The organism is Salinimicrobium catena, from assembly GCF_900102915.1.
In the GTDB taxonomy this organism is placed as follows: domain Bacteria; phylum Bacteroidota; class Bacteroidia; order Flavobacteriales; family Flavobacteriaceae; genus Salinimicrobium; species Salinimicrobium catena.
The window spans coordinates 1-57,671 of sequence record NZ_FNGG01000003.1 but is presented as its reverse complement, the minus strand read 5'-3'; the positions used below and the strand labels follow the sequence as shown (position 1 = coordinate 57,671).

The 57,671-nt window shown below is 45.0% G+C and carries 52 protein-coding genes, 1 tRNA gene, 1 pseudogene and 1 riboswitch (1 of these 55 running past the window's edge); of the genes and pseudogenes, 38 read left to right on the top strand and 16 right to left on the bottom strand.

Annotation, left to right across the window (positions count from 1 at the left end):
• The 4 genes in view from BLS64_RS08060 to BLS64_RS08045 are tightly spaced (at most 34 nt apart) and all read left to right on the top strand, a layout consistent with a single transcriptional unit that may run on beyond the window.
• Window positions 1-1,653, top strand: partial view of a SusC/RagA family TonB-linked outer membrane protein gene (locus tag BLS64_RS08060; RefSeq protein WP_093113021.1) — the 3' portion only. 1,278 nt of this gene lie to the left of the window's left edge; the window shows 1,653 of its 2,931 coding nt (coding positions 1,279-2,931); its start codon lies beyond the left edge, outside the window; its stop codon occupies window positions 1,651-1,653.
• Between the two features lie 32 nt (window positions 1,654-1,685).
• A complete protein-coding gene (locus BLS64_RS08055) occupies window positions 1,686-3,188 on the top strand; it encodes a RagB/SusD family nutrient uptake outer membrane protein (RefSeq protein WP_093113020.1) in 1,503 nt (500 codons plus the stop codon).
• A 34-nt stretch (window positions 3,189-3,222) separates the two neighbouring features.
• Window positions 3,223-4,479, top strand: coding sequence for a glycoside hydrolase family 71/99-like protein (locus tag BLS64_RS08050; RefSeq protein ID WP_143019286.1), 1,257 nt, complete (start codon window positions 3,223-3,225; stop codon window positions 4,477-4,479).
• 10 nt (window positions 4,480-4,489) lie between these two features.
• The gene (locus tag BLS64_RS08045; protein ID WP_317039632.1) at window positions 4,490-6,508 is read left to right on the top strand and encodes a glycoside hydrolase family 97 protein; all 2,019 of its coding nucleotides are present in this window, start codon (window positions 4,490-4,492) and stop codon (window positions 6,506-6,508) included.
• A gap of 291 nt (window positions 6,509-6,799) precedes the next feature.
• Here the strand turns inward: BLS64_RS08045 and BLS64_RS08040 are convergent, their stop codons facing one another.
• The 3 genes from BLS64_RS08040 to BLS64_RS08030 all read right to left on the bottom strand — a co-directional run bounded on the left by BLS64_RS08040 (window position 6,800) and on the right by BLS64_RS08030 (window position 9,085).
• The gene (locus tag BLS64_RS08040) at window positions 6,800-7,090 is read right to left on the bottom strand and encodes a hypothetical protein (RefSeq protein WP_143019285.1); all 291 of its coding nucleotides are present in this window, start codon (window positions 7,088-7,090) and stop codon (window positions 6,800-6,802) included.
• Window positions 7,091-7,217: 127 nt separating this feature from the next.
• On the bottom strand, window positions 7,218-7,739 hold the full coding sequence (locus BLS64_RS08035; RefSeq protein WP_093113017.1) for a TlpA family protein disulfide reductase: 522 nt from the start codon (window positions 7,737-7,739) through the stop codon (window positions 7,218-7,220).
• A gap of 95 nt (window positions 7,740-7,834) precedes the next feature.
• Window positions 7,835-9,085 (bottom strand): alginate export family protein, encoded by a 1,251-nt coding sequence (locus BLS64_RS08030; protein WP_093113016.1) that lies wholly within the window; start codon window positions 9,083-9,085, stop codon window positions 7,835-7,837.
• Window positions 9,086-9,237: 152 nt separating this feature from the next.
• Window positions 9,238-9,351, top strand: a riboswitch (TPP riboswitch).
• Between the two features lie 61 nt (window positions 9,352-9,412).
• On the opposite strand from BLS64_RS08030, the gene pnuC reads away from it, so the two are divergent.
• Together pnuC and BLS64_RS08020 are read left to right on the top strand one after the other, a co-directional pair.
• Window positions 9,413-10,000, top strand: a complete 588-nt coding sequence (gene pnuC, locus BLS64_RS08025; RefSeq protein WP_093113015.1) for a nicotinamide riboside transporter PnuC — start codon at window positions 9,413-9,415, stop codon at window positions 9,998-10,000.
• On the top strand, window positions 9,987-10,985 hold the full coding sequence (locus BLS64_RS08020; protein WP_093113269.1) for an acyl-CoA dehydrogenase family protein: 999 nt from the start codon (window positions 9,987-9,989) through the stop codon (window positions 10,983-10,985). Before pnuC ends, BLS64_RS08020 begins: the two co-directional genes overlap by 14 nt.
• A 261-nt stretch (window positions 10,986-11,246) precedes the next feature.
• Here BLS64_RS08020 and BLS64_RS08015 read toward each other — a convergent pair.
• Window positions 11,247-11,321, bottom strand: a tRNA-Pro gene (locus tag BLS64_RS08015).
• A 346-nt stretch (window positions 11,322-11,667) separates the two neighbouring features.
• Here BLS64_RS08015 and BLS64_RS08010 point away from each other — a divergent pair.
• The 13 genes and pseudogenes from BLS64_RS08010 (at window position 11,668) to BLS64_RS07950 (ending at window position 24,409) form a co-directional block, all read left to right on the top strand.
• A complete protein-coding gene (locus BLS64_RS08010; protein ID WP_245693396.1) occupies window positions 11,668-12,852 on the top strand; it encodes a PQQ-dependent sugar dehydrogenase in 1,185 nt (394 codons plus the stop codon).
• The gene (locus BLS64_RS08005; protein WP_093113013.1) at window positions 12,849-13,289 is read left to right on the top strand and encodes a c-type cytochrome; all 441 of its coding nucleotides are present in this window, start codon (window positions 12,849-12,851) and stop codon (window positions 13,287-13,289) included. Before BLS64_RS08010 ends, BLS64_RS08005 begins: the two co-directional genes overlap by 4 nt.
• A 13-nt stretch (window positions 13,290-13,302) precedes the next feature.
• Window positions 13,303-13,950 (top strand): annotated as a pseudogene (udk, locus tag BLS64_RS08000) (uridine kinase); the annotation flags it as partial.
• Window positions 13,951-13,967: 17 nt separating this feature from the next.
• Window positions 13,968-14,282, top strand: a complete 315-nt coding sequence (locus tag BLS64_RS07995; protein ID WP_093113011.1) for an FtsB family cell division protein — start codon at window positions 13,968-13,970, stop codon at window positions 14,280-14,282.
• A 29-nt stretch (window positions 14,283-14,311) separates the two neighbouring features.
• Window positions 14,312-15,700, top strand: coding sequence for a methylmalonyl-CoA mutase subunit beta (locus BLS64_RS07990; RefSeq protein ID WP_093113010.1), 1,389 nt, complete (start codon window positions 14,312-14,314; stop codon window positions 15,698-15,700).
• Between the two features lie 47 nt (window positions 15,701-15,747).
• Window positions 15,748-17,844 carry a methylmalonyl-CoA mutase gene (gene scpA, locus BLS64_RS07985; protein ID WP_093113009.1) on the top strand — a complete coding sequence of 699 codons (2,097 nt, stop codon included), beginning with the start codon at window positions 15,748-15,750 and terminating at the stop codon, window positions 17,842-17,844.
• A 278-nt stretch (window positions 17,845-18,122) separates the two neighbouring features.
• On the top strand, window positions 18,123-19,004 hold the full coding sequence (locus BLS64_RS07980) for an SDR family oxidoreductase (RefSeq protein ID WP_093113268.1): 882 nt from the start codon (window positions 18,123-18,125) through the stop codon (window positions 19,002-19,004).
• Between the two features lie 197 nt (window positions 19,005-19,201).
• Window positions 19,202-19,966, top strand: coding sequence for a ParA family protein (locus tag BLS64_RS07975; protein WP_093113008.1), 765 nt, complete (start codon window positions 19,202-19,204; stop codon window positions 19,964-19,966).
• A gap of 6 nt (window positions 19,967-19,972) precedes the next feature.
• Window positions 19,973-20,872 carry a ParB/RepB/Spo0J family partition protein gene (locus tag BLS64_RS07970; RefSeq protein ID WP_093113007.1) on the top strand — a complete coding sequence of 300 codons (900 nt, stop codon included), beginning with the start codon at window positions 19,973-19,975 and terminating at the stop codon, window positions 20,870-20,872.
• Complete coding sequence (locus BLS64_RS07965; RefSeq protein ID WP_093113006.1) at window positions 20,862-21,452, top strand: DUF5683 domain-containing protein; 591 nt, start codon at window positions 20,862-20,864, stop codon at window positions 21,450-21,452. Before BLS64_RS07970 ends, BLS64_RS07965 begins: the two co-directional genes overlap by 11 nt.
• Window position 21,453: 1 nt before the next feature.
• On the top strand, window positions 21,454-22,149 hold the full coding sequence (gene dapB / locus BLS64_RS07960; protein WP_093113005.1) for a 4-hydroxy-tetrahydrodipicolinate reductase: 696 nt from the start codon (window positions 21,454-21,456) through the stop codon (window positions 22,147-22,149).
• Window positions 22,150-22,198: 49 nt separating this feature from the next.
• Window positions 22,199-23,764, top strand: a complete 1,566-nt coding sequence (gene lepB / locus BLS64_RS07955; protein WP_093113004.1) for a signal peptidase I — start codon at window positions 22,199-22,201, stop codon at window positions 23,762-23,764.
• A 9-nt stretch (window positions 23,765-23,773) separates the two neighbouring features.
• Window positions 23,774-24,409: a WbqC family protein gene (locus tag BLS64_RS07950; RefSeq protein ID WP_093113003.1), complete on the top strand. Its 636-nt coding sequence runs from the start codon at window positions 23,774-23,776 to the stop codon at window positions 24,407-24,409.
• On the opposite strand, the gene BLS64_RS07945 is transcribed toward BLS64_RS07950, so the two are convergent.
• The 7 genes from BLS64_RS07945 to BLS64_RS07915 form a co-directional block, all read right to left on the bottom strand.
• Window positions 24,406-25,437 carry an endonuclease/exonuclease/phosphatase family protein gene (locus BLS64_RS07945; protein ID WP_093113002.1) on the bottom strand — a complete coding sequence of 344 codons (1,032 nt, stop codon included), beginning with the start codon at window positions 25,435-25,437 and terminating at the stop codon, window positions 24,406-24,408. The two genes, BLS64_RS07950 and BLS64_RS07945, sit on opposite strands and share 4 nt — an antisense overlap.
• Window positions 25,437-26,351 carry a rhomboid family intramembrane serine protease gene (locus BLS64_RS07940; RefSeq protein ID WP_093113001.1) on the bottom strand — a complete coding sequence of 305 codons (915 nt, stop codon included), beginning with the start codon at window positions 26,349-26,351 and terminating at the stop codon, window positions 25,437-25,439. Before BLS64_RS07940 ends, BLS64_RS07945 begins: the two co-directional genes overlap by 1 nt.
• Window positions 26,351-27,094: a rhomboid family intramembrane serine protease gene (locus tag BLS64_RS07935; RefSeq protein WP_093113000.1), complete on the bottom strand. Its 744-nt coding sequence runs from the start codon at window positions 27,092-27,094 to the stop codon at window positions 26,351-26,353. The genes BLS64_RS07940 and BLS64_RS07935 overlap by 1 nt, the downstream gene beginning before the upstream one ends.
• Entirely contained in the window at window positions 27,095-28,948 is a 1,854-nt protein-coding gene (gene mutL / locus BLS64_RS07930) for a DNA mismatch repair endonuclease MutL (RefSeq protein ID WP_093112999.1), read from the bottom strand.
• Entirely contained in the window at window positions 28,949-29,242 is a 294-nt protein-coding gene (locus tag BLS64_RS07925) for a hypothetical protein (protein ID WP_093112998.1), read from the bottom strand. It lies immediately after the preceding gene.
• Between the two features lie 110 nt (window positions 29,243-29,352).
• On the bottom strand, window positions 29,353-29,850 hold the full coding sequence (ribH, locus tag BLS64_RS07920; protein WP_093112997.1) for a 6,7-dimethyl-8-ribityllumazine synthase: 498 nt from the start codon (window positions 29,848-29,850) through the stop codon (window positions 29,353-29,355).
• Window positions 29,851-29,853: 3 nt separating this feature from the next.
• Window positions 29,854-30,615, bottom strand: a complete 762-nt coding sequence (locus tag BLS64_RS07915; protein ID WP_093112996.1) for a tetratricopeptide repeat protein — start codon at window positions 30,613-30,615, stop codon at window positions 29,854-29,856.
• Between the two features lie 148 nt (window positions 30,616-30,763).
• Between BLS64_RS07915 and recF the strand changes: the two genes are divergently transcribed.
• The 5 genes from recF to BLS64_RS07890 all read left to right on the top strand — a co-directional run bounded on the left by recF (window position 30,764) and on the right by BLS64_RS07890 (window position 34,438).
• Window positions 30,764-31,843, top strand: coding sequence for a DNA replication/repair protein RecF (recF, locus tag BLS64_RS07910; RefSeq protein ID WP_093112995.1), 1,080 nt, complete (start codon window positions 30,764-30,766; stop codon window positions 31,841-31,843).
• Complete coding sequence (locus BLS64_RS07905; RefSeq protein ID WP_093112994.1) at window positions 31,840-32,274, top strand: lipocalin family protein; 435 nt, start codon at window positions 31,840-31,842, stop codon at window positions 32,272-32,274. Before recF ends, BLS64_RS07905 begins: the two co-directional genes overlap by 4 nt.
• Window positions 32,258-32,554: a DUF721 domain-containing protein gene (locus BLS64_RS07900; protein WP_093112993.1), complete on the top strand. Its 297-nt coding sequence runs from the start codon at window positions 32,258-32,260 to the stop codon at window positions 32,552-32,554. The genes BLS64_RS07905 and BLS64_RS07900 overlap by 17 nt, the downstream gene beginning before the upstream one ends.
• A gap of 119 nt (window positions 32,555-32,673) precedes the next feature.
• Window positions 32,674-33,318 (top strand): protein-L-isoaspartate(D-aspartate) O-methyltransferase, encoded by a 645-nt coding sequence (locus BLS64_RS07895; RefSeq protein WP_093112992.1) that lies wholly within the window; start codon window positions 32,674-32,676, stop codon window positions 33,316-33,318.
• A complete protein-coding gene (locus tag BLS64_RS07890) occupies window positions 33,308-34,438 on the top strand; it encodes a hypothetical protein (RefSeq protein WP_143019284.1) in 1,131 nt (376 codons plus the stop codon). The genes BLS64_RS07895 and BLS64_RS07890 overlap by 11 nt, the downstream gene beginning before the upstream one ends.
• Window positions 34,439-34,492: 54 nt before the next feature.
• On the opposite strand, the gene BLS64_RS07885 is transcribed toward BLS64_RS07890, so the two are convergent.
• Window positions 34,493-34,912, bottom strand: a complete 420-nt coding sequence (locus BLS64_RS07885) for a nucleoside-diphosphate kinase (RefSeq protein WP_093113267.1) — start codon at window positions 34,910-34,912, stop codon at window positions 34,493-34,495.
• A gap of 141 nt (window positions 34,913-35,053) precedes the next feature.
• Between BLS64_RS07885 and BLS64_RS07880 the strand changes: the two genes are divergently transcribed.
• Genes BLS64_RS07880 through BLS64_RS07870 form a run of 3 tightly spaced genes read left to right on the top strand, consistent with a single transcriptional unit; the run spans window position 35,054 to window position 37,753 of the window.
• Window positions 35,054-36,070, top strand: coding sequence for a DHH family phosphoesterase (locus tag BLS64_RS07880; protein ID WP_093112990.1), 1,017 nt, complete (start codon window positions 35,054-35,056; stop codon window positions 36,068-36,070).
• Complete coding sequence (gene gldI, locus BLS64_RS07875; RefSeq protein WP_176763449.1) at window positions 36,067-36,624, top strand: gliding motility-associated peptidyl-prolyl isomerase GldI; 558 nt, start codon at window positions 36,067-36,069, stop codon at window positions 36,622-36,624. The genes BLS64_RS07880 and gldI overlap by 4 nt, the downstream gene beginning before the upstream one ends.
• 7 nt (window positions 36,625-36,631) lie before the next feature.
• Complete coding sequence (locus tag BLS64_RS07870) at window positions 36,632-37,753, top strand: peptidylprolyl isomerase (RefSeq protein WP_093112989.1); 1,122 nt, start codon at window positions 36,632-36,634, stop codon at window positions 37,751-37,753.
• A 76-nt stretch (window positions 37,754-37,829) separates the two neighbouring features.
• Here BLS64_RS07870 and BLS64_RS07865 read toward each other — a convergent pair whose 3' ends face one another.
• A complete protein-coding gene (locus BLS64_RS07865) occupies window positions 37,830-39,293 on the bottom strand; it encodes an aminoacyl-histidine dipeptidase (protein ID WP_093113265.1) in 1,464 nt (487 codons plus the stop codon).
• 220 nt (window positions 39,294-39,513) lie between these two features.
• Between BLS64_RS07865 and BLS64_RS07860 the strand changes: the two genes are divergently transcribed.
• The 3 genes from BLS64_RS07860 to BLS64_RS07850 all read left to right on the top strand — a co-directional run bounded on the left by BLS64_RS07860 (window position 39,514) and on the right by BLS64_RS07850 (window position 44,948).
• Window positions 39,514-40,587, top strand: coding sequence for a DUF3810 domain-containing protein (locus tag BLS64_RS07860; protein WP_176763448.1), 1,074 nt, complete (start codon window positions 39,514-39,516; stop codon window positions 40,585-40,587).
• Between the two features lie 71 nt (window positions 40,588-40,658).
• Window positions 40,659-43,625, top strand: a complete 2,967-nt coding sequence (locus BLS64_RS07855) for an amidohydrolase family protein (RefSeq protein ID WP_093112988.1) — start codon at window positions 40,659-40,661, stop codon at window positions 43,623-43,625.
• A gap of 9 nt (window positions 43,626-43,634) precedes the next feature.
• Entirely contained in the window at window positions 43,635-44,948 is a 1,314-nt protein-coding gene (locus tag BLS64_RS07850) for an amidohydrolase family protein (RefSeq protein ID WP_093112987.1), read from the top strand.
• A 151-nt stretch (window positions 44,949-45,099) separates the two neighbouring features.
• On the opposite strand, the gene BLS64_RS07845 is transcribed toward BLS64_RS07850, so the two are convergent.
• Entirely contained in the window at window positions 45,100-45,543 is a 444-nt protein-coding gene (locus BLS64_RS07845; protein WP_143019283.1) for a hypothetical protein, read from the bottom strand.
• Between the two features lie 100 nt (window positions 45,544-45,643).
• On the opposite strand from BLS64_RS07845, the gene BLS64_RS07840 reads away from it, so the two are divergent.
• From BLS64_RS07840 to BLS64_RS07815, 6 genes are all read left to right on the top strand, one after another.
• Entirely contained in the window at window positions 45,644-46,441 is a 798-nt protein-coding gene (locus BLS64_RS07840; protein ID WP_093112985.1) for a TrmH family RNA methyltransferase, read from the top strand.
• Between the two features lie 176 nt (window positions 46,442-46,617).
• Complete coding sequence (locus tag BLS64_RS07835; protein WP_093112984.1) at window positions 46,618-47,850, top strand: M48 family metallopeptidase; 1,233 nt, start codon at window positions 46,618-46,620, stop codon at window positions 47,848-47,850.
• A 43-nt stretch (window positions 47,851-47,893) separates the two neighbouring features.
• Window positions 47,894-50,095: a RelA/SpoT family protein gene (locus BLS64_RS07830; protein WP_093113263.1), complete on the top strand. Its 2,202-nt coding sequence runs from the start codon at window positions 47,894-47,896 to the stop codon at window positions 50,093-50,095.
• Between the two features lie 24 nt (window positions 50,096-50,119).
• Window positions 50,120-50,575: a Fur family transcriptional regulator gene (locus tag BLS64_RS07825; protein ID WP_093112983.1), complete on the top strand. Its 456-nt coding sequence runs from the start codon at window positions 50,120-50,122 to the stop codon at window positions 50,573-50,575.
• Between the two features lie 12 nt (window positions 50,576-50,587).
• On the top strand, window positions 50,588-51,859 hold the full coding sequence (locus BLS64_RS07820; RefSeq protein WP_093112982.1) for an adenylosuccinate synthase: 1,272 nt from the start codon (window positions 50,588-50,590) through the stop codon (window positions 51,857-51,859).
• Between the two features lie 102 nt (window positions 51,860-51,961).
• Window positions 51,962-52,441 (top strand): VOC family protein, encoded by a 480-nt coding sequence (locus BLS64_RS07815; protein WP_093112981.1) that lies wholly within the window; start codon window positions 51,962-51,964, stop codon window positions 52,439-52,441.
• Between the two features lie 89 nt (window positions 52,442-52,530).
• Here BLS64_RS07815 and BLS64_RS07810 read toward each other — a convergent pair whose 3' ends face one another.
• The gene (locus BLS64_RS07810) at window positions 52,531-53,937 is read right to left on the bottom strand and encodes a glycosyltransferase (protein ID WP_407690096.1); all 1,407 of its coding nucleotides are present in this window, start codon (window positions 53,935-53,937) and stop codon (window positions 52,531-52,533) included.
• A 391-nt stretch (window positions 53,938-54,328) separates the two neighbouring features.
• On the opposite strand from BLS64_RS07810, the gene xerA reads away from it, so the two are divergent.
• Both xerA and BLS64_RS07800 read left to right on the top strand, forming a co-directional pair.
• Entirely contained in the window at window positions 54,329-55,507 is a 1,179-nt protein-coding gene (gene xerA / locus BLS64_RS07805; RefSeq protein WP_093112980.1) for a site-specific tyrosine recombinase/integron integrase, read from the top strand.
• Window positions 55,508-56,007: 500 nt separating this feature from the next.
• Window positions 56,008-56,439, top strand: coding sequence for a hypothetical protein (locus BLS64_RS07800; protein ID WP_093112979.1), 432 nt, complete (start codon window positions 56,008-56,010; stop codon window positions 56,437-56,439).
• A gap of 59 nt (window positions 56,440-56,498) precedes the next feature.
• Here the strand turns inward: BLS64_RS07800 and BLS64_RS07795 are convergent, their stop codons facing one another.
• Complete coding sequence (locus tag BLS64_RS07795; RefSeq protein ID WP_093112978.1) at window positions 56,499-57,464, bottom strand: IS110 family RNA-guided transposase; 966 nt, start codon at window positions 57,462-57,464, stop codon at window positions 56,499-56,501.
• Window positions 57,465-57,671 lie beyond the last annotated feature (207 nt).

Sequence of the window (57,671 nt, the reverse complement as noted above, 5' to 3'; positions counted from 1 at the left end):
GGATATTTGAAAACAGAATATAACTTTCTGAATGATTTTAAAGCTGTCGTTAATCTTTCACTGGAGCACAACGCCCACACCGGAAATATCTACAAACCCTCTTATGCAATTATGGAGGGAAGGACTGAAAATGGTTATGCTAATAAATCCTATGACCAGTATACCACTTCTCAACTGGAAACCTATATCAACTACGACAAAACCTTCAATAGCCACAAAGTAAACGCCATGGCTGGGTATTCATTTTTAGAAAACGAGTATGAAGGTTTTGGAGCACAACGAAGTGGTTTTGAAACCGATCTTTTTCTATATAACAATTTGGGAGCAGGACAAGATTATCGCTTGGGTGATGTGTATTCCTTTAAAGGTAAATCCCGACTCATTTCGTTCTTTGCCAGGGGAAATTACTCATACGATAGTAGGTATATGTTTACCGCTACGATCCGAAAAGATGGTTCGAGCCGATTTGGAAAGAATAATAAGTGGGGAACATTTCCATCAGCTTCTGCAGCTTGGCAGATCTCTAATGAAGACTTCATGAGCGACAGTGCAGACTGGCTTACTAATTTGAAATTGCGGGCTGGATACGGTATAACTGGAAATCAAGAAGGAATTGGAGAATACAAATCCTTGTCTATTTTAGGCGTTGGAAGAGATAGCTATTACGACCCTGATACTGATGCATGGAAGGTTGCTTACTCTCCTGTTCAAAACCCAAACCCGGACCTAAAGTGGGAATCAACCGAACAACTAAATATTGGAGTTGATTTTAGCTTTTTCAATCGTATCTACGGTTCTATAGATTGGTACAGCAAGTATACAAATGACCTGTTATATACATATGAAGTTCCTCAGCCACCATATCTGGTGGGAACCATGCTTGCAAACGTTGGAGAGCTCTCCAATAAGGGAATTGAACTTTCTCTTAATGCTAATATAATGGAAGGATCGAACTTCACCTGGGATGCCAATCTTAATTTGTCCAGCAACGAACAGAAGATTGAAAAACTATCAAATCAGGTGTATGAAACGGATATTATTTACAGTGGATCTCTTCATGGGTTATCAGGTATGTCAAACCAATTTTCACAGGTGATCAGAGAAGGATATCCAGTAGGAACATTCTGGGGCCGTGAATTTCTAGGACTTGATGAGAACGGGGAATTCATACTTGGTGAAGAGGACACTGCAATTGGCGATGTTCAGCCTTCCCTTAACGTAGGTCTCGGCATGAACTTCACTTACAATGACTTCGATTTCAGCTTTACCGGTTATGGTAGCTTTGGTCAAGAAGTGCTTAATGCTACAAATATGATGCTTTACGACCAGAACAGATTACCAGCATATAATGTACCGGATGAGTTTTTTGCAACCGGTATTACTTCCACTCCCACCTATTCCAGTTACTGGGTAGAAGATGCGTCGTTTTTCAGGCTACAGACAGTAACCTTCGGCTATAATTTACCAGTGAATGACATGTTCTCAAATTTAAGGATCTACGTATTGGGAGAAAACCTGGCAGTATTTACAGATTACTCTGGAGTAGATCCTGAAGTTGCTACCAGTGGATTAGCAAGCCCGGGAATCGACAGGTTCAACATATACCCAAAACCCACCACGATTTCCCTTGGATTGAACATCTCATTGAAATAACGTGAACGTTACAAAATTAAAAAGACAAAAACATGAAATTTAAAATAGCGAGTTTTCTGTTCAGTGGTATTTTTCTTTTTACCTCTTGCACAGCATTAGATGAAGAGCTGTACGATAAAGTGCAGGACACAGATTTCGGCCAAACCCCGTCTGAAGTCGAAGCCTTGGTGGGAGGAGCCTACTCCTCCTTAAGAGGCTTTAAAGATGACATTTCCACTTCTTATCCTACAAGTGAATATGTGTTTTTCTTGAATGAAGTAGTCTCAGATGAAGCGACAATTCCCACAAGAGGAACAGATTGGTATGATGGAGGCCAATACCAGGAAGCACAACGGCATACCTGGGATGCGGATAACGGAATGATCCTTTCCGCCTGGAGATATTCTTACACTGGTATAGCAAAGATCAATTCCATTATCTATCAAATTGACCAATCGGGTTTATCTGAGGAAGCACAAACACCCATTAAAGCAGAACTTAGAGCCGTAAGAGCATACTATTATTATTTGCTCCTTGATATGTTTGGAAATGTGCCAATTGTAACTGATTTTGAAGACCAGGAACTTCCTGCCAATTCTTCAAGACAAGAAGTATTTGATTTTGTAGAAACAGAATTGTTGGAGTCTATTCCTCATTTATCTTCGGAAATTGCTTATTCCAAATTCACTCAAAACGTTGCTTATGCTCTCCTGGCAAGACTATATTTGAATTCAGAGGCTTTTGTAGGTGTACCAAGGTGGCAGGATTGTATTGACGCATGTAGAAATATTACGGGCTACACTTTAGAACCTGATTACTTTGCAAATTTTGCCACCGAAAATCAGAACTCCAATGAGATCATTTTAGCCATTCCATATGATTCCGATGCTGGAACTCTTGGTAATTATCTTAATTCTATGTCTGCTCACTATCTGCACAGGTTCACGATTTCTCCTATTGGAGATTACCCTTGGAGTGCTAACGGGATCAGTGGACAACCTGGTGCCTATTCGGCATTTGAAGATCACGATGTAAGAAAGAAATCTTTCTTAGAAGGGGAACAAATTCATCTAGGGACGGGCTCAGTGCTTATTATGGATAACGGAGAACCATTGGTGTATACTGAAGAAATAGGAAATTTCACAAATGCCCAACAAAACGAAGGCGTTAGGCTGAATAAGTATGAGCAAAAGGCCGGGGAAACCTGGGAAAGGGATCACGACTGGGTAGTGATAAGGTATGCCGAAGTTCTTATGATGCAGGCGGAGAGTTATGTACGCATGGGATCACCTGATTTGGCAAGACCATTTATAGATCAAATTACAGCTCGTGCTGGTACCGAAACTCCTGCTACTATTGATCTTGATTACCTAAACAACGAACTATTAAGGGAGTTCATTTTTGAAGGTAAGAGGAGAACAGACAACATCAGGTTTGGAACCTTTTTCCAGCCATGGTGGGAAAAAGGTGCAACACCGGAATACCGGGCGATTTTCCCTATACCTCAAGTTGAATTGGACAAGAACACTAATTTGGTGCAAAACCCTGGATATTAATTCCGGGGCTTTGCCTCCTCAAAAAATTAAAAAGATGATAAGAAGAATGATTAATCCATTTATAACCGGCTGTCTTGGAGCTTTAGGAATTTTCTTTGTGGCCAGTTGTGACAGTGATTCTCCTTCAGGTAGTTCCACCACGATTGAAGAATTTGATCCCGTGCCGGTGGCCAAGACAAGTGATACCAAAGTGTACATGCACTACATGACCTGGTTCGAATCGAAAGAAAGTAGTAACAACAATCAATGGGGTTACCACTGGACCATGCAAAATCAGAATCCAGACAATGTTGATGCTGAAGGAAACAGAGAAATCGCCTCGCATTACTATCCCCTGATCGGTCCATACCACTCAGGAGACGAAGATGTTATTGAATATCACCTTTTGTTGATGAAATATTCTGGTATAGATGGTATTCTAATCGACTGGTATGGTACTTATGATGTAAATGATTACGCCATGGTACGAGAAAATACTGAACAGGTAGTGGAAATGATGGATGATGTGGGCCTTGAGTATGCTATTGTTTATGAAGATCGTTTTCTAAACAATGTGGTCAATGCGGAAATGGCTCCCACCCCTGAAAGTGCAGCCAAAAGGGATATGAGATATTTAGAATCCAATTTCTTTTCAGACCCAAATTACATCGAGATAAATAATAATCCGCTTTTAATGGTATTCGGTCCTATTACTTTGGAAACTCCTGAGAGATGGACTGAGGTTTTCAGAACTCTAAACACACCTCCAACATTCTTGACCTTATGGGACAGCTCTTCAGAAGCCGGTGAAAATGCACAGGGAGAATATGCATGGGTTTACGAAAATAATTCATACCTGGAAAACTTTTACACCAATACCCTTCCCTCTTTGGAAATAGGAATGGGCGGCGCGTATCCCGGTTTTAAAGATTTCTATCAGGAGGGCGGATCCTCCAGTAGCATCGGTTGGACTATCGAGCACAACAATGGAGCAACACTGGACCAAACCCTTCAGCTTGCATCAAAAAATAACCTGGACTATTTGCAATTGATCTCCTGGAACGATTTCGGCGAAGGAACTATGTTTGAACCTACAGAAGAATTTGGGTTCTCCTATATTGAAAAGGTAAGAGATTTTACTGGTGCAGAGTTAAGTTTCAATGTTTTTGAAAACATCTTTAGACTATTTTCTTTCAGAAAAGAGTACAGTGGAAATGCTGATGTGCAAAGGAAACTTGATCAGGCCTTCGAGTATTTTGCATCCGTACAACCGGAAAAAGCAGTAGAAATTTTAAACAGTATTGAGGAATAGCATCAGCTTTATGAAAATGAAAAACAAATCGATTAAGTCAATCCTAATTTATACTCTAATTTCTCTGGCATTTGCCTCATGTGTGGAGAAGGAAATTTCGGTTTCATCGCCGGATTCAAAAAACAAAGTGATTTTTTCTCTCACTGATGAGGGAGTTCCATACTATAGCATATTATCAGAAGATGAAATAATAGTATCACCTTCTAAAATGGGATTTGAGTTTGAGGAAACAGCCTCTATGTCTGAAGGATTCGAGGTCATCTCCACCGAAACAAATTCTGTTGATGAGACATGGGAACAGCCCTGGGGGGAATTTAAGCAGGTACAAAATAACCACAATGAGCTTGTTGTGCATCTTAAAGAAAAAGAGGCGCCACATAGATCTATGGACATCATTTTTCGGGTATTTAACGATGGAGTAGGATACCGCTATTCTTTTCCTGAACAGCCTTCTTTGAAAGAGTTGAAAATCTCTAATGAATTAACGGAATTTAATTTTGTTGATGAACCCGAGGTGTGGTGGGCTCCTGTTCATTCAGAGAACAGCTACTATGAAAGTTTCTACCGGAAATCTCCATTAAATCAAACAGACACGATCAATACGCCAGCCACATTTGAACTGAAATCTGGAAAATATTTGGCCATACATGAAGCAAATCTTACAGACTTTGCATCCATGACTTTGTACAATTCAGAAGACAATCAGTATAAAAGTGAATTGGTGCCATGGGCAGATGGAGTTAAGGTCTATACCGAAGCTCCTTTTGAAACGCCATGGCGAACAATTATAGTTGCAGAAGAGCCAGGTGGACTAATGACCTCCACTCTAATGCTGAACCTAAATGAACCATCAGAGATCGAAGACCTTTCGTGGATAGAACCTTCCAAGTACATGGGTATCTGGTGGGGAATGCACCTCGGAAAGTATTCCTGGGGACAGGGAGAGAAACATGGTGCAACAACAGAGAATACCAAAGACTATATTGATTTTGCTGCCGCTCATGGGTTTGATGGAGTGTTGGTTGAAGGATGGAATGTCGGTTGGGATGGAGATTGGACGGCAGACGGAACTGCCTTCAGCTTTACAGAGCCTTATCCAGATTTTGATCTTGAAGAGATCTCAGAATATGCTGCGACCAAAAATGTTCGTTTGATCGGTCACCACGAAACAGCCGGGGCAGCAAAACATTACGAGAAACAAATGGATGATGCCTTCGCATTATATCAAAAGTTAGGAGTAAATGCAGTAAAAACGGGCTATGTCAATAAATACCTGGACAAAAAGGAGTGGCATGATGGTCAGTATGGCGTTAGGCATTACCGTAAAGTCATAGAGACTGCGGCTAAGTATAATATCATGATCAATAACCATGAACCTGTAAAGGGAACCGGTCTACAACGGACCTATCCTAACCTCATGACCCAGGAAGGTGGAAGAGGTCAGGAGTACAATGCCTGGTCGGCAGACGGTGGAAATACTCCAGAACATACAACTGTTGTACCTTTTACCAGAATGCTATCCGGACCTTTTGATTTTACTCCCGGAATTTTTGACTTCGATTATGAAACGCCTAATGGAGCTCGAGTTCAAACTACTTTGGCAAAACAGCTAGCACTCTATGTTGTCCTTTTCAGCCCATTTCAAATGGCCTCAGATCTCCCGGAGAACTATGTTGGAAAACCTGAATTCGATTTTGTAAAACAAGTGCCTTCAATTTGGGCAGATACTAAAGTCTTAAATGCAGAGATAGGTGAATATGCCACTGTGGTTCGGAAAGACTGGGAAACCGAAGATTGGTATTTAGGAGCTATAACTGACGAAAAGGCCAGGAACCTTCAAGCTTCTTTAAGTTTCCTGGAACCAGGGAAGAAATATCAGGCAATAATCTATTCAGATGGCAAAAATGCTAATTACAAAACAAATCCAACTCCTGTAAACATTACGACTAAAACCGTTGAAAGCACCTCTGTTTTAGATCTCAGCCTGCAACCAGGTGGTGGAACAGCCATAAGGTTTAGTCCTTTATAAATAAGAAGTTTGATAGTCGCCTCTTTGTTTTACAAAGATGAACACCCCATGAGAGTAATTTTTGTGGGGTGTTTTTATTTAATGGTCACAACGGCAACGGCAATCAACGGCAACCATTCCAAATCAGAATAAATTAATTCTTTCAAACTATCATTTTATTATCTATCTTTAGAACTCAAAGGAGTGCAAATTTTGTGTTTTGCATACCTTTTTAAAGTTTCGTGAATGATTCGGTGAATTGATTTTCGTGATTAACTGTGAGACACCGGGAATAGAGGGCTTTGAGAAATATCACTGCTTTCTGTCATCCCGACAAGCATAAAAGCGATGCGAGAGCATCGCTTTTCTTGTTTTCAGAAGCGGCCAAAACTTGTTTTGGTGAGCGACCCTGAAAACAAGAAAAGCTGCAGGCGAAGCCGGCAGAGCTTTTATATTTCCAACAATGGATGACATAGGATTCTCTAAATCATAGAAATTCCAAGTTTTCAAATCCCAAATTCCAATTGGCACGATCAAAGTTGAAACAAGAAAAGCTGCAGGCGAAGCCGGCAGAGCTTTTATATTTCCAGCAATGGATGACATAGGATTCTCTAAATCCTCCACCCTTTGGATATACTACAACTCACAAGCACCAAATTCCAAAGTCAAGAAAAGCTGCAGGCGAAGCCGGCAGAGCTTTTATATTTCCAGCAATGGAAGACGAGAAGCTCTACTTAATCCCTGAGAAATACTCCTTGAACTCTCCCGAATCAAACTCCCCCATCCCGTCATGCTGCAGGACAAGTTTTCCTTCAGAGTTTATGATGAAAGTAGTGGGAATTAACTTGGTATGGTACATGGCAGGCATTGGGCCGGTTAGGCGGTAGATCTCGAATTCATAATCATATTTTTCCCTGAATTCAATGGCTTTCTCAAAATCCTGGTCCATGGAGAGCATGAGAAACTCTACATCCTCTCGGTCTTTAACCTCTTTATACAAATTGTGAATGGTTGGCATCTCTTCGATACACGGCGCACACCAGGTTGCCCACACATTGAAAAAGATCACCTTGCCTTTGAACTCTTCCATGCTCACCTGCTCCCCTTTTGAGTTTTTCATTTCCATCTGAAAAGTGGCATCAGGAAATTCTTTTTCGGACTCGCCACAGCCAGCTAGCATAGAGCTAATGGCAAAAATTAACCCAAGGTTTAGGAATTGTGATTTTGAAATGGGTCTAAATATTTTGGTCATGCCTCGAGAGGTTTAGGAAAAAATGTCCGTAAAAATATCATTTTTGTGCATAGCAAAGCCAAAGTTTTATCTCTCCTTTCCGAAACCAGGAACTTCTAATCTTCTTTAGAAAAGCTAAACAGCTGAGGATTAAAATTCACCATCAGCCAGGCCCAGTTTTGGGTATTGTCCTTATCCCCTCCCTTCAGTATTTCCAGGCTCCCGGTTGCAAACATTTGGGAATAGCCGGCATTGACGCTGATGTTTTTGCCCAGTTTGTAACCGGCCACAAGATCTATTTCTGTTCCCAAATAATCACTGTCTGCTTCGGTTATTTCCGCAGCCGATGAAAAGAAATGCGGAATCGCGCTAAAACTGAATTTCTCTTTTGAATAGGTCAGTTTTCCGTAGAGATCCACCAGTCCCACCGAATTCTGATGATTGCCAACGTAGAAGTGATCCATATACCCGTTAAAGGCGTGGTTGGTTCCGAACAATGGAGTGAAAGAATGCAGCTCACCCGAAGTATCATCCATATCTGTTCCTGAGAGATACTCGCCCCCTGCCCCTATTTTCCATGCTTCGGAAAGTGCATAATTCAGGTTAAGGCCGGCATACCAGGCAGAAAGGTCGCGGCCCATTTTTTGTCCTGTTTGTCCGTAAGCCGAAATATTTCCTGAAAAATCCCCTTTTAAAAAGTCATGATAGGCGCCAAAGGTTTGAATATAATCGGTCTTCCCTCCGGTGTTAGCCGCTTCATATTCATATCCGGTGTTCATAAAGAGAAAGCTGAAGCCCACGTTGTCTCTATCCAGGTGGTACCAGGCGAACTGCAGGTTTTGATAGGTGTTGATGGCATAAGGCACTTCAAAAAGCGTTTCTGAAGGCGCATTATAAGCCACTCCCAAATCCAGCCGGTGACAGGCGGCAGGCAACCAGCTGAACAATGCGGCATCATGGCTTTGGCCCTGCTGCGCCCAGTTCACTTCTCCCAAAATACGCTCATTATCATAAGACAGCACCTGCCTGCCCAGCCTTAGTTTAGCTGAAGAACTAAAGTTATACTGCCCGTAAGCCTCAAAAAGACTGATCCCGTTATTGTCTGCCGTTCTCATCGTAGGCACCTCTCCCCACACGCTAATGTTCTGTACAGACAGTTTCACCTCCAGCTCTTCCTGTTCAAAAAGCAGGTTTAACCGCGATCGCTGCGAAACAAAAGTAGCGGGATCCTGTTCTCCTGATAATAAAGTTTTATAACCATTTCTGAACTCAAGGCGTGGCTTTAGCTGTAGATCGGCTTCAAAGGATTGTGAAAATATTGGAGAAACGGCAAAGCAAAAAAGGATAAGCAGTAGTTTTTTGTTCATGGTGATATTTTTATTAGCTGCAGTAAAAGAAGGAAAAGTTGAGAGGATAAAATATGATCGGACTCATGTGTCCGAATTAAAAATGGATTTTCTCAAAACCTTTAAATATTACACGGGATTTCTTTCTAACCTTTAAGAAGAAGCATACATTTGTCGGCAAATTGGGGTGCTTGTCGTTGTGACAGGCTGAGATGATACCCGGGAGCCCTTCACGCTCTGCACCTGATCTGGATAATGCCAGCGTAGGGAATTTCAAAAGTTGCAATCTGCAACCTTAACCTGGTTCATCTTCTCCATTTTTATATAAATTTTAATGGAGTAACTTTTATGAATTTAATCTGGTTGCAATTTATAGGAACCACTTTTGGAGTAGCTCAGGTACTCCTTGCCAGGAAGAACAACGTTCACAATTATTTATTCGGAATTATTTCGGTACTGGTAAGTATTTGGGTATTGTATGAATCGAAACTTTATGCCGATATTCTGCTGCACCTGTATTATCTGGTGATGAGCATTTATGGGTGGTTTTATTGGAAATTCGGCAGAAAGAAACAAGCCGCTCCCATTTCCTGGTCAAGTATTATGGAGCATGTTAAAGCTCTTGCTATCGTTGCGGGTTGTTTTGCACTGATGTCCTGGTGGCTTGCCTTTCACACCAATTCAGATGTACCTTTTTGGGATGCTGCGGTCAGTGCTTTTGCCTGGTCTGGAATGTGGCTCATGGCCAAAAGAAAAATGGAGAACTGGATCTACCTCAACGTGAGCAATGCTATAGCTATCCCTTTACTGCTCTATAAAGAACTTTACATTTATGCAGGCTTAACAGTTTTTCTTTTCGCTGTGGGCACTTCGGGTTACTTAAAATGGAGAAAGATCATTCAAAATGAAAAAAGAGAGATCTATGCAGAAGCTTAGAGAGCAATGCTTGGGAAAAGAAGCTTTTTCCCCGGAAGTTTTAGAATGGATCCAAAGAGAAAACCTGTGGAATCTGTGGGTTCCTAAGACCTACGGCGGTCTCGAAATGCCTTTTTCTGAAGGCTTATTAAGACTGAAGGAACTGGCTGAAATCGACGGCAGTCTTGGCTGGACGGTCACCTTGTGCAGCGGGGCAAACTATTTTATTGGCAACCTTAGGCCTGAAGCAGCTGAAAACATTTTTTTAAATGTGCAAAAGCCAGTCTGCTTCGGGGGAAGTGGCGGAGCTTTTGGCACCGCAGAGAAATCAGGGGATCACTACATGATTTCCGGAAAGTGGCGATATGCAACAGGAGCTCCCTACCTCACCCACTTCACCCTCAATGCCAGAATAACAGACAACCAGAAGGAGTTAACCAATCCAGACGGTTCCACAGTGATTCGCTCCTTTCTTGTTCCTGCCAAAGAGGTTAAGATCATTAAAGACTGGGATACCATGGGCCTTAAAGCGACAGCCACACATTCCTTCGAGTTAAATAATGTGAGAGTCCATAGCAAGCATAGTTTCCTCTATAACGAATTCTATCTCCCTCAGCCCGTATTTAAGATCAACTTTTCGTTATTCGCTGATCTTACTCTATGGGTGAATTATGTTGGAATGGCAGCTCATTATTTTAAGGCAGCAACCCAGATAACAAAACCTGAAAAAACATCAGGTCTGGAAAAAGCCATTTTTGAAGCCGAACAAAATATATCTGCTTATGCCCGTGAAATTGAAGAAATAACTACCTCTACATCAAATTTTTCCGAAGAGTATATTCAAGGGATCCATAGCACAGCAGCTCTTTCTGTGGAAGAGATCTCTCAGGCTATCATTAAGATCCATCCTCATTTAGGAGTGAAAGGATGTAGCAAGATCAGTGAAATCAACCAGGTTTTTAGGGATTATTTTACAGCCACCCAGCATCATATTTTCACTAAATAGGAATCTGGAAAACCCAACAGGCTGTTGCGGATTATTTGTTGAACCTGGGAGTCTTTGGGAAACTCACCTTCATACTTCTACCTTCGTAGATCTAACTTCAGGATTACCTCCCTTCGGTCGGTGATCCTGTGGGAGGAACTAAAGCAAAGCCTGCAGGCTGGCGCCTGCACGGGCTTTTTTGTTTTTCCCTACGACCTCGAACAAGTTCGGGTCTCGTCAAAACAAAAAAAGCCCTGCACTTTCGTGCAGGGCTTTGCTTTGTCGGGGTGGCAGGATTCGAACCTGCGGCCTCCTGCTCCCAAAGCAGGCGCGATAACCGGGCTACGCTACACCCCGAGATCAGCTTACGCTGACAATATTCAATAATCAATTTCCAAATTCCAATGGTCTTCAGTTTAAGTAGACCGGGAACCGGGCGGAGTTTATCCTGAGCGGGTCTCGAAAGAGACACGACGAAGGGCTACACCCCGAGATCAGCTTATGCTGACAATATTCAATAATCAATTTCCAAATTCCAATTCTGAATCTTGAATTAGGAATTCGAAATCCGCACAGCGGAATTCCTAAGCGGCTGCAAATATAGAAAAACACTTCGATTCACCTCATACTTTTTCCATTCTTTTTGTCTTTTCTTGAGACTGCACTTTTCTTTTTATCTTTGAATTTCTAATCAGGTGAAAAAATGAGAGCAAAACACATATTTTTATCAGCCATGGCCAGTACCGTTTTCCTGGCTTGCGGCGAGAACGGAAAATCAACTACCAATGAAACCGCAGCGGTATCAGATAATATTCAGGAAACCAACGGTCCCATCACCATTCCCGAAGAGCAGGTGACCACGACCCAATATGAAACCGAAACTGTTGTACCCGACTTACAAATAGGCTGGGGAATGACATTTCTGCCTGATGGCAGTATACTCATCACCGAAAAAAGCGGGGAACTGATCCATTTTAAAAACGGGAATAAGCAGCAGGTGCAGGGAGCACCTCAGGTGTACGTACGAGGCCAGGGCGGATTCCTTGATGTGGCCCTGCATCCCGATTACCAGAACAATGGCTGGATCTATTTCACCTACTCTTCTTCTGAAGGGGAAGGAGAAGGCGGCAATACCGCGCTAATGCGAGCAAAACTGGAGAACAACCAGCTTACGAATAAAGAAGTGCTCTATAAAGCAGGTCCTAATACTACCAGGGGGCAGCATTTTGGTTCCCGAATAGAATTTGACCAGGAAGGAAAACTCTACTTCAGCATTGGAGATCGTGGAAATCGGGATGAAAATCCGCAGGACATCACCCGCGACGGAGGAAAAGTTTACAGGCTGAACCCCGATGGCAGCATCCCGGCAGATAATCCTTTCGTGGGGCAGCAAAATGCCAAAGAAGCCGTCTACTCTTACGGTCACCGCAATCCGCAGGGAATGATCTTCAATTCAGAAACCAATGAGATCTGGGTACATGAGCATGGGCCGCAGGGAGGTGACGAGATCAACGTGGTGCAAAAAGGCGCCAATTTTGGCTGGCCGGTGGTCACTTTCGGAGAAAATTATGACGGCACTCCTATTACAGATCAAACTTCCGGACCAGATTTTACAGATCCTATTTACTACTGGCTCCCGTCAATAGCCCCCAGCGGATTTGTTTTCGTGACTTCAGATAAATATCCTGAGCTTAAAGGTGATCTGCTTGCGGGCTCTTTGAAATTCCAATATCTGGAACATCTCTCCTTAGACGGTAAAAAAGTGACCGCGCGGGAAAAACTCCTGGAAGGGATAGGTCGCGTGCGTGATGTGGTGCAGGCTCCTGATGGTTTCATCTATGTTTCGGTAGAAGGAAAAGGCATTGTGAAATTACTTCCGAAGCAATGATAAAAAAGAGTCTTCTGCTACTGTTTTTGGCCATCACCATTGGCTGCAAGAATTCTTCGGAAAAGGAAACGGGCGCTGCCATGGCTCAAACCGAAATGAGTGAGGAACTGCAGGAAAGCATCTCCCGCGGCGCCGCTATCTATAACAATTTTTGTTCGTCCTGCCACCTTTCAAATGGGGAAGGGATCACGGGTGTTTTTCCTCCTTTAAAAGGCTCTGACTGGTTCACCGAACAAAGAAAAAAGACCATAAGCGCAGTGAAAAATGGAATTAACGGTCCTATTGAGGTCAATGGGGAAGAATACGACAATCTCATGCCCTCCCTTGGATTAACAGACAAGGAAACTGCCGATGTGCTTAACTATATCTTCAATTCCTGGGGAAATAAAGTGGAAGAACCTGTAACCCCTGAGGAAGTGGCCGCTATAGAAAAATAATAGCAAAAATTATAAGCAGCTAAATAATTACCTTTGCCGCAAAATTAGGATTATGTTGATCATTGGAATTGCCGGGGGTACCGGAAGCGGAAAAACAACGGTAGTAAACCAGATTATTGAGGAGCTGAAAAATGAAGAGGTAGATGTCATTTCCCAGGACTCCTATTACCAGGATACCAGTCATCTCAGCTTTGAGGAACGAAAGAAGATAAATTTTGATCATCCAAAATCTATAGATTTTGATCTGCTGGTATCACACCTTAAGGACCTTAAGGCCGGCAAGAACATTCAGCAGCCCATCTATTCTTTTAAAGAACACAATCGCACCGGGGAGACCATTGAGATCGAACCCCGCAAAGTGATCATCGTGGAAGGGATCCTTATTCTCACCCATCCCGAGATACGCGAGATGTTCGACATCAAGATCTATGTGCACGCAGACAGTGATGAAAGGTTGATAAGAAGGCTTAAAAGGGACATTGCCGAAAGAGGTCGTGACCTGGAGGAGGTGCTCAACCGCTACCAGACCACTTTAAAGCCCATGCACCAGCAATTCATAGAGCCTACCAAAGAATTCGCAGACATCATTATCCCTACCAACCGCTACAACACCGTAGCTGTTGATATTGTTCAGACGATCATTCGGCAGCGTTTGCTCTAATTTCGTATATTTCGATCATGAAGCTAAAAAAGATCCGCAGCAACAAATGGTTCCAAATCTTCAGCAATAAATACATGCTGGTAACACTGGCATTTGTGTTCTGGATGCTATTTTTAGACAGTAACTCGTGGCTCATTCATCATGAGCTGGACACCGAGATCGACGATCTTGAAAAGAACAAGTCCTATTATCTCAACGAGATCTCAAAGGATAAAGCCATTATGGAGACCCTCAATGATTCTCTTGAACTGGAGAAATTTGCCCGGCGCGAATACTTCATGAAAAGGGAGAACGAAGAGATCTTTATTATTGAGCATCAGCAGGAAGACTGAACTTCACCGGGCCATAAAAACAGCAGAAGATGAGCAAGAACCTATTCAGTGAATTTGAGGAAGTATCGGCAAAACAATGGAAGCAAAAGATCCAGTTTGACCTTAAAGGTGCCGATTACAATGAGAAACTGGTTTGGAATTCACTTGACGGCATCAATGTCAAGCCGTTCTACCATCCGGATGAAGCCGGCGTACCGGTTAATGTCCACTCCCCGGCCAACTGGGAAATTGTAGAACAACTCTACGTTTCTTCTGCCGGGGGTGCTAATAAGAGAGCGCTGGAAGCTCTCCAAAAAGGAGCGGAAGCGCTGTGGTTCACTATCCCTTCGGAAGAAACAGATCTAAAAACCCTTTTTAAGGACCTCGATCTGGAAAACGTTCCTGTATATATTAAAACTGAATTCCTTTCAGAAAATTTCAACATACGCCTGAAGGAGACGGCGGGAAAGGGTTCAAAAATCTACTTACAAACAGACATTATCGGGCACCTGGCCCGCAGCGGAAACTGGTATCACGATCTTCAGAAAGACCATGAGGTTCTGGAAACCTCCTTGGAGCATCTGGAAAGTTTTGGTTCATTGATCAGTATCGACCTGGGACTTTATCAGAATGCCGGGGCCAACATTCCGCAGCAACTGGCTTATGCCATGGCCCATTCCAATGAATATCTGAACCACATTACGAAACTGGACTCTTTTTCCGAAGAAAAAAGAAAAAAACTGAAATTCCAGTTCATCACCGCTACAGGTCCAAACTACTTTTTCGAGATCGCGAAAATAAGGGCGCTGAGGCTGCTTTTTTCTACCCTCGCTAAAGAGTACGGCTTTTCTGAAGAATGCCATATCCTGGCCCAGCCTTCAAAAAGAAACAAAACGTTGTATGATTTCAACGTTAACCTGCTTCGCACCACTACCGAAAGCATGAGCGCTATCCTGGGTGGGGCTAACGCTGTTTGCAACATGGCGTATGACGCGCTTTATCATAAGAACAACGAGTTTGGAAGGCGAATTGCCCGCAACCAGTTGCTCATCCTGAAGCATGAAGGTTATTTTGAAAAAGTAAGCAATCCTGCCAACGGCAGCTATTATGTGGAAAATCTCACCCACCAGTTTGCTGAACTGGCACTGGCCATCTTTAAAGAGATCGAAAAAGGTGGAGGTTTTGTGAGTCAGTTGAAAGAGGGTATCATTCAAAAGAAGATCGCGGAAAGCGCTGCGAAAGAACAGGAGCAATTCGAATCGGGAGAACTGGTATTGATCGGGACCAACAAGTTCCCTAATCATGAAGACAAGATGAAAGAGGAACTGGAACTGTATCCTTTCCTGAAACACAAACCCAGGAAGACCCTTTTGCAACCTGTCATTGAGAAACGTCTTGCGGAAAGAACAGAACAGGAGCGATTGAAAAAAGAAGCTTAATTGCTAATTCAGGAGGTTTTACACCTCCTTTTTTTAACCACCAAGAAATGAGCAGAAAAGACCTTCAACACCTCAAGATATCTACAGAAGTCCGGGAATCTCAGGAAAAAGAGACCGGCAAAAAAGAATATTCGGCGGCAGATGTGAAAGACCTGCACCACCTGAAGTTCGCGGCGGGCATTCCGCCATACCTGCGGGGGCCATACAGCACCATGTACGTTTCCCGTCCGTGGACAATAAGGCAGTATGCCGGCTTTTCTACAGCCGAAGAAAGCAACGCCTTTTACAGGAGAAACCTGGCAGCAGGGCAAAAAGGACTTTCGGTAGCCTTTGACCTTCCCACCCACCGCGGTTATGACAGTGACCACGAACGGGTCGTAGGAGACGTGGGGAAAGCCGGGGTCGCCATAGATTCGGTTGAAGATATGAAGATCCTCTTTGACCAGATCCCGCTTGATAAAATGTCCGTTTCTATGACCATGAACGGAGCGGTACTGCCCATCATGGCCTTTTACATTGTCGCTGCAGAAGAGCAGGGAGTGAAACCTGAACAACTTTCAGGAACCATTCAGAATGACATTTTGAAGGAGTTCATGGTACGCAACACCTACATCTACCCTCCTGCCCCGTCGATGAAGATCATTTCAGACATTTTTGAATATACTTCCAAAAACATGCCCCGGTTCAACAGCATCAGTATTTCAGGATACCACATGCAGGAGGCCGGAGCTACCAGTGAGATCGAGCTGGCCTATACCCTGGCAGATGGGCTGGAATATATAAGAAAAGGACTGGAAGCCGGAATGGACATCGACAGCTTCGCTCCTCGCCTTTCCTTCTTCTGGGCCATTGGGATGGACCATTTCACAGAGATCGCGAAAATGAGGGCAGCAAGGGCGCTTTGGGCGAAACTCGTAAAACAGTTCAACCCGAAGAACGAGAAATCCCTGGCCTTAAGAACTCACTGCCAGACCAGCGGATGGAGCCTTACAGAGCAGGATCCTTTCAACAACGTGGCCCGAACCTGTATAGAAGCAGCTGCCGCCGCCTTTGGAGGGACTCAGTCCCTGCACACCAATGCTCTTGACGAGGCCATTGCCTTGCCAACAGATTTCTCTGCCCGTATCGCAAGAAATACCCAGCTGCACCTGCAGCAGGAAACCAATATCACCAGAACGGTTGATCCCTGGGCCGGAAGTTACTACGTGGAATCCCTCACCAATGAAATAGCTGAAAAAGCCTGGGATCTTATTATGGAGGTGGAAGACCTGGGCGGAATGACCAAAGCCATAGAAGCCGGAATTCCCAAAATGAGGATAGAGGAAGCAGCGGCAATTAAGCAGGCTCGAATAGACAGCACTCAGGACGTGATCGTAGGTGTCAACAAGTACAGGCGGGAAAAAGAAGACCCTATCGTGACACTGGAGGTAGACAACCAGACGGTTCGTCGCCAGCAAATAGAAAGACTGGAAAAGATAAGGGCAGAAAGAAATTCAGACAAAACTGAAGCCGCTTTAAAAGATCTTACCGAAGCTGCCCGTTCCGGTGAGGAAAATTTGTTAGCTTTAGCAGTAGAAGCCGCAAGACAACGGGCCACGCTTGGAGAGATAAGCGATGCGCTTGAGGAAGTCTACGGCAGGTATAAAGCGAAAATACAATCATTTAGCGGCGTGTATTCTAAAGAGATCAAAAACGACGACAGCTTCAAAAAGGCCAGAAAAATGGCCGATCAGTTCGCGGAACAGGAAGGCCGCAGGCCAAGAATAATGATCGCGAAAATGGGCCAGGACGGCCATGACAGAGGCGCAAAAGTGGTGGCCACAGGTTATGCCGATGTTGGATTTGACGTGGATATTGGTCCGTTATTTCAGACTCCTGCCGAGGCAGCAAAACAGGCAGTGGAGAACGATGTGCATATTTTAGGAGTTTCCTCACTGGCGGCGGGCCATAAGACGCTGGTGCCGCAGGTGATCGAGGAACTAAAAAAATATGGCAGAGATGACATCATGGTCATTGTTGGAGGAGTGATACCATCGCAGGATTACCAGTACTTGTTCGATGCGGGCGCCGCGGCCGTGTTTGGCCCGGGAACCAAGATCAGCGAGGCTGCGATACAGTTACTTGAAATTTTGATCGATGAGTAGGTTGAAGGTTGAAGGTTCAAGGTTCAAGGTTCAAAGTTGAACGTTGTCATTCCGAGTGAAACGAGGAATCTCTTTCAATTTCGGATTCATTGTTTAACGTTCAAGGTGTCATTCCGAATGAAAATGAGAAATCTCTTTCAATTTCGAATTCAATATTTAATATTCAATAAGTAGTTGCGTTTGAAGAGGTTTATTATGTTATACAAAAAGAATCTACAAAGAAACATTCGTGAATTCGTGGCTAAAAACTTCTAACTTCTAAAATCTAACTTCCAATGATGGATTACACTAAAAAAATGCTTCGGGATGATGCTTTAAAGGGCAAAAACATAGTCGTTACCGGCGGTGGTAGCGGACTGGGAAAAGCCATGACCAAATATTTCCTGGAGCTGGGAGCGAAAGTGGCCATTACTTCACGGAATCTGGAGAAACTTCAGAACACGGCCAAGGAACTGGAAGAGGAAACCGGAGGGCAATGCCTGCCGGTGCAGTGTGATGTAAGGCATTACGAGCAGGTGGAACAAATGCGCGACACAGTTGTTGATAAATTCGGATCTGTTGACATTCTGCTGAACAATGCAGCCGGAAACTTCATTTCTCCTACAGAAAGACTTAGCGCCAATGCTTTTGACACCATCATCGACATCGTATTAAAAGGCAGCAAGAACTGCACCCTGGCCTTCGGAAAACACTGGATAGACAAAGACGAAAAGGATAAAGCCATCCTCAATATCGTTACCACCTATGCCTGGACCGGCTCTGCTTACGTGGTGCCCAGCGCCACGGCAAAAGCCGGAGTACTGGCCATGACCAGATCTCTGGCGGTTGAGTGGGCAAAATACGGGATACGCTCGAACGCGATCGCTCCGGGCCCCTTCCCTACCAAAGGCGCGTGGGATCGATTGCTTCCGGGCGACCTTAAGGAAAAGTTTGATCTGTCCAAGAAAGTACCTCTCAAAAGGGTTGGAGAGCATCAGGAACTTGCGAACCTCGCTGCCTATCTCGTATCCGATTTTTCCGCTTACGTGAATGGAGAAGTCATCACCATAGACGGGGGCGAATGGCTTAAAGGAGCAGGGCAATTCAACCTTCTCGAAGCCATTCCCGAGGAAATGTGGGATATGCTGGAAGCCATGATCAAAGCCAAAAAAGGCAGTTAACAAATTTTTGGGTCAATACCAACGAAAAGAATGTAAGAATTTTCTTTCGATAAAAAGCAGGTTTTCAGCGGTGTGAGGCAAAGAACAGGAATAGAAAATCGGTCAACAGGAAGGATTCTTCTTAAAACTGTTAACAATTTACATTTCGTAAACATATAATAAATTGTATTTTTACCTTTTAAATCCAATAGAATTTAATGGGTAAAATCATTGCCATTGCAAATCAAAAAGGAGGAGTAGGAAAGACTACCACTTCAGTGAACCTGGCGGCATCTTTAGGGGTGCTGGAAAAGAAAGTCCTGCTTATTGATGCAGACCCCCAGGCAAATGCTACTTCAGGATTAGGAATAGATGTTGAAAGCGTAGAGCTGGGAACTTACCAGCTACTCGAGCATTCCGTGAAGGCCGAGGAGGCTATCATGAAGACCGAATCGCCCAACCTGGATATCATTCCAGCCCATATTGACCTTGTGGCCATTGAGATCGAATTGGTAGACCAGGATCAGCGGGAGTACATGCTTAAGTCGGCTATTGGTCATTTAAGAGACATGTATGATTACATCCTGATCGATTGCGCGCCTTCTCTGGGACTGCTTACCCTTAACGCCCTTACTGCGGCAGATTCGGTGATCATTCCTATTCAGTGTGAATATTTTGCTTTGGAAGGATTGGGGAAACTCCTCAATACTATCAAGAGCGTGCAAAAGATCCACAACAACAAACTGGATATTGAAGGCCTGCTGCTCACCATGTATGATGCCCGGTTAAGGTTGTCAAACCAGGTGGTAGAGGAAGTGCAAAAACATTTTGATGAAATGGTGTTCAAGACAATCATTCAAAGGAATGTGCGTTTAAGTGAAGCCCCCAGTTACGGGGAAAGTATTATAAACTACGATGCTGCCAGTAAGGGTGCTACCAATTACCTAAGCCTGGCGCATGAGATCATAAAAAAAAACAGTTAGGAGAAGATGGCGAAGGCGACCAAGAAACAGGCATTGGGACGGGGACTTTCAGCACTGCTGAAGGATCCTCAGAATGACATAAAATCGGCGGAAGACAAGAATGCAGACAAGCTGGTAGGACACATTGTAGAACTGGAACTGGATTCCATAGAGGTAAACCCTTTTCAGCCCAGGACCAGCTTCAATGAAGAATCCCTGCGCGAGCTGGCCTCTTCAATTCGGGAGCTTGGGGTGATACAGCCAATTACCGTTAGAAAATTAGATTACAATCAATACCAGCTGGTATCGGGTGAAAGAAGGTTTCGTGCCTCCAGACTGGTTGGGCTGGAAACCATTCCGGCCTACATTAGGATAGCCAATGACCAGGAATCCCTGGAAATGGCCCTTGTTGAGAACATTCAGCGTCAGGACCTGGATCCTATTGAAATTTCCCTTTCTTACCAGCGGCTTATTGATGAGATCAACCTCACCCAGGAACAGCTAAGCGAGCGGGTGGGTAAGAACAGGTCCACCATTGCCAATTACCTGCGGCTTTTAAAGCTTGATCCAATCGTCCAGACCGGAATGCGGGACGGCTTTCTAAGCATGGGGCACGGTAGAGCGCTCATCAACATTGAAGATCCGCAACTACAGCTGGAGATCTACGAAAAGATCATCGCCAATTCGCTTTCTGTAAGGGAGACCGAAAAACTGGTGCGCAACCTGCAGGAAGGTAAACCTGAAAGCAAAACCGCCGCTCCTGCCCTTCCGAAGAACATCAAGAAAAGTATCAAGGAATTCTCTGAACGTCTTGGTACAAAAGTGGATGTAAAGGTGGCTAAAAAGGGGAACGGAAGGCTTATTATTCCTTTTTCTTCGGAAGAAGACCTGGAAAGACTGAAAAAAATAATCCAGGGTGAAGAGTAGGAACTCCATACTACTGATCTTTTTTTTTCTGTTAACAGGGCAGCTTTTTGCGCAACAAGACAGCCTGAAATTTAAAGCCGAACGTGTAGTTGAAGAGCCCGCGCCAGAATATAAACCCTATGATCCGCTATCGCCGGCCAGGGCCGCATTTTATTCGGCTGTTCTTCCGGGTTTAGGTCAGGCCTACAACGGCAAATACTGGAAGATCCCTATCGTTTATACTGCTTTGGGCGTGGGAGTTTACTTCTACCTCAACAATGATGACCAGTATGACCGCTACCGGGATGCTTACAAAAGCAGACTGGCAGGAAAGACCACAGATGAGTTCATAGATGAGAACGGCACACCAATCATCTCTACCAGCGGACTCATAGAAGCACAAAAATTCTATCAAAGGAACAAGGAGATCTCCATTTTGGTCACCCTTGGCATTTACGCCCTCAATATCATAGATGCCAATGTAGATGCCCATTTACAGCAATTCAACGTTAGTGAAGACCTTTCTTTGAAACCTGCACTTGATTACAACCGTTATAGCGGAAAAGCCGGATACGGTCTAAGTTTAAATTACAATTTTTAAGATGAAGATAGCTTTACTGGGCTACGGAAGAATGGGTAAGACGATTGAGAGACTGGCCACAGAAAGAGGCCATGAGATCGTATTCAAAATAAAAGATGACGTAGCCAATTATGACCTTTCCAAAGCCGATGTCGCGATCGACTTCAGTGTTCCTGATGCTGCTTTTCATAATATCACAACCTGTTTTGAGCAACAAGTCCCGGTTATTTCAGGGACAACAGGCTGGCTTGAAAAATATGACGAGGCTGTGGAAATTTGCAAAGAGAAGAACGGGGCATTCATATACGCTTCCAATTTCAGTCTTGGAGTGAACCTCTTTTTCGAGCTAAACCGGAAACTGGCAGAAATGATGAGGCCCTTCAAGGATTATTCAGTTTCCATAGAAGAGATCCATCACACACAGAAACTGGATGCCCCCAGTGGAACGGCTATTTCATTAGCTGAACAGATCATTGAAAATTCAGATAAAAAAGGATGGAAGCTTGATCATGCGGCAGAAGGTGAAATTCCTGTCAGAGCAAAAAGAATAGAGAACGTACCGGGGACTCATATGGTCTCCTATGACTCCAAGATCGACAGCATCAATATTGAGCACATAGCGCATTCCCGGGAAGGGTTTGCCTTGGGTGCTATCGTTGCTGCGGAATGGATCAGGGACAAAACAGGTGTCTTCACCATGAAAGACGTACTTTTTTAATGTAACAGAACCTAAGTATTTCCTACAAACAAGAACAAAATAACGACTCATGATATTCACTCACTGGATCCTCTTTTTCCTGATAGTTCAGCTCATCCATTTTCTGGGAACCTGGAGACTATACCAAAAAGCAGGAAGAAAAGCCTGGGAAGCAGCTATCCCAGTTTATAATGCTGTGGTCTTGATGAAGATCATCAAAAGGCCCTGGTGGTGGGTGATCCTGTTGTTTATCCCAATAGTGAACCTTATCATGTTTCCGGTGGTGTGGGTGGAAACCATAAGAAGTTTTGGTCGTACCACAACCTGGGAAACGGTACTTGCGATCGTTACCCTTGGGTTGTACATCTTTTACATCAATTATGCTGCAGATGTGGAGTATCGCGCAGATCGATCGTTGCATCCGGGAAGTGCTGCGGGCGAATGGATAAGTTCCATTTTATTCGCAGTGGTAGCCGCTACCATCGTGCACACCTATGTGATGCAACCTTTTACCATCCCTACTTCGTCCCTTGAAAAAACCTTACTGGTAGGAGATTATCTTTTTGTGAGCAAATTCCATTATGGAGCCCGTACTCCCATTACTTCAGTCGCTTTCCCTATGGTTCATGATACCATTCCGGGGCTGGGAATTAAATCTTACCTGAAAGACCCATACATTCCTTATTTCAGGCTACCGGGCTTCCAGAATATTGAGCGAAATGATATCGTGGTATTCAATTGGCCGGTAGATACCGTAAGACAGTTTTTTGACACCTCCGGCATGAGCTATGACAAACCCATAGACAAAAAATCGAACTATGTAAAGCGTGCGGTAGGACTGCCGGGAGATTCTCTGGAGATCATTGACGGAAAGATCCATATCAACAGCCAGCCGCTTCAGCTGCCGGATAGGGCAAAACCTCAATATTCTTACACCGGAACAACCAAAGGACAGCCCCTTGATGCCTACACCCTTTACAAAATGTACGGGATCACTGACGGGTTTTATTACAACCCCAACAGCGGACAATTCTTTATCCAGGCCCTTTCAGAAGAAGCGTATGAGCGGCTGAAAAATAATCCAAATGTCGCTACCCTCAAAAGAGAAGTGACCCCTGCCGGAGAAATGGACCGGGGCATCTTTCCTAATAACCGCAGAAAGACCTGGAACAGAGATAATTTTGGACCGGTATACATTCCGAAGAAAGGGGAAACTGTAAAACTTGACCTGCAATCCTATCCATTCTACCGCAGGATTATCGAGGTGTATGAAGGCACAGAAATGGGCAGGGAAAACCACCTAACCCTTGACGGCACCCAGGTGCTGCTTAACGGCGAACCTGTTGACTCCTATACCTTTAAACAGGATTATTACTGGATGATGGGTGATAACCGTCACAACAGTGAAGACAGTCGTTACTGGGGTTATGTTCCTGCAAACCATGTGGTAGGGAAACCTGTGTTCATCTGGATGAGCCTGGATCCAAATGCTTCCGGATTCAGTAAAATCAGATGGGACCGCATGTTCACCACGGTAGGTGGCAAAGGCGAGCCTGTTTCTTATTTTCCATATTTCCTTGTGATCCTGGTTGGCCTTTTTGGCTACAGCTTCTTCAGAAAAAAGAAAAAGAAATAGCCACTCACTATGCAAAAGGTACTTCTTCACCCCTCCTATTTTGGGCCGGTTTCACAGTTCGTGGCAATGGTACAGGCCGAAAAAGTCATATTTGAGAACGAGGATAATTTTCAGAAGCAAACCTATCGCAACAGGATGTACATCTATGGGGCGAACGGCAAGCTACAGCTGAACATCCCCGTGAAGCATACCGGCAACAAAAGTCAGCATCAGAAGTATAAGGAGGTAAGGATCGAGAATGATTTTCAATGGCAGAAACAGCACTGGAAATCTTTGCAAACCGTCTACCGCACGTCTCCTTTTTTTGAGTTCTACGAAGACGACTTTGCACCGCTCTATTACAAAAAGTTCGAATACCTGCTTGATTTCAATTATCACTGTCTTGAAGTAGGTCTGGAGGAATGCCTCCAATTGGAGCTTGATGTTTCAAAAACCGAAGAATACATCAGGAATCCGGAAGATGTTACAGACGGCCGCATCCTTGCCGAGGCAAAGTCAAAGATCAAACATGACCTTACACCTTACAACCAGGTATTCCAGGACAAATTCGGGTATCTGAATGACCTTAGTGTGGTCGACCTTATCTTTAATGAAGGTCCCAATGCATTGAACTACCTAAAACAACAGAAATTAACTCTTTTCTAATTTAGATCGAAGGTAGCGCTAACCGGAAAATGATCTGAATACTGTACCTCATAGGTAGTGAATTCCAGCACCTCCAGCCCTTCACTTGCCAGGATGAAATCTATTCTTAACGGGAAGAACCTGAAATCGAAGGTACGGCCAAATCCGTTTCCGGCTTCCTTATAGGCGTCATAAAGGCCTTCAGATTTCAGTTCACGGTAAATATATGAGTAGGCTGTATTATTGAAATCTCCCATCAGGATGATCTTATAAGGAGTCCTTCTAATAAGTCTAAGTACGATCTCCATTTGGGTTTGCTGCCGCACAAAGGTCTGCCCCATTCCCAGGAACACCTTTTTGGAATGCTCCTGCTCCAGTTTGTTCATATTCGGCTTTACGCTGAAGGATTGCAGGTGTACATTTATGATCCTTATGGTATCATTTCCTTTCACCACATCGGCAAAAATGGCATTATTGTTACTGCCGGTGGGAAAATCAAGCGACCCCCTGTTTACTATGGGATATTTCGACAGAATGGAAAGGCCAAATTCTGCGCTTCTATCCTTCAACTTGATATATTTATGCGGAAAACCATCGGCTATATCGAGTTCTCCCTTAAAATACTCCTGCATGGCAACTACATGTGGATCTTCTTCTTTCACAAAGGTGGAGATCTTTTTAGGGATATCTATATCCTGAGACCAGCCATATTCATTGAATTGTCGCACATTGTAGCTCATCACCCTGAACTCCTCTTTATCGGGCCCGGCATCTTCAGAAGAAGAGATCTCGTAGATCGAGGTAAGGTGATTGAAACCTATCAGCAGCACGACCAAAGACAATAAAACCTGTCTTTTAAGGCGAAACAGCCAATAGAGAAAAAAGATGATATTCACCAGGATCAAAAAAGGCACCCCGAGGCTAAAGACAGAAAGCAGCGCGAAACTATCCGGCGGAATGTAGGGCAGCAAATAAGAGAACAGCAGCATTGCCGCAAAAAGCGAATTCAGGAAAAACAGGAATTTATCGAACCAGTTTAGGCCTTTCATTAATTTTCTTTTCCTGCGTTGAACAAATAATCCTTTTCCTGCTTGGTAAGACTATCATAACCGCTTTTACCTATTTTGTCCAGTATAGCATCGATCTTTTCCTGCTCCTCTTTTTTATTACGGCTTTTGCGGGTTTCTGCGGCCGACGCAGTAGAATTGCTGCTCTTTCTGCGATGCACGGTCTTTAGATTGCTGCGCCGTTGTGATCTTTTACTGCTGCTGAAGAGTGATCCAAACCAGTCCATCATTTTTTCAAATCCGCTGGCAATGTCATTTCCTTTTCCTAATTGTTTGGCGTAGATATACCCGAAAGCTGCACCCCCTAGGTGTGCCAAATGTCCGCCGGGATTGTTCAGCGGGATCTGGATCACGTCCAGCACCACCAGGAAAGCAGCGATCCACCAGAACTTGATGCTGCCAATAAGCATCAGCCTGATTCGCATATGCGGAATATGGGTGGCGATACCCACCAATACGGCCATCACCGCGGCTGAAGCTCCCAGTAAATACGACCTGCCCAATCCCTGGAAAGCAGGGAACAGATTGTAGCTAGCCATATAGACCAGCGCACCAAAAATGGCTCCCAAAAAGTAGAAATTAAGCAACTTTTTCGGAGAAAAGTAATTCAGAAAATAGATTCCGGAGTAATAAAGGATAAGCATGTTCCCAAGGATATGCCATATCCCGCTGTGCAGAAAGGCATAGGTGATGATAGACCAAGGTTTAAAAAGGAATTCTGCAGGTTCTTTTGGAAAAACGAACCACTGCAGCAGAAAATCCGAATCCAACTGGAAAAGATAAGCAATGGTCTTGAAAAGAAAGAACAGCACGAACACAGCCACGTTTATGACTATCAGTTTCTCAGTCACTGTTGCCGTTTTGAGCTTATATCTAAAGTTTCCAGATCTTCTCATCAATCCCACCTGTTTTGGTTAAACTGGTTCTTTTTCCAGTACCACATCATGATAAATCCAAACAAAGCACCTCCCACGTGTGCGAAATGCGCGATGCCTCCTCCAAATATAGAATATCCCGTAAAACCTGAAAAGAGGTCCAGGCCAATTAATGCCGGAATAAAATACTTTGCCTTGATGGGCACCGGCACAAAAAGCAGAAATAATTCCACATTCGGGAACATCATTCCAAACGCCACCAAAATGCCATATATTGCACCCGATGCCCCTACTGCCGGGGTATTGTAGGCCATATAGAATTCCCGCAACATCTCTTCAGAAACATTGTTCAGGATCCCGGTATTATACTGCCCGGTATCCAGCAACGCATAGATACCTTCCGGCTGCATTCCCGCTTCCACCAGCTCAGAAAAGCCGGTCTGGAAGTGGTAATAGTTCACCAGCGTGTGTATCACGGCCGCGCCTATTCCTGCCGAGAAATAAAAGAAAATGAACTTGTTCTTTCCCAGCATCTGCTCAATGGGACTACCAAAAGCCCAAAGGGCGTACATGTTGAAAAGAATATGCATGAATCCACCATGCATGAACATATGGGTTAGCACCTGCCAAACCCCAAAATTTTCATTTTTAAAGAACCACAGGGAAAAATATTGATACGCCTGATCTCCTAAAGTTAATGTACCTATAAAAAATATGATGTTTATGATCAATAGAACCTTTACGGTTTCGGTCATTCTTCCCATTTACATGAACTTTTTGTCTAATTCGTCTACTGTTAAGGTAATAAATATAGGTCTATTATACGGAGATAAAGTTGATTCTTTGCAGGCAAATAAACTATTAACAATATTTTGTTGTTCTTCGGAATTAAGAAGGGTCCCGGACTTTACGGCCATTCCCTTGGCGAGGGATTTTGCCAGGATATCGATCTGCGAAAAACTGCTGCCGGGCACCTCGTTTTCAAGGTCAGAGAGCAGCTGCTCCAGCAGAATGGCCACTTCACTTTCAGAGATAAGCGTGGGAATACCGGTGATCTCTACGGAATCTTTACTGAAGTTCCCAAAAATGAAGCCCGTTTGCTCCAGCGATTCTTCGTTCTCTTTAAGCAGCTCCATCTCGTTGGTGGAAAACTGAAGCCTAAGCGGAAATAACAATTGCTGGCTCACGGCCGAAGTCACCGTTATGTTCTTTAGTAGTTCCTCATAAAGGATGCGGGAATGGGCCCGGTGCTGATCTATGACCAGGATCCCGCTCTTAAGAGTGGAAACTATGTATTTTTTGTTCAGCTGAAAAGTGGTACTTCCCGAGCTCTTTTCCTCGCTTTGCCCAAAAAGGTTCCCGGTAACCTCATCGCTCTCAAATTCCACCTGATTGATGGCCGAAGGCGTGCTGAAATCTTTCTGATCAAAATCGGTGTACAAACTTTCCCAGCTTCCGGAACTTTTCTCCTTTCGGAAACCTGAAGAAGAATATCCTCCCGATCTTTCATTTTGAAAAGGATTGAAATTAGGATCAACTTCCACCTTTGGCGGCACCGGTCCTTTATTTGAGAATTCATAGGGAGTGTCTAAAGTGGCATCGCGGTCAAAATCGAGAACGGGAGCTACATTGAACTGCCCCAGACTATGCTTGATGGCACTTCGCAAGATAGTGTACAGCGAATGTTCGTCATCAAACTTGATCTCGGTCTTGGTAGGATGGATATTGATATCAATGCTCTTTGGGTCTACCTGCAGGTAAAGAAAATAGCTTGGATAAGCCTTATCCTTCAGCAGGCCTTCAAAAGCAGCTGTAACGGCATGATTGAGGTAGGGACTTTTAATGAAACGGTCGTTCACGAAAAAGAACTGCTCTCCCCTGCTCTTTTTGGCGAATTCAGGTTTCCCGACAAAGCCGCTGACTTTGACGATCTCGGTATCTTCCTCTACAGGCACCAGCTTTTCATTGGTCTTCCCGCCGAAGATGTTCACGATCCGCTGCCTTAGATTGGTCTCAGGCAGCTGAAAAAGCTCGCTGCCATTATGGAACAATGAGAACTGAATTCCTGGGTGAGCCAACGCCACCCGCTGAAATTCATCAATGATATGGCGAAGTTCCACGGTGTCACTTTTCAGGAAATTACGTCTTGCAGGAATGTTGTAAAAAAGGTTCTTTACGCAAAGCGTGGTCCCTTCAGGAGTAACGCAGACATCCTGGGAAACCACTTCGCTCCCTTCGATCTTTATGCAGGTGCCTACCTCATCATCGTTCTGCATGGTCTTCAGCTCTACATGGGCGATAGCCGCAATAGAAGCCAAAGCTTCTCCCCTAAAACCTTTTGTCTTCAGACTAAAAAGGTCTTCGGCTGAATTTATTTTGGAAGTAGCGTGGCGTTCAAAACACAGGCGGGCATCGGTAAGACTCATTCCCTTACCATTATCGGTAACCTGGATGAGCGTCTTTCCCGCTTCTTTAATAAGTACTTTAATATTGGTTGCTCCTGCATCAATGGAGTTCTCCAGCAATTCCTTGATCACGGAAGCCGGTCGCTGCACCACCTCACCAGCGGCAATTTGATTGGCAACATGGTCTGGCAGGAGATGAATAACATCAGTCATTTACTGGGGATTGGTAAAAATAGATAAATCAAAGTCTATGATCCAGAGAAAGATAAGAACCAAAATAGCGATTATGAGAAGTACGCGCGTGTTGATCTCACGGTTCCCGCGGGTACGGCTTAACTTGCGCGCCTCTGCCCATTGCGATCCAAAATCAATGTCATTGGTTGTCTCCTTGTATTTATGGAACTTGGAATCAAAGCTGTAGATATTGCCCGTATCCTTGCCTTTATAATACCGCGGAGTGTAATTATAACGCTGATTTTTTCGCTGCTTGTAAAAATTGATCCTCAAACTACTTTGTCTTTATTTCCGGAAACTCAAATTTACTCAAAAAGCCCAAGAATTCCGAAGTTTCCTTACGCAAAGTATCAGCCGCAAAAACAGTGCCGTGAGAAGATATTTTAAAAGCGGGCGTCCTTGCGCAGTTGGGCCATCTTGATGGCAGCCACTGCAGCCTCGGCTCCTTTATTGCCGTGTTTCCCGCCAGAGCGGTCAATGGCCTGCTGAATGTTCTGGTCTGTGAGCACGCAGAAGATAACGGGAATATCGCTTTGCACGTTCAGGTCTTTTATGCCCTGAGAGACAGCCTGGCAAACAAAATCAAAGTGTTTGGTCTCACCCTCTATCACGCTGCCTATGGCAATGATGGCGTCAAGCATATCATAGCTCTCCTGCATCTTTTTGCAGCCATAGATCAGCTCGAAACTTCCCGGTACGTTCCAGCGAACTATCTTACGCTCCAGCACCTCATTTTCCAGGAGCACTTTTACAGCGCCTTCATACAAACCTTCGGTGATATTGTCGTTCCATTCAGAAACAACGATCCCAAACCTGAATTCCTTCGCGCTCGGGATCGTGTCTTTATCGTATTCTGAAAGATTCTTTCCTTCTGTAGCCATAGTCTACTGCATTGCCTTTGCCTGTCCTAAATAAACAGCCACTTTGTTAGCTTCGGCAGACTCAGGGAATTCATTCTTGATCCTGTTAAGGTATTCTACAGCCGCGTCTCCGTCTCCTAACTGAATCGCCACAACTGCAGCCTTCAGAAGAAATTTAGGAGTTGTAAAGCTGTTTGTTCTCATATTGGCAGCTTCCTCGTAGTACCCAAGGGCATCCTCTGGCTGGTCAAGCTGCATGAAAGCATCACCAATTCCTCCTTTTGCAAGCGGAGCAATGATCTCGTCGTCGCTTTCAAACTCATCCAGGTTATCGATAGCCTTTTGGTATTGGTTGGTGTTAAGGTATGCCATCCCTGCATAGTAGTGCGCAAGGTTTCCGGCTTTGGTACCACCGTAATTCTCTATGATGTCTTCAAACCCGAATTTTCCCTGTCCTCCTGTCAATGCCAGGTTGTACAAAGAATCGTTTTGGGTTTCCAGCGCCTGGTCAAAATACTGCTGCGCCTGGAACATTTCATTGGCAGCTTCAGCTTCCTTTGGCTCCTGGATGAATTCCTCGTAAGCAAGATATCCCAGGATCACGGCCGCAGCCAATCCAATGATAATGAAAATATACTTTTGATTTCGGGCAACCCACTCTTCGGTCTTACTCGCGCCTTCATCAAGTGTGTTAAATACTTCGGCTGTTGTTGACTGATCTTCTACCGTATTTTGCTCTTCTTCTTTGGTATTAGGTTTATATCCCCTTTTCTTGTAAGTTGCCATAAATAAACGTTAATTGAAGGGCAAAAATAGAATATTTCTTTAAAATTAAAAGGGAAATAATTTGTTTATTTATCCTAATTTGCACGGCCTAAAGGACAGGAAAATCCGGAGACCTTCTTAAAATCATTTTGCTGAAGAACAGCTGTTTATGTTTCTAAAATCCTTATCTCTATTAAATTACAAGAACTTTGAATCGGCCAATTTTGATTTTGACCCAAAAATAAATTGTCTTGTAGGCTTCAACGGAGTGGGCAAAACCAATGTGCTGGACAGCATCTACCACCTCTCCTTCGGAAAAAGCTATTTCAACCCTATCACCAGTCAAAACATTCGTCATAACACCGAATTCTTTGTGATAGAAGGGCAGTTCGAAAAGCAGGGTCGCGAGGAGCAGATCATCGTGAGCGCCAAAAAGGGTCAGAAGAAGGTGATCAAAAGGAACAACAAGCCTTATGAAAGGTTCAGCGAGCATATTGGTTTCATTCCCACGGTGATCATTTCCCCTGCAGACAGGGACCTGATCATAGAAGGCAGCGAAACCCGCCGAAAGTTCATTGACGGGGTGATTTCCCAGAGTGACAACCTGTACCTCAACAGCCTTATCAACTACGGGAAGATCCTGGCTCAGCGGAATTCCCTTCTAAAATATTTCGCGGCAAACCACACTTTTGACCGCGATACGCTTTCGGTCTATGACCACCAGCTGGAAGAACTGGGGAATGTACTTTACGAGAAGAGAAAAGCCTTTTTGGAAACCTTTATTCCTATTTTTCAGAAGCGGTATGCCACCATCAGCAATGAGCGGGAAGAAGTCAGCATTACCTATAAGAGTCAGCTGGAAGAGGAGCCTTTCAAAAAGTTGCTGGAAGAGAACCTTCAAAAAGATATGACGCTCCAGTACACCTCTGTAGGAACGCATAAAGACGACCTGGTTTTCGAGATCGCCGGGCATCCCATTAAGAAATTCGGCTCCCAGGGGCAGCAAAAGTCTTTCTTAATTGCCTTGAAACTGGCACAGTTCGATTTCATTAAGGACCTCAGCAAGGTCTCACCTATTTTATTAATGGACGATGTTTTTGACAAACTGGATGAAAACCGGGTGGCCCATATCGTTGACCTGGTAGCCACCAATGAGCTGGGCCAGCTGTTCATAAGCGACACCCACGCCGACCGCACTGAGAAAGTGGTCAAACAAACCGGCCAAACCTATAAAATGTTCAGGTTATGAAAAAGCTGATTTTGCTGCTTGTTTTAGCAATTGTTTCCACCGCCTGTCATCAACAGTCGGATGAGGAAAAGATTAATAATCTAAACGGTTACTGGGAGATCAAGAAAGCCGAGCTCCCCGAAGGCATTACCAAGGAATTCAAATTCAGCGAACTGGTAGATTACATACAGGTAGAGAACGGGGAAGGCTTCAGAATGAAGGTCAGGCCGCAATTGGGGGGCAGTTTCATTACTTCAAAAGATCGGGAAAATTTCGAGGCTAAGGTTGAAAATGACAGCATTAATTTGTACTATACCACTCCTTACAATTCGTGGAAAGAGACCGTGATCTCTTCCGAAGAAAATGAATTAAAAGTGATCAACCCCCGGGGGATCATTTACACTTATAAAAGATTCACACCTTATTCTACAGATTATGGCCAGGAGGATTAACGACCATTTAAGCATCAGCGAAGCATTGCAGGAATTCGTTTCAGACAACAAACTTCAAAAAGGTCTGGACAAGGTTCACGTGCGCGATGTGTGGAACAGCCAAATGGGCCCGGCCATTGAAAAATATACCACAGCCATCAAACTGGAAAAAGACACTCTGTTTGTACAACTAAGTTCTTCTGTGCTCAGGGAGGAATTGAGCTACGGAAAAGAAAAGATCATCAAGATGCTTAACGAGGAACTGGGCAGGGAGCTGGTCAAAAAACTTGTTTTGCGCTGATTTCTTCGGAAGGAGTTTTCTTCAAAATAATTGCTTCAGAATATTCATTTTTAAAAGCTGGTTTCCACTTCCGGAAAAGGCTAAAATTCCCTATCTTTTAAGGATTCAAAAAGAACAGGATGGTCACCCCGGAAGAAATGGTAGAAAATCAACTGAAGGCCCGGAACATCCATGATCCTAAGGTGCTTCAGGCCATGGAAGAGGTAGACCGCGCCCTTTTTGTTCCCGAAGATCTGCAGCATAAAGCCTACGAAGACCGTCCGCTTCCAATAGGAAGAGATCAGACGATCAGTCAGCCGTACATCGTGGCGTACATGGCCGAGCAGCTTCAGCTAAAAAAAACAGACAGGGTGCTGGAGGTGGGCACCGGCTGCGGCTATAATGCGGCGGTACTTTCCCGACTGGCCCGACACGTCTTCAGCATTGAGATCATCGCCTGGCTTGCAGATCTTGCGGTAGAGAACCTGCAAAAAACGGGTTTTGAGAACATCACTACCCGCTATGGCGACGGGTATTCCGGCTGGGTTGAAGAAGCTCCGTTTGACGCCATTATCTTAACGGCCGCTCCCCCAACCATTCCCAAACCTCTTAAGGATCAACTCAAGATTGGTGGACGCATACTGGCCCCGGTTGGCCGCATCAATCAGCAACTCCTTCTGTTGCACAAAACGGGCCCCGACAGTTATGAGGAAAAACGGCTGCTCCCCGTGCGCTTTGTGCCCATGACAGGCAAAGCAGATAAAGGCGGGAAATATGGCAGATAGATCAAGAAGCACAGCAGCACGCGAATTATTAGAAGGATATTTGGAACGCACCGGAGTTACCGGTGAGGGCGACAGTGCAAAACGGTATCTATGGACAGATGCTTTTGCCGTACAGGCCCTGTTCGGGCTATCTCACATTTTTGAAGACAAATACTTCCAGGACCTAGCTCTAAAATTGATCGCCCTGGTGCATGAGCACCTGGGCAGCCATCATCCCGATGATCTTCGTAAAGACAGGATCAGCGGCCTTTCTGAAAAGGAAGCAGCTTTGCATCCCACCATAGCCGGTCTCCGAATAGGAAAAAACCTGCCGGAGCGGCGGGAGGATCAATCCTATAACAGTCAGCTGGAATGGGAACGGGACGGGCAGTATTTTCACTACCTCACCCGCTGGATACAAACGCTATTACTCGCGCACCGAGAAACAAATTCCGAAGAGTATGCGGTTTGGGCTTTGGAGCTCATACTGGCTGCAGAACGATTTATTTACAGAGAGGGAGATCACATTGGCATGTACTGGAAAATGGACACGGTACTTTCCCGGCCCCTGGTTGCCAGTACCGGTGCCCATGATCCGCTTGAGGGAATGTTCTGCGCAAAGAGCATTCAGCTGGCGCTTCCTGAAAGAGCAGCAGAACTTGATCCTTTGGTGAGGAAGCTGGAAGAATTGTGCCGGGGCAGGGACTGGGCAACTTCAGATGCACTGGGAATAGGAGGATTACTCCTTAACACCACCCGGGCAGCAGAGATCATAGCTCAAAACGGTAAACTGATCTCTGAAGTAAAACCTCAAAAGCTGTTGAAAGACAGCCTTTATAGCCTGCAGATCTTCACTCCAGGGTTTCACGACCAGCAACCGGCAGGCAGAAGGCTCGCCTTCAGGGAAGGTGGTTTATCTTTAGGAATTCGCAGCCTTAATGGCAGAAAGGAAGATCTTAAAATGCTGCAACCTGAACTGGAGCAGCTCCAGAAATATCAAAACGTGGCCAGGAAGATCGAAGATTTTTGGCTGGAGCCTCACAACAGGGAGGCCCGCAGCTGGCAGGAACACCGGGAGATCAACACAGTCACCCTGGCCTGCAGCCTTCTCGCCGTGCAGGCGCCACAGGTATTTTCATAAAAAAACCACCTTTAAAAAGGTGGTTTTTCACTATAACTCCAAAAAAGGGAATTCTTAGAACATTTCTCTTCCGGCGAAATGGAAATCTCCTTCTATTTTAGCGTTCTCGTCGCTGTCACTTCCGTGTACGGCATTCTCACCTACAGAAGCAGCGTATTTTTTTCTGATAGTTCCTTCAGCAGCATCTTCAGGGTTTGTAGCCCCGATCAACGTTCTGAAATCTTCCACAGCGTTCTCTTTTTCAAGGATCGCAGCTACGATAGGTCCGCGGGTCATGAATTCAACCAGTTCTCCGAAGAAAGGACGCTCTTTGTGGATCTCGTAGAATTTCTCGGCATCACGACGGGTCATTTGAGTAAGCTTCATTGCTACTATTCTGAATCCGGAAGTTGTGATCTGCTCTAAAATAGCTCCAATGTGTCCTTTTTCAACTGCATCGGGCTTTAACATGGTGAAGGTTCTGTTTCCTGCCATTATATGTTTTTTTAATTTGGCTGCAAAAATAAGCATTTCCTTCCCATTTACAATAAATTAAACCCAAAAGGCCCTCTTTTCTATCATTTTTTCAGAAACACTAATTTTAAGATCCTCAAATTATAGGTATCTTCGCCCTCTATGACAAATGAAGATATTTCAAAGATCAAGGAGTTGCTGGATACTCCAAAGAAGATAGTCATCGTACCGCACAAAGGGCCCGATGGAGATGCCATGGGTTCTACCCTGGCCCTAAAACTGCTTTTGGAAAACCGGCACCACTATGTTCAACTCATCGCTCCCAATGATTACCCCGAATTCCTAAAATGGCTGCCGTATAGCGAAGAGGTGATCAACTATGAAAAGGAACAGGAAAAGAGCAACGAATATATTGCGGAAGCCGATGTTATCTTCACCCTCGACTTCAACCACCTTTCCCGCGCCGGGGAAATGAAGGAGGCACTCGAGACGGCCAAAGCCGATTTCATCATGATAGACCACCACCAGCAGCCAGATGATTACGCCGTGGTAACCTACAGCGATGTCACCATGTGTTCAACATCTCAAATGGTGTATCATTTCATTCATAACATCGGACTCGAAGACCATATCAACGCGCAGATCGCTACCTGCCTGTACACCGGTATTATGACCGATACAGGCTCTTTCAGGTACCGCTCCACCACCAGTCTTACCCACCGGGTGATCGCTGACCTTATTGAAAGGGGCGCCGATAATACCAACATTCACGAGAACGTATACGACACCAACTCCTACAGCCGACTACAGTTGCTGGGGGTAGCTCTGCAAAATCTCAAGGTGGTGGAAGGTCTAAGAACCGCTTACATCGTGCTGTCTCAGGAAGAACTGGATCATCACAATTTCAAAAAAGGCGATACAGAAGGTTTTGTGAATTACGGTCTTTCCCTTTCGGGAATCGTGTTTGCGGCTATCTTTATTGAGAACAGGGCAGACAACATCATCAAGATCTCTTTGAGGTCAAAAGGCACATTTTCGGTGAACGATTTTGCCAGGAAACATTTCCAGGGCGGTGGCCACATCAATGCGGCCGGCGGAAAGAGCGACCTCAACCTGGCCGAAACCATTGCGAAATTTATTAGTATCTTACCAGACTACAAAACAAGTTTATCCATATGAGGAAGATGACCTTAATGCTGCTGGGGGTATTGATCCTGATGTTTTCCTGCAAATCGCCGGAAGCCAGGAGGCCTGTCACACAAAAATCGGGTTCTTACATCAACGAAGCCATTGAACGCAACAAAAAGATCGTGGCTGCCGAAGAAGAACAAATTCAGGCCATTATAGAGGAAGATTCCACCAATGAATACATCTCCTCCCCTAACGGTTTCTGGTATTACTATAATGAAAAGGATTCTACAACCACTACTACTCCCGATTTTGGTGATGTGGTTGAGTTCGACTATGATCTGAAGACCCTCGACGGCCAGACCATCTATTCCAGTGAAGAGCTCCCTACCAGGACTTACGTGATGGACAAAGAAAAACTCTTCAGCGGAATGAGGGAAGGGCTGAAACTTATGAAAGAAGGAGAAACCGTCACCTTTCTGTTTCCGTCGCACAAAGCCTACGGATATTACGGCGACAAGAAGAAGATAGGCAGAGACGTTCCGGTCATTTCCACCGTAACCCTGCATAAAATAACCGAAGAAAATAAAACCCAAAACCAATAATCCAAGAATGAAAAAGATCAGCTTATTACTCTTTGGCATCGTTTTGATGTCTTTCACGGCCTGCAATGAAGAATATCCAGATCTTGAAGACGGGATGTATGCCGAATTCAAGACCAACAAAGGCATTTTTGTAGCCGAATTGTTCTATGAAGCCACTCCTATGACCGTGGCGAGCTTTGTTTCCCTTGCCGAAGGAGAAAGCACCATGGTACAGGACGATTACAAGGAAAAGAAATTCTATAACGGACTTACCTTTCATCGGGTGATCGAAGATTTTATGATCCAGGGGGGAGATCCGCAGGGAACCGGAAGCGGCGGCCCGGGATACAAATTCCCAAACGAGATCGTGGACACGCTAAAACACGATTCCAAAGGAATCCTTTCTATGGCCAATTCAGGTCCTAACACCAACGGAAGCCAGTTCTTTGTTACTTTGAAGGATACACCGTGGCTCAACGGTATGCACACCGTTTTTGGTGAGGTCGTACAGGGGCAGGAAGTGGTAGACCAGATAGGTTCTGTGGAAACCGGTCCAAACGATAAACCTGTAGAGCCTGTGGTGATGGAAGAAGTTAACATCATTAGAAAAGGTAGTGACGCCAAAAATTTCCAGGCTTCTAAAGTGCTAAGCAAAGAGCTTCAGGATTTCAAAGCTGAAGCTGAAGCCAAAGAGCAAAAAATGACCGAGCTGAGAAATGCCAAGAAAACCCGTTATGAGGAGTTGAAGACTGAAGCCAAAGAGCTTGAAAGCGGTTTGCAGATCACCTTTCTAGAAGAAGGAGAAGGACCTCAGCCAAAGCTTGGGGACACTGTAATGGTGAACTATGAGGGCTACCTGCCAGACGGACATCTATTCGACAGCAACATCGAACAAGTAGCCGAAGAAGCGGGAATGCTTAACCAGCGAAGAAAGGAAATGGGAGGATACGCTCCAATGGCCGTGTTGTACAGCCCAGACGCACCAATGATCCCAGGATTCAAAGAAGGCGTACAGCAAATGAAGGTGGGTGATAAAGCCGTATTGTTCATCCCTGCTCATTTAGGATATGGAGAACGCGGAGCACCACCGGTGATCCCTCCATCTAGTGACCTAATTTTTGAAATTGAACTGGTAAAGATCCAGGAATAACTTTCAAACAGGATTTAAAAAAGAGGCGGCCAAAAATCCCTTTTTGACCGCCTCTTTTTTTATATCAAGATCAGAATTACTTCTTCTCCGGAACATTTTTAAGTACTTCCAGCACGAACTTCCAGTATTTCTGCGCCGAAGAGATGCTGGCTCTTTCATCGGGCGAATGCGCGCCGCGAATGGTGGGCCCAAAGGAGATCATATCCATATCAGGATAGTTATGCCCCAGGATACCACATTCAAGTCCCGCATGGCAGGCAGCGATATCTGCTTTCTCTCCGTTCATTTTTTGATAGAGTTCATCCAGCACCTTCAGGATCGGGGAATCCATATTGGGCGCCCATCCCGGATAAGCGCCTGAAAGTTCCACTTCAAAACCGGCCATTTCAAATCCGGAGCGAATACTGTTGGCCAGGTCAGTCTTGGTAGATTCTACCGAAGAACGGGTCAAGCAAAGTATCTCTATTTTTCCGTTTTTCACCGTCACCCTGGCGATGTTATTAGAGGTCTCGACCAGTCCTTCAATATCAGGACTCATTCTGTACACGCCGTTATGTGCGGAATAGACTGCCTTCAACAGCAATTCCTGCACACCCAGCTCCATCACTTTTTCGGGCATTTGGGTCTCCTCGATCTCAATGAGGAGTTTTGGCTCAAGGGAATTATATTCCTGCTGAATGTCCTGGATCAATTTTCCAGCTTCAGCTGAAAAATCCTCTTTCTGCACAGATTCTATGGTGATCACCGCTTCGCTCTCGCGGGGAATGGCATTGCGAAGACCCCCGCCATTGATCTCGGCGATCCTCATTCCGAAGTTTTCAAATCCGCCGAAAAGAACCCGGTTCATGATCTTGTTGGCATTTCCAAGGCCCTTGATGATATCCATTCCGGAGTGCCCGCCCTGCAGGCCTCTCACTTTCACTTTATAAGCCACGGAATCCTGCGGCACCTCTTCTTCATTGTAGCTGCGGCTGGCGGTGATGTCCACGCCTCCGGCGCAACCAATACCGATCTCATCATCTTCCTCGGTATCGAGGTTCAAAAGGATGTCCCCTTTTAGAAGTCCCGGCTTAAGCCCCATGGCTCCCGTCATTCCGGTTTCCTCGTCTATGGTAAATAACGCCTCAAGTTCTGGATGCGCGATCTCGTCGCTTTCCAGGATGGCCATCATGGTGGCCACTCCCAGTCCGTTATCGGCACCAAGCGTGGTACCTCTTGCACGAACCCAGTCTCCATCAACGTACATGTCGATACCCTGGTTCTCAAAATCGAAATCGGAGTCGTTATTCTTTTGGTGCACCATGTCAAGATGAGACTGCAGGACCACAGCTTTCTTCTTCTCCATTCCCGGGGTGGCCGGTTTCCTGATGATCACATTCCCTACCTCGTCTACTTCGGTTTCCAGGCCAAGGCTATTCCCAAAGTTCTTCATAAACTCGATCACCCTTTCCTCCTTTTTTGAAGGCCGAGGAACGGCGTTAAGATCTGCGAATTTATTCCAGAGTGGCTTTGGCTCCAAAGCTCTTATTTCGTCATTCATTTTGTTGCTTTTTTGAGTTTCCCACAAAGATAAGTTTATTCAATAAAAAATTACCAATGATCAATTATCTACAGAAACGAGAAAATTTCCAAACCCCAAGCACCAAATTCCAATCTTTACCCGAAGCTTTCACCTTCAGAAATTAATAATTCTAAAATCTAACATTTCAATACTCAATACTCATTACTCACGTCTCATTACTATTCTCTATTTTTGAAAAGTGAAGAAAAGATCAGCCCTTATTTTAGCCATGCTTCTCCCCGTTCAGATCGTGGGCATAAGGATCCTGGCCATGTATCCTGCTCTTGTGGAAGAATGGTACAGCCTTGGGATTTACCCGGTTACCTCTTCTTTAATGCGAATGGGCTTAGGTTTTCTGCCGTTCTCGCTGGGCGATATTCTTTACGCGGCGCTGGTGATCATGCTGCTGCGATGGATCTTCAGAAGGTTTAGGCAAAGGTTCAGGAATCCCAAACGGTGGGGTCTTGAAGCCCTGGCAGTGCTCTCTCTCATCTATGCCTGCTTCAACATCTTTTGGGGCTTCAATTATTACCGCCTGCCCCTGCATGAAACCCTTGAAATTGAGAGCGACTACTCCACCGAAGAATTGACAACTCTCACAAAACAGCTAATCGAAAGATCGAACCAGATCCATCTTTCCCTCACCGGGAATGATTCTCTGAAGGTAGAAGTCCCCTACTCCAAGTCTGAACTACTGGAACTAACACCAGTGGGCTATGAGAACCTGGAACACATTTTTCCGGAACTGGATTACGACAAGGTAAGCCTTAAAAGATCTCTATACAGTCTGCCCCTCACCTACATGGGATTTAACGGCTATTTAAATCCACTCACCAATGAAGGGCAGGTAAATACCATTATCGTTCCCTTTAAGATCCCAACCACCGCCAGCCATGAATTGGGCCATCAGCTGGGATTTGCCAAAGAGAACGAAGCCAATTTCCTGGCTTGTCTCTCGACCATGAACCATCCCGACGAGTATTTCAGGTATTCGGGATATACTTTCGCGCTGAGTTACTGCCTCAGCGAACTATATTTCAGGGAACCCGAGCTGACGGAATCTTTAATGGATGAGATCAATTACGGGATCAGGCTCAATTACAGGGAAGTCCGGGAATTCTGGGAGAGGCACAAAAACCCAATGGAACCAGTTTTTATGTACACTTACAACAGCTTTTTACAGGCCAACAATCAGCCCGAAGGCATGAAAAGCTATAGTTATGTGGTGGCTCTGCTGGTAAATTACTTCAAAGATCGTCCGGATTCCTTCTGAAAGGAAAAGATTACATTTTTTTCTATCTTACGGGCTTAATTTTTCATAAACCTACAATCCTAAACTTTTTTATGAGATTCAAATTTCTATTATGCCTCCTGTTGAGTGCCTCCCTTGGCCTGCAGGCGCAGGAGTATTTTCCGAAGAACGACGCCGTCAAGGCCGAAAAGAACACCAATTATACGGTGTTTAAGAATGCAAAGATCCACGTGGATCCTTCAACCGTTATCAGTAACGGAATGATGGCCATTAGAGACGGTAAGGTGACGGCAGTGGGAAAATCCATTGACATTCCTGCCAATGCTGTGGTGATCGACCTAAAGGGAAAGGAAGTCTATCCTTCTTTCATTGATCTTTACACCCACTTCGGGATCGAGAAGCCGAAAAATGAAAATGGTAATCCTTACAGCGGGAATCCGCAGTACGACGCATCCCGCGAAGGTTACTATTGGAACGACCACATTAGACCTGAAACTTCTGCGCTGGAGACCTTTAAATATGACGCTAAAGAAGCTGAAAACCTTCGGAAGCTGGGTTTTGGAGTGGTGAACACTCACATGCCCGACGGGATCGTGCGCGGTACCGGGATGCTGGTAGCCCTGAATTCTGCAGGAACCGAAGGAGACCGCATTTTAGACCAAAAGTCGGCTCAATACCTTTCCTTCGAAAAAAGCGCGAAATCAAAGCAGGTTTATCCTACTTCCATCATGGGAGCCATGGCGCTGCTGAGACAGACTTACCTGGATGCCGACTGGTACGCAAAAGGAAATACAGACAACAAAGACCTGGCGCTTGAAGCATTCAACGAGAACCGCAATCTGGTGCAGATCTTCAAGACAGACGGATTGCTGGACGAATTGAGGGCCGACAAAGTAGGTGATGAATTCGATGTGCAGTATGTTATCGTGGGATCGGGAAAGGAATTTGAAAGGCTTGATGCCATCAAAGCCACTAACGCGACCTACATAGTACCTATAGATTTTCCGAAGCCATTTGATGTGGAAGACCCGTATATGGCCTCTTACTCCAGCCTTGGCGACATGAAGGAATGGAACCAGGCTCCTGCCAACCTTAAGATGATGGCAGAAAAAGGCATTCCTTTCACCCTTACCGCATACGACAATAAAGAATTCAAAGACAACCTTCTTAAGGCGGTGGAATATGGCCTTAGCAAAGAAAAAGCCCTTACGGCCCTTACCACCGTTCCCGCGAAAGTAATGGGAAAAGAAGGTAAGCTGGGGACCCTGAAAGAAGGAGCCTGGGCCAATTTCATCATCACCTCAGGTGATTATTTCGATAAGGAAACTACCCTTTATGAGAACTGGGTACAGGGAAAACGCAGCGTTATCGAGGATATGAACGTTGTTGACCTGAAAGGGAACTATGATGTTGCCGTAGGCGGCAACACCTATAAAGTAAAGGTCACGGGAGAGCCAACAAAGCCGAAGACCGAGGTGAAGCTGAATAACAATAAAATAGGCTCTAAAGCCACGTATAAGAACAACTGGCTTAACTTGCTGTTGTCTTCACCCGATACTACAAAAACTGAATATACCCGACTTACGGCAAAAATCCCGGAGGACGCAAAAAGCTTCAGTGGAAAGGCCATTTTAAGCAATGGTTCAGAAACCACTTTTACCGCTACCCGCACCGGAGATGCTTCCGAAGAAAAAGATAAAAAGGATAAAAACAGTCATCCTGAGGTATTGCCCATAACTTTCCCTAACATGGCCTACGGATTTGAGAGCCTTCCGAAGCAACAGGATATCCTGTTCAAGAACGCGACGGTGTGGACCAATGAGGCTGAAGGGATCGTGAAAAACACCGATGTACTGGTGAAGAACGGGAAGATCGCCAAAGTAGGAAAAGACCTTAACGCCCGTGGCGCGACCGTGATCGATGCAACAGGGAAGCACCTTACCACCGGAATAATTGATGAGCACTCGCACCTGGCGGCATCGGCCGTGAACGAGGCGGGACATAACTCCTCGGCAGAAGTAAGAATGGAAGACGTGATCGACCCGGATGACATAGGGATCTACCGAAACCTGGCCGGAGGGGTGACCACCATGCAGCTGCTGCACGGTTCTGCCAATCCAATCGGCGGGCAATCGGCTATTCTTAAAATGAAATGGGGACAGGATCCTGCAGAAATGTTGCTCGACAATTCGCCCAAGTTCATCAAGTTCGCTTTGGGTGAAAATGTGAAGCAGGCCAACTGGAGCAGCACTTCGAGATTTCCGCAAACGCGCATGGGTGTGGAACAGGTATTTATTGATTACTTCACCCGCGCTAAGGAATACGAGGAACTAAAGAAAAGCGGAAAGCCTTACCGCAAGGACATCGAACTGGAAACCATCATCGAGATCCTGAATGGGGAGCGCCACATCACCGCCCACTCTTATGTACAGAGCGAGATCAACATGCTGATGAAGGTGGCCGAGCAGTACGGGTTCAATGTCAATACCTTTACCCATATCCTGGAAGGTTATAAACTTGCCGATAAGATGGCCGAGCATGGTGCCGGTGGTTCGACCTTTTCTGACTGGTGGGCCTACAAGTACGAGGTAAAAGACGCCATTCCGCAGAACGCTGCCATCATGCATGAAGCCGGGGTGACCGTGGCCATTAACAGTGACGATGCCGAAATGAGCCGCAGGTTAAACCAGGAAGCTGCCAAAAGTGTGAAATACGGGGGCATTTCTGAAGAGGAAGCCTGGAAATTCGTGACACTGAATCCGGCGAAGCTGCTTCACATCGATGACCGCGTAGGAAGCATCAAGGAAGGTAAGGACGCCGACCTGGTACTGTGGAACGACCACCCAATGTCTGTCTACGCCAAACCAGAAAAGACTTTAATTGAAGGAGTGGTTTATTTCGACCTGGAAAGAGACAGGGAACTTAGAGAAAAGATCGACAAACAGAAAAACCTGCTTACCACCCAGATGCTGAAGGCTAAAAACAACGGACTGAAGACGCAGCCGGTGAAAGATTCCAAGAAAGAAGAGCTGCACTGTGACACCATTCATTTAAACTAAAGAACTGATATGAAATTTTTCAAGATAAACCTCCTGCCGGTCCTGCTTTTCATCAGCGCCACCGTTTTTGCTCAGCAAACCCCGGCACCCGAACAAACCACTCCCGTAACCATTGTAGGCGCAACCGCCCATATTGGGAACGGCGAAGTGATCAAGAACAGCCTCATTATCCTCGAAGATGGCAAGATAAGGACCATTACCGATGCTACTTCCACCAAAATGCCATACAGGGGCACAGTGATCGAAGCTCAGGGAAAGCATGTTTACCCCGGCTTCATAGCTCCGAACAGCACGCTGGGGCTGGTAGAGATAGATGCCGTTAAACAATCTGATGACGAGGATGAACTGGGAGAAATGCTGCCGCACGTGCGCAGCATCATCGCCTACAATGCCGAAAGTCAGGTTGTGGAAAGCATGCGCCCAAACGGAGTTTTGATCGGACAGATCACGCCGCGTGGCGGAAGGATCTCGGGCACCTCCTCTATCGTGCAATTCGATGCCTGGAACTGGGAAGACGCGGTTCTTAAAGAAAATGACGGACTGCACATCAACTGGCCAAACACCGTGAGACGCGGCCGCTGGTGGCAGGGAGAAGAACCCGGTATCAAACCGAACGATGATTATGAAAAAGATCTTCTGAAATTATCGGAATTCATCAGGAACGCCAAAGCATACCTGGCAGGACCAAGAACCGATACCAATCTGCCGTTCGAAGCCATGGAAAACGTCTTTGCGGGTAACAAACGCATCTACATTCACGCCGATGCCGAAAAAGAGATCATTGACATTCTCGCCTTTAAAAAAGAGCACGATCTTAAGAACGTGGTCCTGGTTGGCGGTTACGATGCTTTCAAGGTAGCTGACCAATTGAAGGAAAATGATATTCCGGTACTGGTAGGCCGCGTACACGAGACGCCGAACCTGGAGGACCAGGATTACGACCTGCCTTACAAAATGGCGCACTTGCTGAATGAAAAAGGCCTTTTGGTGGGACTGGAGACCAGCGGAGGAATGGAAAGAATGAATTCCAGGAACCTGCCTTTTTATGCCGGAACGGTAGTGGCCTTTGGCGCCGACAAGGAAGAGGCCCTTAAGATGATCACTTCCAATACGGCAAAGATCCTGGGGGTTGACGACCAAATGGGGACTCTGGAAGTCGGGAAAGACGCCACGCTTTTCATCAGCGAAGGCGACGCTCTTGATATGAGAACCAATAAACTCACAAAGGCTTATATACAAGGAAGGGATATCAGCCTTGAAAGTCACCAGACAGAGCTGGCAAAAAGGTACAGCGAGAAGTTCGAAAAGCAGGAAGAAAAATAATTTCTTCTGAAGAAAATGAAGTGGCTGTTTTAAAAACGTAATTGTCGATAACTTGTTTCAGATCCTACCAGATTGATCTGGTATTTAAACAAAGTAGATTCTGAAATAAATTCAGAATGACGATTTCACAGCTTTTAAAACAGCCATTTTTTTATTTTTTAAATTTTCCCGAATCCAGCACCACCTGGGTGGAGGGCAACACCACTTCATCGCCATCTTCGGCGGTGATAAAGACCCGTATGGGTTCGTATGGGGTCATCGTTTCCAGTTCTGCCTTGTTCTTTCGGTTCACCTTTAGGTTTCCAATATTGATGGTGCCGTGTTTTTTCGTTACCATCCACACCACATAATTCCTGCGGGACGGGGTAAGCCTTTCGGGCGCGGCAAGATTTTCCACCACCAGCTTCACCTCATAATTATTGCTGCTATTCTCATCTATTTTAAGCACAGCTTCGGCCGCGGGCACCACTTCAGAATTAGGAAAAACAATATCCTTTGAGCAGGCACTTATCAGGATGGCGGCAAAAATGAAACTCAGCACCCTAAACGCACTTTCAATCGGTAAGGTTTTCTTTTTCGTGTCTTTTTTCTTCATAGCATTGATTTTCAATTAATTTACTTCTTTTTTGAGAATTAAAAAAACAAAGGGTTGATCAGAGATTATTCAGAAGAAGCTACTTTCCTATCTTTGCCACATGCACAAACACATCAGCAGCCTTCACAACCCGGCGATCAAGAGATTGCTGCAGCTTCAGGAAAAATCCAGGACAAGGAAAAAAGAAGGCCTTTTCATCATTGAAGGCAGGCGGGAGATAAGTCTGGCGCTGAAAGGTGGCTATTCCATCAAGGAGATCTATTTCAATCCTGTGCTGCTTTCTGCGGAAGAAGTACAGAAATTACCGGTTTCTGAAAGGACAGAGATCGTTGAAATTTCTTCGGAAGTCTATGAAAAGATCGCTTACCGCGGAAGCACCGAGGGAGTGATCGCGGTAGCCGAAGCCAAAGACCTGAGCCTGAAAAATGTGCAGCTAAAGAACGATCAACCTTTGATCCTCATCGCCGAAGCCCCCGAAAAACCGGGAAATATCGGTGCCCTACTGCGTACGGCTGATGCCGCCGCCGTAGACGCGGTCTTTATTGCCAATCCGCGGACAGATATGTTCAACCCGAACATTATCAGGTCCAGTGTAGGCTGTGTCTTCACTAACCAGATCGCTATCGGAAGCACAACAGAGATCATCGCTTTTCTAAAAGAGAGAAAAATCGGCATTTTTGGAGCCGCTTTACAGGCATCAGTACCTTATGACACGATTGATTTCACGCAGGCCAGCGCCATTGTAGTAGGCACCGAGGCTACCGGATTGAGCGAAGAATGGCTTGAGAACACCACGCAGAACATCATCATTCCCATGCAGGGAGAGATCGATTCCATGAACGTTTCCGTCGCAGCGGGGATCCTGATCTTTGAAGCGAACAGGCAGCGAAGACGCTAATAATTCCGGATTCAAAATTTAAGATTCGAGATTGCGAGTTTCGTGGTTTGTGGTTTAAAAGTTGAAATTTTAATTTTAGCCTCATTACTCACTACTCATTACTGACTACTCAATTCCCCGTACTCTGTACTCCGTAAAAAACTTATATTAGCCGACAATCATATTAAAATCAAAAATTGGAGCCACAAACCCTTTTTTACATCATCATTGCCATCATCGTCCTGGATTTTGTGATCGATAAGATCCTGGATGCCCTCAACGCCATGCATTTTAATGATCCTGTACCCGAGTCGCTGCAGGATGTTTTTGACGAAGAAGAGTATCGAAGGTCGCAGCGGTACAAGAAGACCCGTTACAAGTTCGGGCTGCTCTCCTCCTCTTTTTCCACGGCTGTACTGCTGGCTTTCCTATTTGCCGACGGGGTTGATTATGTAGACGGGATAGCCCGTTCCATTTCTGATAATGCCATTGTGGTGGGACTGATCTTCTTCGGCATCATCATGCTAGCAAGTGATATCTTGTCGATGCCATTCTCCTACTACAGCACCTTTGTGATCGAAGAAAAGTTTGGTTTCAACAAGACCACAAAAAAGACCTTTTTCCTGGACAAACTGAAAGGCTGGGGAATGATGATCGTATTGGGTGGGGGGATCCTGGCGCTCATCATCTGGTTCTACCAGTTCGCCGGAGAAGATTTCTGGTGGTATGCCTGGATCCTGGTGGCTGTTTTCAGCATCTTCCTGAACATGTTCTATGCACGTCTTATCGTGCCGTTGTTCAACAAACAGACTCCGCTGGAGGAAGGCAGCCTGCGGAAAAAGATCGAGACATACGCTCATAAAGAAGGTTTTAACCTGGAAAAGATCTTCGTGATAGATGGTTCAAAAAGAAGCACCAAAGCGAACGCTTATTTTTCAGGTTTCGGAAATGAGAAAAGGGTGACCCTTTACGACACCCTCATCAATGACCTCGAAGAGGATGAGATCGTGGCCGTTCTGGCGCATGAGGTTGGTCATTATAAGAAGAACCACATCATCATAAACCTCATCATCAGCATACTTACCACCGGATTCACCCTGTGGTTGTTATCACTTTTCGTTGGAAATCCGTTGCTTTCCGAAGCATTGGGCGTGGAACAGCCGGGCTTTCATATAGGACTGATCGCTTTCGGGATCCTGTACAGCCCAATTTCTGAAGTTACCGGGATAATCATGAACTACCTCTCCCGAAAATTTGAGTATCAGGCAGACAATTTCGCGAAAAAAACCTTCCGCGGAGAACCTTTGGTATCGGGTTTGAAGAAGCTTTCCAAGAACAGCCTCAGCAATCTCACTCCGCACCCGGCTTACGTTTTTGTGCATTACTCGCACCCGCCGCTGTACAAGAGATTCAGGAACCTGAGTTCATAATATAATTGTTTGTTTTCAACGTAAATCGTACTTTTAATTCATGATGACGGACGCCGCTATTGAAAAAGAAAATAAGGAAATTGCCCAGCAGTACAAGGAGTTGCTGCGCATAAGCTATCAAACCCTGACCGATGAGGACAAGAAGCTCATTCGGCAGGCATTTGACGTGGCCGTAGACGCGCATAAAGACCAGAGAAGGAAGTCGGGCGAAGCCTATATCTTCCACCCTATTGCCGTAGCCAAGATCGTGGCTTCAGAAATCGGGCTGGACGCTACTTCTATTGCCGCTGCCCTGCTGCATGATGTGGTTGAGGACACTGCCTACACGCTTGAGGACATCGAGGAAAAGTTCGGGAAGACCGTGGCGCGCATCGTTGACGGCCTCACCAAGATCTCTCATTTAAAGCACGACAAGGATGTGTCGCTGCAGGCGGAGAACTTCAGGAAAATGCTGCTTACCCTCAATGACGATGTGCGGGTAATTATCATCAAGATCGCAGACAGGCTGCACAACATGCAGACCATGGATTCCATGCGTACAGACAAGCAGGAAAAGATCGCTTCGGAAACCCTTTACATTTACGCGCCTCTGGCTCACCGTATCGGGCTCTATAATATCAAGACCGAGCTGGAAGACCTGGGGTTAAAATACACTGAACCTGAAGTGTATAACGAGATCCTTCAGAAGATACGCGAGAGCAAGGAGGAACAGGATAAATACATAGAGGAGTTCACACATACCATACAGGAGTCACTGGACAAGGAAAGTATCGAGTACACCATCAAAGGCCGGCCAAAATCCATCTATTCCATACGCAGGAAGATGAAGAACCAGAACGTGAGCTTTGACGAGGTATATGACAAGTTTGCGGTAAGGATCATCTATAAGACCAATCCGGCGAACGAGAAATTCCTTGCCTGGAAGATCTATTCGATAGTGACAGATCACTTCAGGCCTAACCCTACCAGGTTGCGCGACTGGATCTCTTCTCCAAAATCCACAGGATATGAAGCTTTGCACATCACCGTGATGGGGCCTAAAGGCCGCTGGGTGGAGGTGCAGATACGCAGTGAGCGCATGAACGAGATCGCCGAAAAAGGTTACGCGGCGCATTACAAGTACAAGCAGGGCAACCAGGAAGACGGGCTGGAGGAATGGGTGAACAAACTTCAGGAGGCACTGGAAAATTCAGAAGTGAACGCCGTAGATTTTGTGGAGCAGTTCAAGCTAAACCTGTACTCCAAAGAGATCTTCGTCTTCACACCACAGGGAGACCTAAAATCCCTTCCGAAGGGAGCGACCCCTATGGACTTTGCCTTCAGCATACATACAGAAATAGGGTTAAGAACCCGCGGCGCCCGGGTGAACGGCAAGCTGGTGCCCTTAAGCACAGAACTAAACAGCGGGGACCAGGTGGAGATCATCACTTCAGAAAAAGCCAAACCCAACTCCAACTGGCTTGACTATGCCACCACGGCAAGGGCCCGCGCCAAGATAAAATCCTCTTTAAAAGAAGAGAAAAAGAACATAGCCGAGGAAGGTAAGGCCATTCTCGCCAGGAAACTGAGGGCTCAAAAGATCCCGTTCAATGAAAAGACGGTGAACGAGCTGGTGATCTATTTCAAGCTAAAAACCAGCCTGGACCTTTTCTACCGGGTGGGCGTGGGAACAATAGACAACCAAAAGCTCAAAGATTACGCGGCTTCCCGAAGCAATGCCCTGGTAAGTTTCTTTAAGAATAAGATCAGGAAACCGAATCAGCCGCAGGATATCGACAAGGATGAGATCACCGCCCAATATGACCAGCTGGTTTTCGGGAAAGATGAGGAGGTGCTGGATTACAAATTAGCAAACTGTTGTAACCCCATTCCGGGCGATAATGTCTTTGGATTCGTGACGGTAAGCGAAGGCATCAAAGTACATAAAAAGGATTGTCCCAATGCCATTCAGCTACAGAGCAATTTCGCGTACAGGATCATTCAGGCTAAATGGAAAGATTCTACCCAGGAAGAGTTCAAAGCGGTGATCAAACTTACCGGAATAGACAACCTGGGGCTGGTAAATGATGTGACGAAGGAGATCTCCAACAACATGAACGTCAACATTAGAAATATTAATTTTGACAGTACAGACGGGGTCTTTACAGGCAGGATAACGGTGATCGTCAAGAACAACAGCATTCTGAAGAAATTAATGGACCACCTTAAAAAAATAAACGGTATCGATAAGGTCTCACGTGAATAATCTTATACCTTTGCACCCAGCATCATGAGCAAAAAAGTAGTCAATAAGAACGATCAGGCAGTGGTAAAGAATGTCTTTACCAAGTACCTGGAAGAGAAAGGCCATCGCAAGACCCCCGAGCGGTTCGCTATACTGCAGGAGATCTACAACAGCGAGGAGCATTTTGATATTGAATCTTTGTATATCAAGATGAAGAACAAAAAGTACCGCGTAAGCCGTGCTACCCTTTACAACACCATTGAACTGCTGCTGGAGTGCGGACTTGTGCGGAAGCACCAGTTCGGGAACAACCAGGCCCAGTACGAAAAATCTTATTTTGACCGCAACCACGACCACATCATCCTGACCGATACGGGAGAAGTGATCGAATTTTGCGACCCTCGGATTCAGTCTATCAAACAGACCATCGAGGAAGTTTTTGACATAGAAATATCCAAACATTCCCTTTACTTTTACGGGAACAAAAAATCAACCGAATAATTCTAAAATTTTATGGCAGTAGACTTGCTTCTTGGACTACAATGGGGAGATGAAGGAAAAGGTAAAATCGTTGATGTATTCACCAAAAAATACGATATCATCGCCCGCTTCCAGGGAGGGCCCAACGCCGGGCACACGCTTGAGTTCGACGGAATAAAGCACGTGTTGCACACCATTCCCTCGGGAATTTTTCACGATAATGCCGTGAACATTGTAGGGAACGGAGTAGTGATAGATCCGGTGATCTTTAAAAGGGAACTGGACAACCTGAAGAAGTTCGACGGCGACTTTAAAAAGAAGCTGCTTATTTCCAGAAAGGCGCACCTCATCCTGCCAACTCATAGACTGTTGGATGCGGCCAGCGAAGCTGCAAAAGGAAAGGCTAAAATAGGCTCCACCCTTAAGGGAATTGGACCTACCTACATGGACAAGACCGGCAGAAATGGAATTAGAGTCGGAGACCTGGAACTAAGCGACTGGAAGGAAAAGTACCGCAACCTGGCCAACAAGCACGAGGCGATGATAAGGTTCTATGATGTTGACGTGCAGTACAATCTGGCTGAACTGGAAAGAGAGTTCTTTGATGCCGTGGAAGAACTGAAAACCTTGAAATTCATAGACAGCGAAGAATACATTTTCAGAGCACAAAAAGAAGGAAAGACCATCCTTGCAGAAGGCGCGCAGGGCTCGTTGCTGGATATCGATTTCGGAACCTATCCGTTCGTGACCTCATCGAACACCACTGCAGCCGGTGCCTGTACCGGACTCGGAGTGGCCCCTAACCAGATCAAGGAGGTATTCGGGATCTTTAAAGCCTATACTACCCGTGTTGGTAGCGGCCCCTTCCCTACCGAACTTTTTGACGAGGACGGGGAAAGAATGGGAACTGTGGGGCGTGAATTCGGCGCCACTACCGGAAGGCCGCGAAGATGTGGCTGGCTGGACCTTGTCGCGCTAAAATACGCAGTGCAGGTAAGCGGCGTGACCCAGCTCATCATGATGAAAGCTGATGTGTTGAGCGGCTTTGAAACTCTTAAAGTTTGTACCGCCTACAATTACCGTGGTGAAGAGATCAATCACCTGCCTTTCAATATTGAGGCAGAAAATGTGACGCCGGTGTACAAGCATTTCAACGGCTGGAAGGAAGATCTTACCGGGATCTCAAGCGCTTCTGAATTTCCGAAAGAGCTAAATGAGTATATCGATTTCATAGAAAAAGAAATAGAAGTACCCATTAAAGTGGTTTCTGTAGGGCCGGACAGGCTGCAGACCATTGAGAGGTAAAAAGAGACAAGACCCAAAAACTGTTTTGGTAAGGGTTAAAATTATATTTTTAGGCGCTGAAAGTTTCAGCGCCTTTTTTAGTTCCTATTGAATTTTCTGAATATGAGAAGACTTTTCACTTTATTAGTCCTGCTGCTGATTTTCAATTCTGCCAATGCACAGACCGGGGTTCCCACATGTTTTAATGACTTAAGATTTGACAAGATATTTTTCGCCATAGATACCCACAAGGAAAGCGAACTGGTCGGCTGGTATCAGAAAGTATTTGGAATGAAGGTCCTTAAAAAGTTTGAGTCTGAAGATAAAAAGGTTACCGGGATCATCTTACAGAAGAACGATCTCTATATAGAAATTCTGCACAACAATGGGTCAGGCAGCGAATTTTCAGGAAAAACAGGAAACGGTCTTAAAAAAGTGGGGCTTTTTGTTGATCATCCGGTTGAAGATCTGCAGGCCTGTCTTAGAAGGAAAGATCTACAGGTAGGGCGTATCTTTCATGACCGGGAAATGGGCGTGAAATTACTTCATCTCACAGACCCTGAAGGGAATGAGCTGGAGATCATCAGTGCTGACACCTTATAAGGTCTTCTGAGACCGGCATAGAGCTTTAGAGTGAAATACAAAAAAGGGAACCCATAGGTTCCCTTTAATTTTTCATAGCAATTATTGTATTACCCCCTGGTAAGCCATCCCCTTTTACTTGCCGTGGCAATGGCGTAAGGAGTGATCCAGAACAATCCAAAGGTGTACAGGATGCTGTATGAATAGGCCCAGAAAGATTCAGACAACTTATATCTCTTGGCATAGAACAGCACCGGAAAGCTGGACCATATAAGGATGCTCAAGAGGGTCGAACTAATGAACAGTACCGGATCCATTAGGATAAAGAAAAGCATCAGCAAAATGGACGGATAGCTCATAATCAATTTTATCACCTGATTGAGGAACAGAAGTCGTGATCCTGCCTTGGAACCTTCCCTGAAATCGGTAAACACATATTTTGCCATTGCGAGGTTCTCCCGAACGTTACTTCTTCCCCACCTGATGAACATTTTATACAGGCCGGTATATTTTTCAGGAACATTGGTATAGGCGAAAGCATTTCTCTGGAAAAGTACGTGGTAACCCTGTTTCAGGATCATATTGGTCATTGCACGATCTTCCCCGATGTCTGAAGGTTGCCCCATAAAGGTCTGGTTGATCCATTCTTCAAGGCAGCCAAAAACGGCTTTTCTTCTATAGGCAGCAAGCGCTCCCGGGGTACACAGTACCGACTCCAGGCTACTTTCGGCCGAACGAACGAACTCGAAACTCAACACAAAGCTCACATCCAGCATCTTGGGCAGTAAAGCCTTTTGACCGTTGTTGAGCACGCGAATATTCCCTGCTACCGCACCGCATTTCTCATTCACCACAAATGGGCTCACCAGGTTACGCAGCGTATCTTCAGTTACTTCAGAATCACTGTCTACGGTCACAAACACCTCTCCCGTACCAATGTTGAATCCGCGGTAAAGAGCGTGGCGCTTTCCTTTATTTACGGGTTGCTGATAAATGCTCACACGGTCACCCAGGTCTTCTTTGGCCTTGAGCATCCAGTTCCAGGTATCGTCCTTACTCCCGTCATCAATAGCCAGTAACTGAAGTTTATGCGCAGGATAGTCACTTTTAGCCAGGCTCATCAAGGTAGCCCACACCTGCTTGCCTTCATTGTAAGCCGGCACGATCACCGTACAGGTAGGCAGCTCCTCATTGCTTACAGAGGAGACAGGCTTATAGCGAAAGTACAGGTACAGGTTATAGAAGAAAAATCCGGCCCTGAACAAGAGTAAAGCCCCCGAGATGATCAAGAAGATCATTCCCCAGGTGGTATCAAGGCCTTCCAGCTGGTACCTAGAAAAATCGCCCTGCAGGGCATAAACCAGGTAGGCGGCACTCATAAGCAACACCAGGCTGCTGGCCCGTACTAAAACGCCCTTTAAATTCTTTGCTTTTTCTCTTGGATTGGAATTTTCATTAACAGCAGAATTCTCTGCAGAAGACATTAATGGATCTGGAGCTATGGTTTTATTTTTCATTCTTAAGTGTTCTGTTTTATTTGTTCTTGTTGTAACCGGCTGTTTCTCTACAGCGGGTTTCCTGCCTGTATTAGCAATCCACGTACCAATAGCTAACAGGCTGTAAAAAAGGTGGTTTTCTGTACTCTTTTCTGCGGAAGTGGGGAATAATTCTACATAAAGCTGGGACATTACCCATCTTCGGGTACACATATTCACTATTGCCCTTATCGAGTTTCGGTTTTCTCGGAAACACTTCGGAAAATCTTTGTTCTTTAGGCCGGTTTCTTCAGCAGAGAATTTGGGTATTGCTGAAGTGTGGAATCCTTCCGAAGTAGCCTCAAAAAAACATAAGAATAAACGCACATTTTTCAATCCTGTTTTTGACTATTTTAGACTGAAAATCAGGCACATGAAAAAGATCACTCTGCTGCCGATCATGCACAGGGGAGACTGGCAGATCTCCATCACCTTTCGGTATGACCCGGAGATGAAGGAGCATGTAAAAAAATTCAACGGGGTAAGGTGGAGCCGAAGCCACCGCTGTTTTTATGTGGGTTTTACTGCTGAAAACAAGAAGAGGCTATTTCAGCATTTCAATTCCAAAGGCTGGTTCATCGACTATTCAAAACTGGGAAGTCCGCCTGCCGAACATGGCATTACCAGGACCGAAAGACCGGTGTACAGCAACAACCAGAAAAAGATGCTGCACGAATATGTCTCATACTTGCGCGGAAGGCGTTTAAGCGAGAGCAGCGTTCGCACCTACTACCAGTTCATCCTGAAGTTCGTGGAGTTTCTTGGCGAGAAACCGCTTGAGGAGGTAAGCCAGCGCGAAATTCAGCTTTTCGTGGAGCAAAAGATCGCCGCTTACGAATATTCCCTGAGCAGTCACCGGCAGTGCATTAGTGCCGTAAAACACTTTTTAGAACTCTACCAGCAAACTGCGGTGGACCTTACAGAGCTTCACAGGCCCAAAAAAAGCAGGTACCTTCCCATCGTGCTTTCAAAAGAAGAAGCGGTAAGATTACTACAGGCTACCCGAAACTTAAAGCACCGCGCCATACTTGCCATGATCTATTCTTCGGGCCTTAGGATAGGAGAGTTATTAAATCTAAGGCTGCATGAAATAGATATACAGCGCAGGCAGCTGTTCATCAATGACTCCAAGGGCAGAAAAGACAGGGTGGTGATCCTGGCAGAAAGCATGTTACCTTTGCTCAACAATTACCTGAGCACCTATCGGCCCAAGGAGTATTTTGCCGAAGGGGAGTACGGCGGGCCGTACAGCGCGCAGAGCATTCGGGCATTTCTAAAACTCTCCTGCAAACGGGCGGGGATCACAAAAAGGGTAACGCCGCATACGTTGAGACATTCTTTTGCCACTCACATGCTGGAGAACGGTATCGACCTGCGGTACATCCAGACCCTACTGGGCCACTCCAAGCCAGAAACCACGATGATCTATACCCACGTTTCGCGCAAGGACCTGTTAAAGATCGAGAGTCCGCTGGACACTCTGGTAAAGGAGCTGATAGAAAACAATAAAAACACAGATCACCTTTTGTTATCCGGCAAGTTTAACAGATAAATGACTATATTGGTTTTGATATAGCGAGTTAAAGTGCAATAAAGGCTGCCAGGCACTGCTCGGCATGAATCCGAAGAGCGGAACCAAACGGCTGGATTGGAAGGGTCAGGTGCTTTGGTTCAAGGATGTCGATTTCGGATCGTAAAATTTATTTTTAAAAGAGGAGAAATCGGAATCCTTGAACAAGTTAGAGAAAAAAAACCATAAAAATTCTGGGGAAAATCCATCCTTTTTGGTCCTGCAGTTGTTGCTTCGGACCCCAAAATGGGACTATCCCATATCTATGATATAGTTAATCCCCTTTTGCTTTCATGCAGCAGAAAGCGGACAGGCATCCTTTACTGCATCTAACTGCGGCTATAGGCAATGCCTGAAGGAACTGACAGATATAAAGGCACTGTTCAGTTATAGAATAAAAGATAGTATATTGAGGAAAATTAAATAACAAGGCACTGCCCATAGCCTGCAACGTTGTGGTGCATTTGAAAAAACATTTATAGATGCGACGATTTTGCTTAATATTATTAGCATTTATTTGTTCAAACGGAGTATTCGGACAAGAGATTTCTAAAGAAGATATTCTGGTAGGTTTTGCGTGTGGAGTATCTGCAGATAAAAGTTCAAAGATCGTTAAAGAAATCACGGAGTTATTAGAAGAAAAAGATTATAATAGTATATCAGAATTTTTATTTTCTAAAAACAGCGGTAAGGTCTTTTTAGCAATTATAGTACTAGAACGACTTGATAAGTACAATTACAATAAGTTAAATTCTGAGCAAAAGGAACGCATCAGACTTTTAAAAGAATATGGTTTACTTGTTTATAATTGTTGGGGTTGTTCAAGCGAATTAAATACGTTAAATGAAATACTTCAGCAAGAAGTATACATGGGTTATGAAGAATGGCTAGAAGAAATCATTCCAATTAAATAACAAACCTATAAATTTAAAAACGCACCACAACAAAGAACTAAGCTAACTTCCAAGGATTTTCACCCCAATTTCGACACGTAATTTTCATCGTAAGGCAATCCCGATTTTGCCACAGCAAAGGCTTGTTTAAGAAGTTTATTACAAACTGCAATCAAAGCTAACTTCTTGCTTTTGCCCTTGGCTATTATGCGCTCATAGATCTCTCTGCAGGCTTTGTTATGTTTACAGGCAGTAAAACTACACATGAACAGCAGGTTTCGGAGCTTTGCATTGCCCATTTTACTAATCCGGCTTCTGCCTCTTACACTGGCACCAGATTCCCTGATAGTGGGTGTAATACCGGCATAACAGCACAGCTGCCTGGCGTTTTCGAAATTGGAAAATCCATCTGTCAGCACCAATAACATGATAGCTGTTTTATTACCCATTCCGGGAATGCTTTTAAGAAGGCTTAGTTGGTTTTGCTGTTCCTCCTTTACCATTACAGTGAGTCGATCCTCCAGGACCTTAATTTCTCTCTGAATTGCTTTAAGAGATCTGTTCAAAGAATGATAAACAGCTTTGGAAGGCTTTCCAAGAACCTTTTCACCATGCAATTTATTCTTTAGGGCGGTACTTTGTTTGGTGTAGATCTCAATCAAACGCAACAACTGAAGTGACTCAGCCTGGTTCTCATCTTTGGCTGTATACAATGGAACTTCATTAACTGTGGCGTATTCACAGATCGCCCGGGCATCAGATTTATCAGTTTTAATCTTTGAGAGTTTCATCTGGATAAAACGCTTTACTGACAAGGGATTCACTACAGACACCTTTACACCCTGTTCGTAAAGGAACTGTGCCAGCCTGTAATGATAGTAACCGGTAGCTTCCATAACCACCAAATCTTGATCAGAAAGAGACTTAAGAAAGCTTTTAAAGCCGTTGCTGTCATTAGAAAATTGGTAATGTTTTCCGGCAGAGTCAGCAACATCAAACACATCTTTGCTGATGTCTACTCCGTAAATTTGGTTACATTTATTCATTAGAAATTGATTAGGAAAGGACACCTACTTTATTTTCATCGACTTAAAAACGAGATCCAGGTCTCATAGAACTAAACGAAATTGAAGTAGAAAAGAGAGGGGATTATCAATGTTGACGGAATCTATAGTTCCCACGGTTAATTTAACCTTACTCCTCTCTTTTGTTCTTTCTGGTTAGTGGGTAAAAGTTAGGAAATCAAACTTAAG

What these genes read in the sequence shown, in the direction of transcription:
- BLS64_RS07795 (WP_093112978.1), bottom strand. Translation starts at nt 57,464, where the DNA reads ATGAATAAATGTAACCAAATTTACGGAGTAGACATCAGCAAAGATGTG.
- BLS64_RS07850 (WP_093112987.1), top strand. Translation starts at nt 43,635, where the DNA reads ATGAAATTTTTCAAGATAAACCTCCTGCCGGTCCTGCTTTTCATCAGC.
- BLS64_RS07830 (WP_093113263.1), top strand. Translation starts at nt 47,894, where the DNA reads ATGACGGACGCCGCTATTGAAAAAGAAAATAAGGAAATTGCCCAGCAG.
- BLS64_RS08045 (WP_317039632.1), top strand. Translation starts at nt 4,490, where the DNA reads ATGAAAATGAAAAACAAATCGATTAAGTCAATCCTAATTTATACTCTA.
- BLS64_RS08020 (WP_093113269.1), top strand. Translation starts at nt 9,987, where the DNA reads ATGCAGAAGCTTAGAGAGCAATGCTTGGGAAAAGAAGCTTTTTCCCCG.
- BLS64_RS07975 (WP_093113008.1), top strand. Translation starts at nt 19,202, where the DNA reads ATGGGTAAAATCATTGCCATTGCAAATCAAAAAGGAGGAGTAGGAAAG.
- BLS64_RS07905 (WP_093112994.1), top strand. Translation starts at nt 31,840, where the DNA reads ATGAAAAAGCTGATTTTGCTGCTTGTTTTAGCAATTGTTTCCACCGCC.
- pnuC (WP_093113015.1), top strand. Translation starts at nt 9,413, where the DNA reads ATGAATTTAATCTGGTTGCAATTTATAGGAACCACTTTTGGAGTAGCT.
- BLS64_RS07855 (WP_093112988.1), top strand. Translation starts at nt 40,659, where the DNA reads ATGAGATTCAAATTTCTATTATGCCTCCTGTTGAGTGCCTCCCTTGGC.
- BLS64_RS07845 (WP_143019283.1), bottom strand. Translation starts at nt 45,543, where the DNA reads ATGAAGAAAAAAGACACGAAAAAGAAAACCTTACCGATTGAAAGTGCG.
- scpA (WP_093113009.1), top strand. Translation starts at nt 15,748, where the DNA reads ATGAGCAGAAAAGACCTTCAACACCTCAAGATATCTACAGAAGTCCGG.
- BLS64_RS07945 (WP_093113002.1), bottom strand. Translation starts at nt 25,437, where the DNA reads ATGAAAGGCCTAAACTGGTTCGATAAATTCCTGTTTTTCCTGAATTCG.
- BLS64_RS07935 (WP_093113000.1), bottom strand. Translation starts at nt 27,094, where the DNA reads ATGGGAAGAATGACCGAAACCGTAAAGGTTCTATTGATCATAAACATC.
- BLS64_RS08040 (WP_143019285.1), bottom strand. Translation starts at nt 7,090, where the DNA reads ATGTCATCCATTGCTGGAAATATAAAAGCTCTGCCGGCTTCGCCTGCA.
- BLS64_RS07915 (WP_093112996.1), bottom strand. Translation starts at nt 30,615, where the DNA reads ATGGCAACTTACAAGAAAAGGGGATATAAACCTAATACCAAAGAAGAA.
- BLS64_RS07870 (WP_093112989.1), top strand. Translation starts at nt 36,632, where the DNA reads ATGAAAAAGATCAGCTTATTACTCTTTGGCATCGTTTTGATGTCTTTC.
- BLS64_RS07970 (WP_093113007.1), top strand. Translation starts at nt 19,973, where the DNA reads ATGGCGAAGGCGACCAAGAAACAGGCATTGGGACGGGGACTTTCAGCA.
- BLS64_RS07820 (WP_093112982.1), top strand. Translation starts at nt 50,588, where the DNA reads ATGGCAGTAGACTTGCTTCTTGGACTACAATGGGGAGATGAAGGAAAA.
- BLS64_RS08035 (WP_093113017.1), bottom strand. Translation starts at nt 7,739, where the DNA reads ATGACCAAAATATTTAGACCCATTTCAAAATCACAATTCCTAAACCTT.
- BLS64_RS07950 (WP_093113003.1), top strand. Translation starts at nt 23,774, where the DNA reads ATGCAAAAGGTACTTCTTCACCCCTCCTATTTTGGGCCGGTTTCACAG.
- lepB (WP_093113004.1), top strand. Translation starts at nt 22,199, where the DNA reads ATGATATTCACTCACTGGATCCTCTTTTTCCTGATAGTTCAGCTCATC.
- BLS64_RS07980 (WP_093113268.1), top strand. Translation starts at nt 18,123, where the DNA reads ATGGATTACACTAAAAAAATGCTTCGGGATGATGCTTTAAAGGGCAAA.
- BLS64_RS07800 (WP_093112979.1), top strand. Translation starts at nt 56,008, where the DNA reads ATGCGACGATTTTGCTTAATATTATTAGCATTTATTTGTTCAAACGGA.
- BLS64_RS07825 (WP_093112983.1), top strand. Translation starts at nt 50,120, where the DNA reads ATGAGCAAAAAAGTAGTCAATAAGAACGATCAGGCAGTGGTAAAGAAT.
- BLS64_RS07990 (WP_093113010.1), top strand. Translation starts at nt 14,312, where the DNA reads ATGAGCAAGAACCTATTCAGTGAATTTGAGGAAGTATCGGCAAAACAA.
- BLS64_RS07880 (WP_093112990.1), top strand. Translation starts at nt 35,054, where the DNA reads ATGACAAATGAAGATATTTCAAAGATCAAGGAGTTGCTGGATACTCCA.
- BLS64_RS07900 (WP_093112993.1), top strand. Translation starts at nt 32,258, where the DNA reads ATGGCCAGGAGGATTAACGACCATTTAAGCATCAGCGAAGCATTGCAG.
- BLS64_RS07840 (WP_093112985.1), top strand. Translation starts at nt 45,644, where the DNA reads ATGCACAAACACATCAGCAGCCTTCACAACCCGGCGATCAAGAGATTG.
- BLS64_RS07890 (WP_143019284.1), top strand. Translation starts at nt 33,308, where the DNA reads ATGGCAGATAGATCAAGAAGCACAGCAGCACGCGAATTATTAGAAGGA.
- xerA (WP_093112980.1), top strand. Translation starts at nt 54,329, where the DNA reads ATGAAAAAGATCACTCTGCTGCCGATCATGCACAGGGGAGACTGGCAG.
- BLS64_RS07865 (WP_093113265.1), bottom strand. Translation starts at nt 39,293, where the DNA reads ATGAATGACGAAATAAGAGCTTTGGAGCCAAAGCCACTCTGGAATAAA.
- mutL (WP_093112999.1), bottom strand. Translation starts at nt 28,948, where the DNA reads ATGACTGATGTTATTCATCTCCTGCCAGACCATGTTGCCAATCAAATT.
- BLS64_RS07995 (WP_093113011.1), top strand. Translation starts at nt 13,968, where the DNA reads ATGAAGCTAAAAAAGATCCGCAGCAACAAATGGTTCCAAATCTTCAGC.
- BLS64_RS08050 (WP_143019286.1), top strand. Translation starts at nt 3,223, where the DNA reads ATGATAAGAAGAATGATTAATCCATTTATAACCGGCTGTCTTGGAGCT.
- BLS64_RS08010 (WP_245693396.1), top strand. Translation starts at nt 11,668, where the DNA reads ATGAGAGCAAAACACATATTTTTATCAGCCATGGCCAGTACCGTTTTC.
- BLS64_RS08030 (WP_093113016.1), bottom strand. Translation starts at nt 9,085, where the DNA reads ATGAACAAAAAACTACTGCTTATCCTTTTTTGCTTTGCCGTTTCTCCA.
- BLS64_RS08005 (WP_093113013.1), top strand. Translation starts at nt 12,849, where the DNA reads ATGATAAAAAAGAGTCTTCTGCTACTGTTTTTGGCCATCACCATTGGC.
- gldI (WP_176763449.1), top strand. Translation starts at nt 36,067, where the DNA reads ATGAGGAAGATGACCTTAATGCTGCTGGGGGTATTGATCCTGATGTTT.
- BLS64_RS07815 (WP_093112981.1), top strand. Translation starts at nt 51,962, where the DNA reads ATGAGAAGACTTTTCACTTTATTAGTCCTGCTGCTGATTTTCAATTCT.
- recF (WP_093112995.1), top strand. Translation starts at nt 30,764, where the DNA reads ATGTTTCTAAAATCCTTATCTCTATTAAATTACAAGAACTTTGAATCG.
- BLS64_RS07810 (WP_407690096.1), bottom strand. Translation starts at nt 53,937, where the DNA reads ATGAAAAATAAAACCATAGCTCCAGATCCATTAATGTCTTCTGCAGAG.
- dapB (WP_093113005.1), top strand. Translation starts at nt 21,454, where the DNA reads ATGAAGATAGCTTTACTGGGCTACGGAAGAATGGGTAAGACGATTGAG.
- ribH (WP_093112997.1), bottom strand. Translation starts at nt 29,850, where the DNA reads ATGGCTACAGAAGGAAAGAATCTTTCAGAATACGATAAAGACACGATC.
- BLS64_RS07885 (WP_093113267.1), bottom strand. Translation starts at nt 34,912, where the DNA reads ATGGCAGGAAACAGAACCTTCACCATGTTAAAGCCCGATGCAGTTGAA.
- BLS64_RS07940 (WP_093113001.1), bottom strand. Translation starts at nt 26,351, where the DNA reads ATGAGAAGATCTGGAAACTTTAGATATAAGCTCAAAACGGCAACAGTG.
- BLS64_RS07895 (WP_093112992.1), top strand. Translation starts at nt 32,674, where the DNA reads ATGGTCACCCCGGAAGAAATGGTAGAAAATCAACTGAAGGCCCGGAAC.
- BLS64_RS08055 (WP_093113020.1), top strand. Translation starts at nt 1,686, where the DNA reads ATGAAATTTAAAATAGCGAGTTTTCTGTTCAGTGGTATTTTTCTTTTT.